56 protein-coding genes (2 of these 56 running past the window's edge) are annotated in these 56874 nt (G+C 67.2%); 48 read left to right on the top strand and 8 right to left on the bottom strand.

Annotated features, from left to right (window positions below; genetic code table 11):
• From lysA to AC1DF4_RS03570, 25 genes are all read left to right on the top strand, one after another.
• On the top strand, nucleotides 1-1367 hold the 3' portion of the coding sequence (lysA, locus tag AC1DF4_RS03450; RefSeq protein ID WP_476911535.1) for a diaminopimelate decarboxylase. The gene continues 121 nt to the left of window position 1, outside the view; the window shows 1367 of its 1488 coding nt (coding positions 122-1488); its start codon lies beyond the left edge, outside the window; it ends in the stop codon at nucleotides 1365-1367.
• Nucleotides 1368-2690, top strand: a complete 1323-nt coding sequence (locus tag AC1DF4_RS03455; RefSeq protein WP_476911536.1) for a homoserine dehydrogenase — start codon at nucleotides 1368-1370, stop codon at nucleotides 2688-2690.
• Complete coding sequence (thrC, locus tag AC1DF4_RS03460; RefSeq protein ID WP_476911537.1) at nucleotides 2691-3797, top strand: threonine synthase; 1107 nt, start codon at nucleotides 2691-2693, stop codon at nucleotides 3795-3797.
• 2 nt (nucleotides 3798-3799) lie between these two features.
• Nucleotides 3800-4786 carry a homoserine kinase gene (gene thrB, locus AC1DF4_RS03465; protein ID WP_476911538.1) on the top strand — a complete coding sequence of 329 codons (987 nt, stop codon included), beginning with the start codon at nucleotides 3800-3802 and terminating at the stop codon, nucleotides 4784-4786.
• 328 nt (nucleotides 4787-5114) lie between these two features.
• Nucleotides 5115-7253, top strand: a complete 2139-nt coding sequence (gene rho, locus AC1DF4_RS03470; protein WP_476911539.1) for a transcription termination factor Rho — start codon at nucleotides 5115-5117, stop codon at nucleotides 7251-7253.
• A gap of 30 nt (nucleotides 7254-7283) precedes the next feature.
• Nucleotides 7284-8348, top strand: a complete 1065-nt coding sequence (gene prfA, locus AC1DF4_RS03475; protein ID WP_476911540.1) for a peptide chain release factor 1 — start codon at nucleotides 7284-7286, stop codon at nucleotides 8346-8348.
• 15 nt (nucleotides 8349-8363) lie between these two features.
• The gene (prmC, locus tag AC1DF4_RS03480) at nucleotides 8364-9248 is read left to right on the top strand and encodes a peptide chain release factor N(5)-glutamine methyltransferase (protein WP_476911541.1); all 885 of its coding nucleotides are present in this window, start codon (nucleotides 8364-8366) and stop codon (nucleotides 9246-9248) included.
• Nucleotides 9249-9290: 42 nt separating this feature from the next.
• Nucleotides 9291-10025 (top strand): L-threonylcarbamoyladenylate synthase, encoded by a 735-nt coding sequence (locus AC1DF4_RS03485; RefSeq protein ID WP_476911542.1) that lies wholly within the window; start codon nucleotides 9291-9293, stop codon nucleotides 10023-10025.
• A 1-nt stretch (nucleotide 10026) separates the two neighbouring features.
• Complete coding sequence (locus AC1DF4_RS03490; protein ID WP_476911543.1) at nucleotides 10027-10941, top strand: glycosyltransferase; 915 nt, start codon at nucleotides 10027-10029, stop codon at nucleotides 10939-10941.
• A gap of 1 nt (nucleotide 10942) precedes the next feature.
• Complete coding sequence (locus AC1DF4_RS03495; RefSeq protein ID WP_476911544.1) at nucleotides 10943-11899, top strand: glycosyltransferase; 957 nt, start codon at nucleotides 10943-10945, stop codon at nucleotides 11897-11899.
• Nucleotides 11900-12073: 174 nt separating this feature from the next.
• Entirely contained in the window at nucleotides 12074-13948 is a 1875-nt protein-coding gene (locus AC1DF4_RS03500; protein WP_476911545.1) for a polysaccharide biosynthesis protein, read from the top strand.
• Nucleotides 13945-14970 carry an MraY family glycosyltransferase gene (locus AC1DF4_RS03505; protein ID WP_476911546.1) on the top strand — a complete coding sequence of 342 codons (1026 nt, stop codon included), beginning with the start codon at nucleotides 13945-13947 and terminating at the stop codon, nucleotides 14968-14970. Before AC1DF4_RS03500 ends, AC1DF4_RS03505 begins: the two co-directional genes overlap by 4 nt.
• Nucleotides 14971-15091: 121 nt before the next feature.
• Nucleotides 15092-15577: a hypothetical protein gene (locus tag AC1DF4_RS03510; RefSeq protein WP_476911547.1), complete on the top strand. Its 486-nt coding sequence runs from the start codon at nucleotides 15092-15094 to the stop codon at nucleotides 15575-15577.
• The gene (locus AC1DF4_RS03515; protein ID WP_476911548.1) at nucleotides 15570-15899 is read left to right on the top strand and encodes a hypothetical protein; all 330 of its coding nucleotides are present in this window, start codon (nucleotides 15570-15572) and stop codon (nucleotides 15897-15899) included. Before AC1DF4_RS03510 ends, AC1DF4_RS03515 begins: the two co-directional genes overlap by 8 nt.
• A 91-nt stretch (nucleotides 15900-15990) precedes the next feature.
• A complete protein-coding gene (atpB, locus tag AC1DF4_RS03520) occupies nucleotides 15991-16791 on the top strand; it encodes a F0F1 ATP synthase subunit A (RefSeq protein ID WP_476911549.1) in 801 nt (266 codons plus the stop codon).
• A gap of 78 nt (nucleotides 16792-16869) precedes the next feature.
• On the top strand, nucleotides 16870-17073 hold the full coding sequence (atpE, locus tag AC1DF4_RS03525) for an ATP synthase F0 subunit C (RefSeq protein WP_009356484.1): 204 nt from the start codon (nucleotides 16870-16872) through the stop codon (nucleotides 17071-17073).
• A 58-nt stretch (nucleotides 17074-17131) separates the two neighbouring features.
• Nucleotides 17132-17680 (top strand): F0F1 ATP synthase subunit B, encoded by a 549-nt coding sequence (locus tag AC1DF4_RS03530; RefSeq protein ID WP_443197442.1) that lies wholly within the window; start codon nucleotides 17132-17134, stop codon nucleotides 17678-17680.
• Nucleotides 17680-18504 carry a F0F1 ATP synthase subunit delta gene (locus tag AC1DF4_RS03535; protein ID WP_476911550.1) on the top strand — a complete coding sequence of 275 codons (825 nt, stop codon included), beginning with the start codon at nucleotides 17680-17682 and terminating at the stop codon, nucleotides 18502-18504. Before AC1DF4_RS03530 ends, AC1DF4_RS03535 begins: the two co-directional genes overlap by 1 nt.
• Before the next feature lie 87 nt (nucleotides 18505-18591).
• The gene (gene atpA, locus AC1DF4_RS03540; RefSeq protein ID WP_476911633.1) at nucleotides 18592-20229 is read left to right on the top strand and encodes a F0F1 ATP synthase subunit alpha; all 1638 of its coding nucleotides are present in this window, start codon (nucleotides 18592-18594) and stop codon (nucleotides 20227-20229) included.
• Between the two features lie 76 nt (nucleotides 20230-20305).
• Nucleotides 20306-21199, top strand: coding sequence for a F0F1 ATP synthase subunit gamma (locus tag AC1DF4_RS03545; protein ID WP_066432934.1), 894 nt, complete (start codon nucleotides 20306-20308; stop codon nucleotides 21197-21199).
• 80 nt (nucleotides 21200-21279) lie between these two features.
• A complete protein-coding gene (atpD, locus tag AC1DF4_RS03550) occupies nucleotides 21280-22734 on the top strand; it encodes a F0F1 ATP synthase subunit beta (RefSeq protein ID WP_056426125.1) in 1455 nt (484 codons plus the stop codon).
• 1 nt (nucleotide 22735) lies between these two features.
• The gene (locus AC1DF4_RS03555; protein ID WP_104172348.1) at nucleotides 22736-23020 is read left to right on the top strand and encodes a F0F1 ATP synthase subunit epsilon; all 285 of its coding nucleotides are present in this window, start codon (nucleotides 22736-22738) and stop codon (nucleotides 23018-23020) included.
• Between the two features lie 10 nt (nucleotides 23021-23030).
• Nucleotides 23031-23462: a DUF2550 domain-containing protein gene (locus AC1DF4_RS03560; RefSeq protein WP_476911551.1), complete on the top strand. Its 432-nt coding sequence runs from the start codon at nucleotides 23031-23033 to the stop codon at nucleotides 23460-23462.
• A gap of 5 nt (nucleotides 23463-23467) precedes the next feature.
• Nucleotides 23468-24850 carry an alpha/beta hydrolase gene (locus tag AC1DF4_RS03565; RefSeq protein ID WP_476911552.1) on the top strand — a complete coding sequence of 461 codons (1383 nt, stop codon included), beginning with the start codon at nucleotides 23468-23470 and terminating at the stop codon, nucleotides 24848-24850.
• The gene (locus AC1DF4_RS03570) at nucleotides 24847-27402 is read left to right on the top strand and encodes a bifunctional lysylphosphatidylglycerol flippase/synthetase MprF (RefSeq protein WP_476911553.1); all 2556 of its coding nucleotides are present in this window, start codon (nucleotides 24847-24849) and stop codon (nucleotides 27400-27402) included. Before AC1DF4_RS03565 ends, AC1DF4_RS03570 begins: the two co-directional genes overlap by 4 nt.
• 615 nt (nucleotides 27403-28017) lie before the next feature.
• On the opposite strand, the gene AC1DF4_RS03575 is transcribed toward AC1DF4_RS03570, so the two are convergent.
• Both AC1DF4_RS03575 and nucS read right to left on the bottom strand, forming a co-directional pair.
• Entirely contained in the window at nucleotides 28018-28221 is a 204-nt protein-coding gene (locus tag AC1DF4_RS03575; RefSeq protein WP_024365900.1) for a cold-shock protein, read from the bottom strand.
• Between the two features lie 318 nt (nucleotides 28222-28539).
• A complete protein-coding gene (nucS, locus tag AC1DF4_RS03580) occupies nucleotides 28540-29235 on the bottom strand; it encodes an endonuclease NucS (RefSeq protein WP_476911554.1) in 696 nt (231 codons plus the stop codon).
• Nucleotides 29236-29294: 59 nt separating this feature from the next.
• On the opposite strand from nucS, the gene AC1DF4_RS03585 reads away from it, so the two are divergent.
• Nucleotides 29295-29648 (top strand): ATP/GTP-binding protein, encoded by a 354-nt coding sequence (locus AC1DF4_RS03585; protein ID WP_441404664.1) that lies wholly within the window; start codon nucleotides 29295-29297, stop codon nucleotides 29646-29648.
• Between the two features lie 62 nt (nucleotides 29649-29710).
• Nucleotides 29711-30508: an alpha/beta hydrolase gene (locus tag AC1DF4_RS03590; RefSeq protein ID WP_476911555.1), complete on the top strand. Its 798-nt coding sequence runs from the start codon at nucleotides 29711-29713 to the stop codon at nucleotides 30506-30508.
• 75 nt (nucleotides 30509-30583) lie between these two features.
• Here the strand turns inward: AC1DF4_RS03590 and AC1DF4_RS03595 are convergent, their stop codons facing one another.
• Entirely contained in the window at nucleotides 30584-31753 is a 1170-nt protein-coding gene (locus tag AC1DF4_RS03595; RefSeq protein WP_476911556.1) for an AI-2E family transporter, read from the bottom strand.
• 330 nt (nucleotides 31754-32083) lie between these two features.
• Between AC1DF4_RS03595 and AC1DF4_RS03600 the strand changes: the two genes are divergently transcribed.
• From AC1DF4_RS03600 to AC1DF4_RS03635, 8 genes are all read left to right on the top strand, one after another.
• Complete coding sequence (locus AC1DF4_RS03600) at nucleotides 32084-33967, top strand: hypothetical protein (protein ID WP_476911557.1); 1884 nt, start codon at nucleotides 32084-32086, stop codon at nucleotides 33965-33967.
• 137 nt (nucleotides 33968-34104) lie between these two features.
• Nucleotides 34105-35115, top strand: a complete 1011-nt coding sequence (locus AC1DF4_RS03605) for a co-chaperone YbbN (RefSeq protein ID WP_476911558.1) — start codon at nucleotides 34105-34107, stop codon at nucleotides 35113-35115.
• The gene (locus AC1DF4_RS03610; protein WP_476911559.1) at nucleotides 35115-36215 is read left to right on the top strand and encodes an NADH:flavin oxidoreductase/NADH oxidase; all 1101 of its coding nucleotides are present in this window, start codon (nucleotides 35115-35117) and stop codon (nucleotides 36213-36215) included. The genes AC1DF4_RS03605 and AC1DF4_RS03610 overlap by 1 nt, the downstream gene beginning before the upstream one ends.
• A 100-nt stretch (nucleotides 36216-36315) precedes the next feature.
• Complete coding sequence (locus AC1DF4_RS03615) at nucleotides 36316-37122, top strand: ABC transporter ATP-binding protein (protein ID WP_476911560.1); 807 nt, start codon at nucleotides 36316-36318, stop codon at nucleotides 37120-37122.
• Entirely contained in the window at nucleotides 37104-38675 is a 1572-nt protein-coding gene (locus AC1DF4_RS03620; protein WP_476911561.1) for a transporter, read from the top strand. The genes AC1DF4_RS03615 and AC1DF4_RS03620 overlap by 19 nt, the downstream gene beginning before the upstream one ends.
• A 126-nt stretch (nucleotides 38676-38801) precedes the next feature.
• Entirely contained in the window at nucleotides 38802-39584 is a 783-nt protein-coding gene (gene nagB, locus AC1DF4_RS03625; RefSeq protein WP_476911562.1) for a glucosamine-6-phosphate deaminase, read from the top strand.
• 90 nt (nucleotides 39585-39674) lie between these two features.
• Entirely contained in the window at nucleotides 39675-39983 is a 309-nt protein-coding gene (locus AC1DF4_RS03630) for a DUF3039 domain-containing protein (RefSeq protein ID WP_395940323.1), read from the top strand.
• A 211-nt stretch (nucleotides 39984-40194) separates the two neighbouring features.
• Nucleotides 40195-41997, top strand: coding sequence for a DEAD/DEAH box helicase (locus AC1DF4_RS03635; protein WP_476911563.1), 1803 nt, complete (start codon nucleotides 40195-40197; stop codon nucleotides 41995-41997).
• Nucleotides 41998-42086: 89 nt separating this feature from the next.
• On the opposite strand, the gene AC1DF4_RS03640 is transcribed toward AC1DF4_RS03635, so the two are convergent.
• The 3 genes from AC1DF4_RS03640 to AC1DF4_RS03650 form a co-directional block, all read right to left on the bottom strand.
• On the bottom strand, nucleotides 42087-42434 hold the full coding sequence (locus tag AC1DF4_RS03640; RefSeq protein WP_476911564.1) for a hypothetical protein: 348 nt from the start codon (nucleotides 42432-42434) through the stop codon (nucleotides 42087-42089).
• A 116-nt stretch (nucleotides 42435-42550) separates the two neighbouring features.
• Complete coding sequence (locus tag AC1DF4_RS03645) at nucleotides 42551-43207, bottom strand: isochorismatase family protein (RefSeq protein WP_476911565.1); 657 nt, start codon at nucleotides 43205-43207, stop codon at nucleotides 42551-42553.
• The gene (locus AC1DF4_RS03650; RefSeq protein WP_441404676.1) at nucleotides 43207-44535 is read right to left on the bottom strand and encodes a nicotinate phosphoribosyltransferase; all 1329 of its coding nucleotides are present in this window, start codon (nucleotides 44533-44535) and stop codon (nucleotides 43207-43209) included. Before AC1DF4_RS03650 ends, AC1DF4_RS03645 begins: the two co-directional genes overlap by 1 nt.
• A 272-nt stretch (nucleotides 44536-44807) precedes the next feature.
• On the opposite strand from AC1DF4_RS03650, the gene clpS reads away from it, so the two are divergent.
• The 6 genes from clpS (at nucleotide 44808) to rdgB (ending at nucleotide 49179) form a co-directional block, all read left to right on the top strand.
• Entirely contained in the window at nucleotides 44808-45182 is a 375-nt protein-coding gene (gene clpS / locus AC1DF4_RS03655; protein ID WP_476911566.1) for an ATP-dependent Clp protease adapter ClpS, read from the top strand.
• Nucleotides 45175-45741 (top strand): DUF2017 domain-containing protein, encoded by a 567-nt coding sequence (locus tag AC1DF4_RS03660; RefSeq protein ID WP_476911567.1) that lies wholly within the window; start codon nucleotides 45175-45177, stop codon nucleotides 45739-45741. The genes clpS and AC1DF4_RS03660 overlap by 8 nt, the downstream gene beginning before the upstream one ends.
• 107 nt (nucleotides 45742-45848) lie before the next feature.
• Nucleotides 45849-46889, top strand: coding sequence for a glutamate racemase (murI, locus tag AC1DF4_RS03665; protein ID WP_476911568.1), 1041 nt, complete (start codon nucleotides 45849-45851; stop codon nucleotides 46887-46889).
• Nucleotides 46886-47683, top strand: a complete 798-nt coding sequence (locus AC1DF4_RS03670) for an MBL fold metallo-hydrolase (RefSeq protein ID WP_476911569.1) — start codon at nucleotides 46886-46888, stop codon at nucleotides 47681-47683. The genes murI and AC1DF4_RS03670 overlap by 4 nt, the downstream gene beginning before the upstream one ends.
• Nucleotides 47684-47734: 51 nt before the next feature.
• Complete coding sequence (gene rph / locus AC1DF4_RS03675; protein ID WP_275959828.1) at nucleotides 47735-48493, top strand: ribonuclease PH; 759 nt, start codon at nucleotides 47735-47737, stop codon at nucleotides 48491-48493.
• A complete protein-coding gene (gene rdgB / locus AC1DF4_RS03680) occupies nucleotides 48490-49179 on the top strand; it encodes an RdgB/HAM1 family non-canonical purine NTP pyrophosphatase (RefSeq protein ID WP_476911570.1) in 690 nt (229 codons plus the stop codon). Before rph ends, rdgB begins: the two co-directional genes overlap by 4 nt.
• Nucleotides 49180-49287: 108 nt before the next feature.
• On the opposite strand, the gene AC1DF4_RS03685 is transcribed toward rdgB, so the two are convergent.
• Entirely contained in the window at nucleotides 49288-50055 is a 768-nt protein-coding gene (locus tag AC1DF4_RS03685; RefSeq protein ID WP_476911634.1) for a VTT domain-containing protein, read from the bottom strand.
• A gap of 126 nt (nucleotides 50056-50181) precedes the next feature.
• On the opposite strand from AC1DF4_RS03685, the gene AC1DF4_RS03690 reads away from it, so the two are divergent.
• Nucleotides 50182-51213 (top strand): 3'-5' exonuclease, encoded by a 1032-nt coding sequence (locus AC1DF4_RS03690; RefSeq protein WP_476911571.1) that lies wholly within the window; start codon nucleotides 50182-50184, stop codon nucleotides 51211-51213.
• A 95-nt stretch (nucleotides 51214-51308) separates the two neighbouring features.
• Entirely contained in the window at nucleotides 51309-51857 is a 549-nt protein-coding gene (locus AC1DF4_RS03695; RefSeq protein ID WP_476911572.1) for a DUF4395 domain-containing protein, read from the top strand.
• A gap of 35 nt (nucleotides 51858-51892) precedes the next feature.
• On the opposite strand, the gene AC1DF4_RS03700 is transcribed toward AC1DF4_RS03695, so the two are convergent.
• On the bottom strand, nucleotides 51893-53008 hold the full coding sequence (locus AC1DF4_RS03700) for an ADP-ribosylglycohydrolase family protein (RefSeq protein WP_476911573.1): 1116 nt from the start codon (nucleotides 53006-53008) through the stop codon (nucleotides 51893-51895).
• A 70-nt stretch (nucleotides 53009-53078) separates the two neighbouring features.
• Between AC1DF4_RS03700 and AC1DF4_RS03705 the strand changes: the two genes are divergently transcribed.
• The 5 genes from AC1DF4_RS03705 to AC1DF4_RS03725 form a co-directional block, all read left to right on the top strand.
• Entirely contained in the window at nucleotides 53079-53435 is a 357-nt protein-coding gene (locus AC1DF4_RS03705; protein WP_476911574.1) for a YidH family protein, read from the top strand.
• Nucleotides 53432-53812 (top strand): DUF202 domain-containing protein, encoded by a 381-nt coding sequence (locus AC1DF4_RS03710; RefSeq protein WP_476911575.1) that lies wholly within the window; start codon nucleotides 53432-53434, stop codon nucleotides 53810-53812. The genes AC1DF4_RS03705 and AC1DF4_RS03710 overlap by 4 nt, the downstream gene beginning before the upstream one ends.
• A gap of 71 nt (nucleotides 53813-53883) precedes the next feature.
• Nucleotides 53884-54819, top strand: coding sequence for an MIP/aquaporin family protein (locus AC1DF4_RS03715; protein ID WP_476911576.1), 936 nt, complete (start codon nucleotides 53884-53886; stop codon nucleotides 54817-54819).
• A 153-nt stretch (nucleotides 54820-54972) separates the two neighbouring features.
• The gene (locus AC1DF4_RS03720) at nucleotides 54973-56151 is read left to right on the top strand and encodes an exonuclease SbcCD subunit D (RefSeq protein ID WP_476911577.1); all 1179 of its coding nucleotides are present in this window, start codon (nucleotides 54973-54975) and stop codon (nucleotides 56149-56151) included.
• Nucleotides 56148-56874: the start of an AAA family ATPase gene (locus AC1DF4_RS03725; protein ID WP_476911578.1), read on the top strand. Its footprint extends 2378 nt past the window's final position; the window shows 727 of its 3105 coding nt (coding positions 1-727); the start codon lies at nucleotides 56148-56150; the stop codon falls past the right edge of the window. Before AC1DF4_RS03720 ends, AC1DF4_RS03725 begins: the two co-directional genes overlap by 4 nt.

The raw sequence follows: 56874 nt of genomic DNA on the forward strand, positions 1-56874 counted from the left end.
GCGGCGTCGAACGCAACGACGCCGGCGAACTCGCCATTGACGGCATCTCCGTCAGCGAGCTCCAGCGCCAGTTCGGCACGCCCCTGTTTGTCCTGAGCGAGAACGACTTCCGGGCCCGGGCACGCGCCTTCTCCGACGCCTTCAATGATGCCTTCGCCGACATCTGCGGGGGAGTGGACGTCTACTACGCCGGCAAATCCTTCCTGTGCACCGCAGTGGTCCGCTGGGTCGAGGAAGAGGGCCTGCGGCTGGACACGGCCTCCGGCGGGGAACTCGCCGTCGCCGCCCGCGCCGGGATCCCCGGCGCCGACGTCGCGCTGCACGGCAACAACAAGTCCGACGGCGAGATCCACCGGGCGCTGGACATGAAACTGGGCCGGATCGTCGTGGACAGCCTCGCCGAGCTCGAGCGCGTCGCTGCGATCGCCGCCAACCGCGGCGAAACCGCCAAGGTCATGCTGCGGCTGACCCCGGGAGTCCACGCCCACACCCACGAGTTCATCGCCACGGCCCACGAGGACCAGAAGTTCGGCCTCTCCATGGCGGAGGACTCCACACAGCAGGCCGGCCTGTCCGCAGCGGAGGAAGCCGTGGCAGCCGCGTCCGGCTACGCCAGCATCGAACTGCTGGGCCTGCACTGCCACATCGGCTCGCAGATCTTCGAACCGGACGGCTTCGCCCTCGCCGCGGAGAAACTGCTGGACTTCCTCGCCGCGATGCAGGCCAAGTACTCGATCGTGCTCCCCGAACTCGACCTCGGCGGCGGCTACGGCATCGCCTACACACCGGTGGACACCCCGCGCCCGGCCGCCGAAATCGCCCAGGCGATGGCCGCCGTCGTCCGCTCCAAATGCGCTGAACTGGGGATCTCCGCCCCGCGGATTTCGATCGAACCGGGCCGTGCGATCGTCGGCAGCACCACGTTCACGCTCTATGAAGTTGGCACGCTCAAGACCGTCCGGGTCGACGCCCCGGGCGAAAAAGCGGAGAAAGACGTTACGTACCCGCGCCGGTATGTGTCGGTCGACGGCGGAATGAGCGACAACCCGCGTCCGGTGCTGTACGACGCGGATTACTCGGCAATTCTGGCCTCACGGACGTCGGACGCGGTCCCGGAGTTGTCCCGCGTAGTGGGCAAACATTGCGAGAGCGGCGACATAGTTGTTAGAGATGTATATCTGCCCGAGGACGTGGCAGCCGGTGATCTGCTCGCTGTACCGGGTACCGGCGCCTACTGCTGGGCCCTGTCAAGCAACTACAACTATCTGGCCCGGCCGGGCGTAGTCGCAGTGCGCGACGGATCTGCCCGGCTCATTGTCCGCGGGGAAACCGAAGAAGATCTGCTCAACCGCGACATGGGAGTCTGAATGACCGAATTGCGAACCCTGAAAGTAGCCCTGCTGGGCTGTGGCAACGTCGGGGCCCAGGTTGCGCGGATTCTCCTCGACGACGCCGACATGCTGGCGTCGCGTGCCGGTGCCCGCCTGGAGCTGGCCGGCATCGCCGTCCGCAACATCGACGCCCCCCGCGAGGTCGAGCTGCCGCGGGAGCTGTTCACCACCGACGCGGAGACCCTGGTCAAGGACGCCGACCTGGTGATCGAGCTGATGGGCGGAATCGAACCCGCCCGGACCCTGATCCTGGCTGCCATGCGGAACGGTGCCTGCGTGGTCACCGGCAACAAGGCGCTCGTTGCCAAGGACGGCCCCACCCTCCACGAGGAAGCGGACAAGGCCGGCGTGCAGCTGTCCTACGAGGCCGCCGTGGCCGGCGCGATCCCCATCCTGCGGCCCATCCGGGACAGCCTCTCCGGCGACCGGATCACCCGGGTGCTCGGCATCGTCAACGGCACCACCAACTTCATCCTGGACCAGATGGATTCCACCGGGGCCCAGTTCTCCGACGCCCTGGCCGAGGCCCAGCGCCTGGGCTACGCGGAGGCCGACCCCACCGCCGACGTCGAGGGCCACGACGCCGCGTCCAAGGCCGCGATCCTTGCCTCGCTGTCCTTCCACACCCGCTTCTCCCTGGACGATGTGCACTGCGAGGGCATCAGCTCCGTCACCGCCGCCGACATCGCCGCGGCGAAGGACGCCGGGTTTGTCATCAAGCTGCTGGCAATCGCCGAAAAGTTGAGTGAGTCCGATGCCGACGGCAACACCGGCGTCTCCGTGCGCGTGCACCCGACGCTGCTGCCGCGGGAGCACCCGCTGGCTGCAGTCCACGGCGCCTTCAACGCCGTCTTCGTCGAGGCCGAAAACGCCGGCGAGCTGATGTTCTACGGCCAGGGCGCCGGCGGCAAACCCACCGCCTCCGCCGTGATGGGCGACCTCATCTCCGCTGCCCGCAGCATCGTCCTCGGCGGCCCCGGCCGCGCCGAGACGACGACGGGCCAGGTCCTGGCGCTGCCCATCGCTTCCGCGGTCACCAGCTACTACATCGGCCTCGACGTCGCGGACCAGCCCGGTGTGCTGGCAAAAATCGCCCGGCTCTTCGCCGAGCACGCGGTCTCCATCGAAATCATGCGGCAGACCATCCACCGCGATGCTGATTCCAACATCGAATCAGCGGAACTCCGGATCGTGACCCACCGCGCAAGCGAGGCTGCACTGGCAGCCACCGTCGAGGCCGTCAAGGGCCTGGACGTCATCAATTCCGTTACATCCGTACTGCGGGTAGAAGGAGTCTAAGTGGCTCACCAATGGCGCGGCGTCATCCGCGAATACGCTGAACGTCTGCCTGTCACCGAGGAGACGACGGTCATCACCCTGGGGGAGGGCGGCACCCCGCTCGTCCACGCCCAGCAGCTCTCCGCGCTCACCGGCAGCGATGTCTACCTCAAGGTCGAGGGGATGAACCCGACCGGCTCCTTCAAGGACCGCGGCATGACCATGGCCATGACGGCCGCCGTTGCCGCCGGCGCCAAGGCCGTCGTGTGCGCCTCCACGGGCAACACCTCCGCGTCCGCCGCCGCGTACGCCACCGCGGCAGGGCTCAAGTGCGTCGTGCTGGTGCCCGAAGGCAAGATCTCCATGGGCAAGCTCAGCCAGGCGATCGCGCACGGCGCCACCCTGCTGCAGGTCGACGGCAACTTCGACGACTGCCTCGACATCGCCCGCAAGCTGGGTGAGTCCTACCCGGTGTTCCTGGTCAACTCGGTTAACCCCGCCCGGATCGAGGGCCAGAAGACCGGCGCGTTCGAAGTGGTCGACTGGCTCGGTGACGCCCCGGACTTCCACGTGCTCCCGGTCGGCAACGCGGGAAACATCACCGCGTACTGGAAGGGCTACAAGGAATACTGTGCGCCCTTCGAATCCGTCACCGCCGGCACGCTCGCCGCAGTCTCCACCAGGACCCCGGTCATGTGGGGCTTCCAGGCCGCCGGTGCGGCACCGTTCGTCGCCGGCCACCCGATCACGGAACCCGACACGATCGCGACCGCCATCCGGATCGGAAACCCCGCGTCCTGGGAGACCGCCATCGCTGCGCGCGACGAGTCCGGAGGTGTGATCGAGGCCGTGACCGACGAGGAAATCCTGTCCGCCCACCGCTGGCTGTCCGCCCGTGAGGGCGTCTTCGTCGAACCGGGCTCCGCTGCCGGCGTCGCCGGGCTGATCAAGAAGCACGCCGCCGGCGAAGTGCCGGCCGGCAAGACCATCGTCATCACTGTCACCGGCCATGGCCTCAAGGATCCGCAGTGGGCGCTCCGCACCGAGGACGGCAGCGAAGTGCAGCCGGTCAAGGTCTCGAACGACGTGGTCACCGTGGCCACAGCCCTGGGCCTGGAAGAAAAGTAGCCGTGGAAACCACCCTCACCATCCCGGCCGAGTCCGCCGCCGACACCCCGGCGGTTCCGGCCGGGCAGCTCGTGACGGTCCGCGTGCCGGCCACGAGCGCGAACCTTGGACCCGGGTATGACAGCCTCGGCCTGGCGCTGACGCTGTTCGACACCCTGACGGTGGAAACCCTGGACAGCGGAGAGCTGGAGTTCGAACTCAGTGGGGAGGGCGCGGAATCCCTGCCCCGCGACGCCAGCCATCTGGTGGTCAGGGCGATCACCGAGGCCCTGCACCGCCTCGGCTTCCGGCACGAGGGTTTGAGGATCACCGCCGACAACATCAATCCCCACGGCCGGGGCCTTGGCTCCTCCGCCTGTGCCGTGGTTGCGGCCGTGACCGCTGCCAACGCCCTGGTTCCGGAGCCGTTCCGCCAGGACAAGGACTGGGTCCTGCAGCTCACCAGTGAGATGGAAGGCCACCCGGACAACGTCGCACCCGCGATTTTCGGCGGACTGGCGCTGTCATGGCAGGACAGTGACCAGTACAGCAGCACCTGCGCCGCTGTGGCCGCCACGGTCATCCCGGTGGTCGCCGTGCCGGACTTTGAATTGTCCACCGAAGCGGCGCGGGCTCTCCTGCCCGCCTCGGTAGGCCACCACGCTGCGGCCATGAATTCGGGGCGTGCGGCCCTGCTGATCCACGCGCTGACGCAGAAGCCGGAATTCCTGCTGGCCGGCACCGAGGACTACCTGCACCAGAGCTACCGCGCCGAGGCCATGCGGCCCAGCGCCGACCTGATCGCTGCCCTGCGGCGCGCAGGCTTCGCCGCCGTCGTCTCCGGTGCCGGTCCCACCGTGCTGGTCCTAGCCAACGGGGAGGCCCAGGCGGAGGCCGCCGTCGGGTTTATCGGCTCCTTCACGTCCGGCAACACGCCGGAGGTGGGCTGGCGTGTGATGAAGCTGGCTGTGGACGTTGAAGGTGCTAAAGTGGAAGTGCACCGGCGGTAATCACGCAGGCGGTAAGTAAAATACCGTTCATAAGACCGCGATGTTGGCCTAGTTGCCTCTCTCATCTTTCACTGCGCAATATTTTCCGGTGCCACCTGCTTTCGGTCTGACGCAGGAATCCGCAGAAACTATCTCTGCCTCCCTGAAAAGTCAGCCCGCCGTTCCTCATTTTCCGGAACGCGCCAGGTGAATGCAGTATCCGGCCGTGCTGGCCAATATCCATCCGGCAGGGCCGAAAAATCGCGGCTGCAGATCTGAACTGCAGCCCGGATCAAAATCATCGCGTCCAGCTCCTAGCCTGGACGCCGTCGAGGGGGAAGGATCCTTCGTGACCGAAACCACTGAGCTGTCTTCAGCTGTGGAAACATCATCTTCTGCTGCCGGATCGTCAACGGCAGCACCCGCCAAGAGCAGCGGCCTCGCCGGCCTCAAGCTCGCCCAGCTTCAGGCTCTTGCCAGCCAGCTGGGGATCTCCGGCGGTTCCCGGATGCGGAAGGGCGATCTTGTGACCGCCATTTCCGCCCACCGCGCCGGCACTCCCGTGAGCAAGGCTCCGGCCCGCGCTGCTGAAAAGGCGACCGACAACGGCACCGTCTCCCAGTCCGCGGCTCCGGCTGCTGCACCCGCCGCCGATTCCGAGGCCCCGGCCCAGGAAAACCCGCGGGCCCGTGGACGTGGCCGTAGCCGCCGCGCCGGCAGCGACGGTGTCATCACGACTCCCGCCGCCGAAGCACCCGCTGCCGCTCCGGCAACCGAAGCCCCCGCGGCTTCCGCCGAGACCGGCCCTGCCGAGGCCGGTTCAGCCGCCTCCGCTACTGAAGGCAGCGACCGCACCCGCCAGCCCCGCACCCGCAACCGCCGCCGCGGCGAAGCCGCCGAGCCGACCGGAGGTCAGGGCACTGCCCAAGGCGCGGCCCAGGGCACCGCGCCGGCTGTCGAGGCTCCGGCCGAGCAGCGCCAGGCTGAACAGCGCACCGAGCAGCGCCAGGCTGAACAGGGCAGCGAAGACGGCCAGCGCCGTGAGAACACCCGCACCCGCGGCGGCCGCGACGAGGCTGCCGGCAGCCGTGACAATGCAGGCAACCGCGACAACACGCGCGACAATGACGACAGCGACGGCGGCAGCCGCCGGAACCGCCGCAACCGGCGCGACCGCAACGACCGCAATGACCGTCCCGACCGCTCCGGCGGGCAGGACAGCCGCGACAACACCTCACGCAACGACCGCTTCCGCGACCGCAACGACCGCCGCCGCGGGCGTCAGCAGGGACCGGACGTCGACGACGTCGAGGTCACCGAGGATGACGTCCTGCTGCCCGTCGCAGGCATCCTCGACGTGCTGGAGAACTACGCGTTCATCCGCACCTCCGGCTACCTGCCCGGTCCGAACGACGTCTACGTGTCCCTCGCCCAGGTCAAGAAGTACAACCTGCGCAAGGGCGACGCCGTCGTCGGTGCCATCCGCGCCCCGCGTGAAGGCGAAGACCGCAGCCAGCAGTCCGCCCGCCAGAAGTTCAACGCCCTGGTCCGCGTCACCTCGGTCAACGGCAAGACCCCCGAGGAACTCAAGGACCGCGTCGAATTCGCGAAGCTCGTCCCGCTGTACCCCTCCGAGCGCCTGCGCCTCGAGACGGACCCGAAGAAGATCGGCCCCCGCGTCATCGACCTGGTTGCCCCGATCGGCAAGGGCCAGCGTGGCCTGATCGTTTCGCCGCCGAAGGCCGGCAAGACGCTCATCCTGCAGTCCATCGCCAACGCCATCACCACCAACAATCCTGAGGTCCACCTCATGATGGTGCTCGTTGACGAACGTCCCGAAGAAGTCACGGACATGCAGCGCACCGTCAAGGGTGAGGTCATTGCCTCCACCTTCGACCGTCCCGCCGACGACCACACCACCGTGGCCGAGCTCTCCATCGAACGCGCGAAGCGCCTCGTGGAAATGGGCATGGACGTTGTGGTGCTCCTCGACTCCATGACCCGCCTGGGCCGTGCCTACAACCTGGCCGCACCGGCTTCCGGCCGGATCCTGTCCGGTGGCGTCGACTCCGCCGCTCTGTACCCGCCGAAGCGCTTCTTCGGTGCAGCCCGCAACATCGAAAACGGCGGCTCGCTCACCATCCTGGCCACCGCGCTCGTTGAGACCGGTTCCAAGATGGACGAGGTCATCTTCGAAGAGTTCAAGGGCACCGGCAACATGGAACTGCGCCTGTCCCGCCAGCTCGCGGACAAGCGCATCTTCCCGGCCGTGGACGTCAACGCGTCCGGTACCCGCCGCGAAGAGAACCTGCTTTCCCCCGAGGAAGTCAAGATCATGTGGAAGCTGCGCCGCGTCCTCTCCGGCCTTGAGACGCAGCAGAGCCTTGAGCTGCTGACCAACAAGATCCGGGAGACCCAGAGCAACGTCGAGTTCCTCATGCAGGTGCAGAAGACGACGCTTGGTGCGAAGTCCGATAACGACAAATAGCTGAGTTAGGGGTGGGGCCGTCGCATATTTTTGCCGGCCCCGCCCCTTCGCGTTGCTGCTGACGTACTGCGTACGTCAGCAGATCCTGCTGTTTATGCTGACCAGAAGCTTGCCCGGAAGCTGGGGCGGCGTTCTGCCCAGCTGAACGGCATTGTCGAGGCGTACCACGCTTGGCACGGCATCCAGGATGACCTGGCGGCTGCCAAGGAGATGGCGGACGAGGACCCGGAGTTTGCCGCGGAGGTGCCGGAGCTGGAGGAATCGCTGGAGACGGCTGCGGCGAAGCTTCGCCGGCTGCTGATCCCGCGGGATCCGGACGATGCCCGCAACGTGATCCTGGAGGTCAAGGGCGGTGAAGGCGGCGACGAGGCTGCCCTGTTCGCGGCCGACCTGCTGCGGATGTACACCCGGTACGCGGAATCCCGCGGCTGGAAGACCGAAATGATTTCCGCCAACGAATCGGACCTCGGCGGCTACAAGGACGTCCAGGTGGCCATCAAGGGCAGCTCGAACGATCCCGCCGAGGGCGTCTACGCCCGGCTCAAGTTCGAGGGCGGAGTGCACCGTGTGCAGCGCGTTCCCGTGACGGAATCCCAGGGCCGCATCCACACGTCGGCTGCCGGCGTGCTGGTGCTTCCGGAAGTCGACGAGCCCGAAGAGCTCGAGATCAACCAGAACGACCTGAAGATCGACGTCTACCGTTCCTCCGGCCCCGGCGGCCAGTCCGTGAACACCACCGACTCCGCCGTTCGGATCACCCACCTTCCCACCGGCATCGTGGTGGCCATGCAGAATGAGAAGTCGCAGCTGCAGAACCGCGAAGCCGGCATGCGCGTCCTCCGCGCCCGCATCCTGGCGCACCAGCAGGAGCAGATCGACGCCGAAAACTCGGCCCAGCGCAAGTCGCAGATCCGCACCATGGACCGCTCCGAGCGCATCCGCACCTACAACTACCCGGAAAACCGGATCGCGGACCACCGCACCGGCTACAAGGCGTACAACCTGGACCAGGTCATGAACGGCGACCTGGAGCCGGTCATCCAGTCGGCCATCGAGATGGACGAACAGGCCCGCCTCGACGCCATCGGCGACTAGTCCGGCCCCGTCTTGATGACAGAAGGCAACGGCCTGAGCCTCGCGGACGCGGTCCGCGAGGCCACCGCCGCCCTGGCCGCCGCCGGCGTCCCGAGTCCCCGGGTCGACGCCGAACTCCTGGCCGAGCACCTGCTTGGCGTCGGGCTTGGCAGGCTGCGCGCGCTGCTGCTGGGGGACACCCCGGCACCGGAGGGCTATGGGGAGCTTGTCGCGGAGCGGGCCCGGCGTATTCCGCTGCAGCACATCACCGGCGTCGCGCATTTCCGCTACCTCGAACTCGCCGTGGGACCGGGGGTATTCATTCCCCGGCCGGAAACGGAATCCGTGGTGCAGCTCGTGCTGGACTGGCTCAAAGACACGGGCCGGTTGCAGGGCACGTCGCATCCCAAAGTTGTGGACCTTGGCACGGGCTCGGGGGCCATCGCCGGTTCGATCGCCCACGAAGTCCCCGGTGCGGAGGTCCACGCCGTCGAATTCAGCGAGTTTGCGCACGCCTGGGCCGCCAAAAACCTCCTGCCCCTCGGCGTCCACCTCATTCTCGGTGACCTGCGCGATGCCTTGCCCGCGCACAACGGAACCTTCGACGTCGTCGTCTCCAATCCTCCCTACATCCCCGCCGAAGCCATCCCCAACGAACCCGAAGTAGCGCTGCACGATCCGCCCGAGGCGCTGTACGGCGGGGGAGCGGACGGCATGGAGCTTCCGACGGCGGCGGCGGCCTCGGCGGCCCGGCTGCTGGTCCCCGGAGGCTACTTCGTGATGGAGCACGCCGAAGTCCAGGCCGAATGGATCGCCGCCATGCTGGAGCGGTCCGGGCTGTGGACCGGGGTAACCACCCACCGCGACCTCAACGGCAAGGACCGGGCCACCAGCGCCGTCCTCGCCGCCCCGGCTGCCTGACGGTGGCCCGGGCACTACCCGACGTGATGAAAGAATAGGCCAGTGACGACTAGCTACGATTGCACGGCAGCCGAGGAACGCGCTGCGGGACTCGAACATGCGCAGCGGGCCATCAGGGAGCACAAGTGTGTGGTCTTCCCGACGGACACCGTGTACGGGATCGCCGCCGATGCGTTCTCCCCCCTGGCCGTGACCTTGTTGCTCGCGTCGAAAGGCCGCAGCCGCAAGATGCCGCCGCCCGTCCTCATTCCGCGGCTCAATGCCCTCGACGGCCTCGCCACCGATGTCCCGGCCGAGGCCCGTCGCCTGGCCGAGGCGTTCTGGCCCGGCGGACTGACCCTGATCCTGCATGCCCAGCCGTCCCTCGACTGGGACCTCGGCGAAACCAAGGGCACCGTCGCCCTGCGGATCCCGGCCGACGACGTCGCCCAGGACCTGCTCACGCTGACCGGGCCGCTGGCCGTCTCCTCGGCGAACCGCACGGGCCAGCCGGCGGCGCAGACCGCGGCCGACGCCGAGGCCCAGCTCGCCGAGTCGGTGGAGGTCTACCTCGAAGGCGGGCACCGCCCGGCCGAGGGCGCCGACGCCCTGCCGTCCACCATCGTTGACGGCACCGCCGTGCCGCTGAGGGTGGTCCGCCAGGGCGCCATCAGCCTGGAACGGCTCCGTGAGATTGTCCCTGGCGTGCTGGGCGTCGGCGAGGAGCCTGCCGCCGTCGAGACCCCCGCAACCCCCGAAGATAGTGCAACCGCCGTCGACGATTCCCCGAGGAACTGACATGCAGCCCAAAGTCGCCGTCGCGGCAGTAACCTTTGACCGCCATGAGGAACTCACCCTCCTCCTCAAAGGCCTGGCCGAACAGACCGCCCCCATCCACTCGATCGCGCTCGTGGACTCGGGCACCGTCCCGGCGACGGAGGTCGTCAGCGCCGGCGGGGACAACATCAACTACCTGCGCTCCGAAGCGAACCTCGGCGGCGCCGGGGGATTCGCCTACGCAATCCTGGCCGCCATGGCCAGCGGCGCGGAGTGGATCTGGATGATGGACGACGACGGCCACCCCGAGGATGCAAGTTGCCTCGCCGAACTGCTCAAGACCGCGGAGGAGCACCAGCTCGACATCGTGAGCCCGCTCGTCGCCGCCACCGCCGACCCCAACCGGCTCTCGTTCAACTTCCGTATCAACGGACTGTTGACCAACGACCGCTCGCGTCTGGCGCCTATGGGCTACCTCCCGGACATGGTGCACTTCTTCAATGGCGCCCTGATCCGCACCGAGGTCTTCTACAAGATCGGAATCCCCGACGTGAAGTTCTTCATCCGCGGCGATGAAGTCGATTTCCTGTCGCGCGTGAAGAAGGCCGGCCTGAAGTACGGCACGCTTGCCACCGTCGCGGTGCAGCACCCCGCCACATGGACCGAGATGAAGCCCGTCTTCGGCGGATTCATCACCCCGGTCATCCCCGAGGGGGAGTTCAAGCGGTACTGCTACTTCCGCAACCGCGGCTACCTCACCCGGAAATACCGGAACCTGCGCTGGTTTGGCGCGGACATCGTCGGTTTCCCCTACTACTTCCTGAAGAACGGGGACCTCAAAGGCCTGGCGCACTGGTTCGGGGCCTATTCCACCGGCTTCCGCGGAAAGGGCTTCGGCTCACCCGCCCGGCTTATGTCCACCAACCGCCAGGCCTGATGTGAAGAACCTGTTTGCCGTCGTCGTCACGTACAACCGTGCCGACTTCCTGCAGAATCTGCTCGATTCCTTCAGCCGCCTGACCACCCGGCCGGACCGGATCGTGGTGGTGGACAACGCCAGCACGGACCACACCGCCGACGTCGTCTCGCGCGCCATGACCGCCGGCGGGCTGCCCATCCAGTATGAACGGCTGCCCGCGAATGTGGGCGGCTCCGGCGGCTTTTCCCGCGGCGTTGACCTTGCCCTCGGCGCCGGCGCAGAGTGGCTGTGGCTAATGGACGACGACGTCGAGGTGCTCCCGGGGGCCGTTGAGGCGCTCGATGAGTTCACGCCGGAGTACTCCTGCATGATCGGCCGGCGCTACGACGCCGCCGGCAAGCCGTTCTTCTGGCAGCACCATTTTGTTGAGGCGCTGGGCGTCTTCCTGCCCGTCCGCGGCGACGTGTTCCGAACATCCCAGGTCTTCCCCACGAACGTCGGAAATTTCGAGGGCATGCTGATCAAAGCGTCGTTGGCCCGGACCATCGGGCTGCCCGACCCGCGGTTCTTCATCACCTGGGATGACCTGATCTACGGCTGGCTTGCCGCGCAGCAGACGCCGGTGGTCTACGTGAACGCCTTTGTCATCAAGAAGGTCCGGGCCCAGCGCCAGGTGGACCTGGGCGTGCGCCACCTCAACGATTCTTCCGACCTGAGCCGCCGCTACGTGATGCGGAACCGGGGCCACGTGGCGCAGTACCTGCGCGCTCATGGCAAATACCACCGGCTCGGATTCGGCGCCGGGACCGTACTGACCTACCTGAAGGAAATCGTGCGCCTGGTGCTGGTTGAACGCAGCATCAAGGGGGCCGGTGCCCTGTGGCAGGGATGGCGCGAATCGCGCGGCATCCTCGCCGACCGCAGCTGGCAGCCGATGCCGCCGGTGCCCTCCGGGACGGCCCCGGATCAGGCCTGACTCCGGCACGGATCAGGCTGGACCAGCCCCTCGTGACCGTCACGGACCCCGGTTTCCAGCCCGATAGCGATTAGTATCGTGGGAGACCCGGGTGCTGTCCGACAGTTGCACGGCGGGTAATTTTTGAAACAGGCGCATGGCCGCCGTGGTAGTGGAAGTCGGTTGCAATCTCTGTTGACTACGAAATCTGAAGCGCGCGAACCCGCCGCAGCACTGGACGAGAAGAAGCCCCCGCTCTGGATCTGGATCCAGCTTTTCCTCGACTCGATGTCGTGGGTCGTGGCGATCATCCTGGCCCTGCTGCTGCGCTACGAGATGGGCATCCGCGAAGAACAGCTGGTCAGCGCCATCATCATCATGGCCATCGCCATCGTTGTGCAGGCCGCGGCCGGGTACGCGCTGGCACTGTACCGCGGCAGGTACCCCTTCGGCAGTTTCCAGGAGGCCAAGGCCCTCGTCTTCGTCACCGTGATTGTGGCAGCCTCCATCACGCTGAGCCTGCTGGTGCTCTATGAAACCATCGGGATCGGCCGCAGCGTCGGGCTCATCGCGTTCCCGTTCGCCTGCCTCTTTATGGGGGCAGCCCGCTACGCCAAGAGGCTCTACGTTGAGGGCAAGAACCGCCCCGGCGAGGGCGCCCAGAACACCCTGATCTATGGTGCGGGCTTCCTCGGCAACTCCCTGCTGACGCGCATGCTGCAGGACGCCGATTCGCCGTATTTCCCGGTAGGGCTGATCGACGACGACCCCACCAAGAAGCACCTGCGGCTCTCCGGCGTCCAGGTCCTGGGCCGCGGCGATGACCTGCCGGCCCTCATCCGCCGTACCCGCGCCTCCGTGCTGGTGCTGGCCTTCGCCAACGTGGAGGCGTCCGTGGTCCGGCGGATTTCCGACGCCGTCGCCGGACTGAATGTCAGGGTGCTGGTCCTTCCCCCGCTGCGCGACATGCTCGGCCGGGGGGCGCCCGAAGGTTTCTCCGATTTCCGCGACGTGGCGGTCGAGGACCTGATCGGGCGGCGGCCGGTGGACATCACGGTTGACGAGATTGCGGGCTATATCAAGGGCAAACGCGTCCTGGTCACGGGCGCCGGCGGCTCCATCGGCTCCGAGCTGTGCCGGCAGATCGTCCAGTTCGCTCCGGCGGAACTGATCATGCTTGACCATGACGAAACAGGGCTGCAGCAAACCCAGATTTCCATCACCGGCCGGGGACTGCTCGCCGGGCGCGACACGGTCCTGGCCAGCATCCGCGACGGGGCCGCCCTCCAGGATATTTTCGAGGACCGCCGCCCGGAGGTAGTGTTCCACGCTGCCGCCCTCAAGCACGCACCGCTCCTGCAGCAGTATCCGGTCGAGGCCTGGAAGACCAACGTCCTGGGCACCCTGAACGTGCTGCGCGCGGCCGAACGCACCGGCGTTTCACACTTCGTGAACATCTCCACCGACAAGGCAGCAAATCCGACGACAGCGCTGGGCCACTCCAAGCGCGTCGCCGAAAAGCTGGCCGCCTGGATGGCGGGCCAGACCGGCCGCAAATTCGTCTCCGTCCGGTTCGGCAACGTGATGGGAAGCCGCGGCTCGATGCTGCCGCTCTTCACGGAACAGATCCGCGTCGGCGGACCCGTGACGGTGACGGACCCCGAGGTCACCCGCTTCTTCATGACGATCCCGGAGGCCTGCCAGTTGGTCATCCAGGCCGGCGCTATCGGACGCGGAGGCGAGGTCATGATTCTTGACATGGGGGAACCGGTCAGGATCCTGGACGTCGCCCAGCGCATGATCGCGATGTCCGGCAAGAAGGTAGACATCATCTACACCGGACTCCGTCCCGGAGAGAAGCTCCATGAGGAACTCGTGGGGACGGGCGAGCTGGACGAGCGCCCCCTGCATCCGAAGATTTCACACACCCGGGCCCACGAGCAGGACCCGGACGGGCTGGACCTTGATGTCTGGCTCGCCCGCTGTGAGGCGGAGCAGGGCCTGGACATCGAGTCCATCCCTGACGACGAGGCGGATGAACCGGGCGAGAGCATCAGGGCGGCGTCATGATGCCCGTCTACCTCGCCGCCGGCATCACCCTGCTCGCCAGCATCCTGCTTCCGTTCGCGGTCAAGCCGTGGCTGGTCAAGATGGGCGTCGTCGACGTTCCCTCGGCCAGGTCGTCCCACGCCCGGACCACCATCCGCGGCATGGGGGTGGCCGTGTCCCTGGCCACGGGCATCGGATACGCGGCCGCCGTCCTTCTGGGGGCGGTGACAGTGGACCGGTCGGTCTTCCTTGTGGTCCTGGCGATCATCGTCGCGAGCGCGGGAGTGGGCTGGATCGAAGACCTCCGGGGTCTCTCCATCCGTGGCCGCGCCGCCGCGCAGCTGGGGATCGGGGCTGCCGGGTCCACGGCCCTGCTGGTCCTCACCGGCCAGTCCTTCTGGTGGCTGCCGCTGGCCGCGCTGGCCATTGCCGCCTATATCAACATTGCCAACTTCATGGACGGCATCAACGGTATTTCCAGTTTCCACGGAATCCTCGCAGGCACCGCGTATGCGCTGGCGGGAGCGCTGGCCGGACAGCCATGGCTGACCGCCGGCGGCGCTGTACTGGCCATGGCCTTCCTGGGATTCCTGCCGTGGAACCTCTCCCGGGGCTCCGTATTCCTGGGCGACGTCGGCAGCTACCTGCTCGGCGCCTCGGTTGCTGCCCTGGCGGTGGCGGGGTTCCTGAGCGGCGTCTACGTGGAATACGTCCTGTCCCCGATCCTCGTCTACCTGGCCGACACCGGATACACCCTGCTGCGCCGGATCAACGCGGGTGAACGGTGGTACGCGTCCCACCGCGAGCACGTGTACCAGCGGCTGACCGACGTCGGCTTCTCGCACCTGCAGTCGGCCGGCACCGTCTCGGTATGCACGGCCGCAGTGATCGTCCTTGGGTTCATCGCGGCCACAGCACCACTGCCCATGGTGGTGCTCTGCGTGGCCGGAAGCCTGGCCGTGCTGGCGCTCTACCTTGCCTCTCCGGACCTCATCCGGCACCTCCGGCGGCGGAAGAAGGTCACCCGGGTGCCGGCGTCCTAGACACCACAACGGCGCCAGATGACGCACCGGACAACTGCATGTTCTATCTCGTGTAGAATTCAGGGGCGGGTTGACCCCGCGACATCTGACCAGCAACCAACACCTCGACGATTGGGATCACATGACCTCCAACGCCGAACCCGGACGAACGCCCGGCGCCGGACCCGTTGGTGTCTCAGGTCCCACAAAATCCTTGTGGCTGCGCCTGCTGGCCATTAGTTCGGCCGTTGGCGGCGGCGCCCTGCTGCTGACCAGCCTGGCGGCACTGCTGCTCGACGGCACAGCTGCCGCGCTGTCCTCCCTCTTCGGCGGGGTGCTGGTAATCGCCTTCTTCGCGATCAGCCTCCTAGTCGGACACTTCGGCGGCCGGAACCATTCTTCCGGTGCCATCGGCCTGTTCGCTGCCACGTACTTCATCAAGGTCGTCGGCTTTGCGGTGGTGCTGTTCGCGATCGGCAGCCCGGAGTGGCTGAACGGGCGCTGGTTCCTGGCCGGCGCCGTCGTGACCGTGGTCCTGTGGCAGGCCGCCGAGATCTATGGTTTCAGCAAGGCACGGCTGCAGCTCTATAACGACCCAGAAACCCCGGAAGGCGGCACCGATGTTTAGCCGCAAAGACCGGCAGAAGAACAAGCCCGGAACCCCTGAAAGCACCGCCGGAGCCCCCGGAGTTTCGGACAACGGCCGCGACGGCGGATACAACGCCGGCATCGCCGTCTTCAGCTACATTGTTGGCGGAATCCTCGTCTGGAGTTTGATAGGGTGGGGTCTGGATAATCTGTGGGGAACCCGCTGGATTGTGCTCGCAGGCGCCCTGCTGGGAGCCGCGGGAGGGTTCTATCTTTCTCATATGCACGGCCTCACCAGCCCGGATAATTCCGCCGGCGGGGACAATGCTGCACGTGGCCCGTCCAAGGACGAGGATCAGTAATGCCAAATAATTTCACAGGGGGAGAGGCCGGCAACAACGCCGCCTTTTCCCTACCAACGCCCAATGATGGACACTGCAGAGAGGAAACGCGTTGATCGCGCTTGCGCTCCCGGCCCAAGATTCAGGAACTTTTACGCCTCCTGGAATTGAAGAAATCCACCTGCCGGCAATCGTGCCGTGGGGGGCGGCCGACGGATTCTCCAAGCAGATGCTGCTGGTAATCCTTTCGGTCGTTATTATCGCCGCATTCTTTCTGATGGCTGCCCGCAAGGGTCAGCTCGTCCCCGGCAGGCTGCAGTTTGCAGGTGAAGCCGCCTACGGCTTCGTCCGCAACGGCATCGGCAAGGACATCATCGGCGGCAAAGACTTCATGAAGTACGTCCCGCTGCTGTTCAGCCTGTTTTTCTTCATCCTGGTGAACAACATCTACGGCGCCATTCCGTTGATCCAGCTTCCCACCTTCTCGCATGTCGGCGGCGCCTACGTGATGGCCGGAATCGTGTATGTCACCTGGATCGTTATCGGCGTCAAGAAGAACGGCCTGAAGTACTTCAAGCTGGCCACCGTGCCGTCCGGAGTCCCGGGCTACATTCTTCCGATCGTGATTCCGATCGAGATTATCTCCAACTTCCTGGTCCGCCCGGTCACGCACAGCCTCCGTCTGTTCGCCACCATGCTGGCCGGTCACCTGATCGTGATGATCGCCGGTTCCGGCATCGAGTACCTCGTCACGCAGGAGAACCTCCTGCTGAAGGGCACTTCGGTTCTCGTCCTTGGCGGGGCGATCGCCATGTACATGCTGGAAGCGTTGATTATGGTCCTGCAGGCGTACGTGTTCACCCTTCTGACCGCGATCTACATCGAAGGCGCGCTGCACGCGGACAGCCACTAGGCACCCCAAAATCTTCCCCTCTGGGGATGAAGTACACCAAACAACCTGCCACATAGATGGCATCTTGAAAGGAAAAAAATGGAAGGCAATCTCAACCTCGTAGGTTACGGTCTGTCCGCAATCGGCGGTGGTATCGGTGTTGGTCTCGTGTTCGCCGCTTACATCAACGGCGTCGCACGTCAGCCGGAGGCACAGCGTGTTCTCCAGCCGATCGCATTCCTCGGCCTCGCGCTGACTGAAGCCCTCGCCATCCTCGGCCTGGTCTTCGCCTTCGTTCTCTAGTTTCGAACTTTAGAACTAAGCGAACATCCAGAACCGAGTAGATAAGGACGGGTGAATTATGAATCAGCTGATCATCTCAGCCGCCACAGAGGGCGCCAACCCTCTGGTTCCCAATCCCTGGGAAATGCTTGTCGTCTTCGCCGGCTTCGCTGTTCTCATGTTCATCGTGGTCAAGTACGTTGTCCCGATGTTCGAGAAGACCTTCGCGGAGCGTGCGGAGGCCATTGAAGGCGGCATCGCCAAGGCTGAAAAGGCCCAGGCAGAGGCTTCTGCTGCACTCGAAGAGTACAAGCAGCAGCTCACCGATGCCCGTGCCGAGGCCAACCGCATCCGCGAGGAAGCCCGTGCCGAAGGCGCTCAGATCCTCGCGGACCTGAAGGAGAAGGCAGCTGCAGAGTCTGCCCGCATCACGGCTCAGGCACACGCTGCGATCCAGTCCGAGCGTCAGGCGGCCGTTGTGTCGCTCCGCACGGAGGTGGGCACGCTTGCCACAACGCTGGCAGGCCGCATCGTCGGTGAGTCCCTCGAGGACGACGCGCGTTCGGCCCGTGTGGTTGACCGTTTCCTGGCAGATCTGGAGAACCAGAACGCAGGTGCAGCTAAGTAATGGCAGGTGTATCGAGCGAATCGCTGACCGCAGCCCTGGTGGCGCTGGAAGCCAAGCTTCCTTCTGCCTCGCTGCAGTTGGCTAAGGAACTCTTCGGAATCCTGGGAACGGTGGACAGCTCGGCTGGCTTGCGCCGCGCCCTGACTGACCCGTCCCGCTCCGGTGACGAAAAGTCGGCGCTTATCAAGCAGCTCTTCAGCGGGAAAGTCTCCGCGGATGCTGTGGAAATCGCGAGCGGACTGGCCGGCTCACGCTGGGCATCCGCCCGGGATATCGGCGATGCACTCGAGACTCTTGCCGCTTCGGTGGTCATCGCCGTTGCTGAGAACAAGTCTGCCGTCTCTGCCTCAGGAATCACCGGGCTGGAAGCGCTGGAGAACGATCTGTTCTCCTTCAACCAGGCTGTGGAGTCCAACCACGAGGTACAGCGTGCTCTGTCCGAACCGCAGGCCAGCCCCGCTGCCAAGGTTGTCCTCGCCGAAAAGCTCGTGCCCAGTGCCAGCGAAGAAGCGAAAGTCCTTATCGGACAGGCAGTATCGCAGCCGCGCGGGCTCAAGGTGACCAAGCTTGTGCGTCGTTTCGCCGAGCTGGCAGCCAAGCGCCAGCAGCGCTGGATTGCAACGGTCAGTGTCACCCGTCAGCTGACGGAGACACAGACCAGCCGCCTGCAGGCGGGGCTGAATGCCCTCTACGGGCGCGAGCTCAAGATCAACATGAACGTTGATCCTGCGCTGATCGGTGGCGTCCGGATCCAGGTTGGTGACGAAGTGGTAGACGCTTCGGTCCTCGCCCGCCTGGGCCAGCTTCACCGTCAGCTTGCCTAGCCAGCCGGACAAGCACAACTTAACGAAACGAAACCCCGGTCATCGTGAGCAACGATGATCACGAAAACAGGAGAGCAGGGACTGCAGATGGCCGAATTGACCATCAACGCCGACGACGTCCGTAATGCGTTGAACGAGTTCGCGGCGTCCTACGAACCCGGAAACGCAGAGCGCGTAGAGGTCGGCCGTGTAACAACCGCAGGTGACGGCATCGCCCGTGTTGAGGGCCTTCCCTCGGTCATGGCGAACGAGCTGCTTCGCTTCGAAGACGGCACCCTGGGCCTGGCCCAGAACCTCGACGTGCGCGAGATCGGCGTCATCATCCTCGGTGACTTCACCGGCATCGAAGAAGGCCAGGAAGTTCACCGCACCGGACAGGTTCTGTCCGTACCGGTGGGCGACGCCTTCCTCGGCCGCGTAGTCGACCCGCTGGGCGAGCCCATCGACGACCTCGGCGAGATCAAGGCCGAGACCACCCGCGCACTGGAACTCCAGGCGCCCGGCGTGACCCAGCGCAAGTCGGTCCACGAACCGATGCAGACCGGCCTCAAGGCTATCGACGCCATGATTCCGATCGGCCGCGGCCAGCGTCAGCTGATCATCGGTGACCGCCAGACCGGCAAGTCGGCAATCGCGATCGACACGATCATCAACCAGAAGGCCAACTGGGCTTCCGGCGATGTCAACAAGCAGGTTCGCTGCATCTACGTGGCAATCGGCCAGAAGGCATCCACGATCGCGGCTGTCCGTCAGACCCTTGAGGACAACGGCGCACTGGAGTACACGACCATCGTGGCTTCCCCCGCGTCCGACCCCGCAGGCTTCAAGTACCTGGCACCGTACGCCGGTTCGGCAATCGGCCAGCACTGGATGTACGGCGGCAAGCACGTCCTCATCGTGTTTGACGACCTCTCCAAGCAGGCCGAGGCCTACCGTGCAGTGTCGCTGCTGCTCCGCCGCCCGCCGGGACGCGAAGCCTACCCGGGTGACGTTTTCTACTTGCACTCCCGCCTGCTGGAGCGTTGTGCCAAGCTCTCCGACGAGCTCGGTGCAGGTTCGATGACCGGCCTGCCGCTCATCGAGACGAAGGCAAACGACGTCTCCGCCTACATCCCGACCAACGTGATCTCCATTACCGATGGCCAGATCTTCCTGCAGTCGGACCTCTTCAACGCCAACCAGCGTCCCGCCGTCGACGTGGGTGTCTCCGTTTCCCGTGTTGGTGGCGCCGCCCAGGTCAAGTCCATGAAGAAGGTCTCCGGTACTTTGAAGCTGGAACTGGCCCAGTACCGCGACATGCAGGCGTTCGCAATGTTCGCGTCGGACCTCGACGCCGCATCGCGCCAGCAGCTGACCCGTGGTGCACGCCTGATGGAACTGCTCAAGCAGGGACAGTACTCGCCGTTCCCGGTTGAGGACCAGGTCGTCTCCATCTGGGCCGGCACCAACGGGCACCTCGACAACGTTCCGGTTGAGGACATCAACCGCTTCGAGACCGAGTTCCTGGAGCACCTCAAGCACAAGTCCTCCATCCTGACGACGCTGGCCCAGACCAACGTCATGAGCGATGACACTGCAGAAGCACTGAAGACCGCGATCGTGGACTTCAAGAAGGGCTTCTTCGGCGAGGGAGACAACCACCTGGTTGGTGCGGGGCACGAAGAGCACGCCCCCATCGACGAGGCACAGGTCGACCAGGAAAAAATCGTCAAGCAGAAGCGCTAGTTTCGCTGGCAGGGACTGCCGGAACCCCACCGGGTTCCGGCAGTCCCGGCCAACGGGATCTTAGGAAAGGATAAGTATGGGAGCCCAGATCCGGGTCTACCGCCAGAAGATCAGCTCGACGACGTCGATGCGCAAGATCTTCAAGGCGATGGAACTGATCGCTACCTCGCGCATCGGCAAGGCCCGGGCACGCGTAGCAGCTTCACTGCCTTACGCAAACGCCATCACGCGTGCCGTTTCTGCTGTCGCAAGCCAGAGCGAAATCGACCACCCGCTGACCACCGAGCCGGAGCAGATCCGCCGGGCCGCCGTCCTGGTAATCACCTCGGACCGTGGCCTCGCAGGGTCGTACTCCGCGAGCGTGCTCAAGCAGGCCGAAGGCCTCAACGAACTGCTCGTCGAGGAAGGCAAAGAAGTCAAGATGTACCTGGTCGGCCGCAAGGCGCAGGCATACTTCGACTTCCGGAACCGTCCTTACGAGCGTGTTTGGACCGGCGGCACGGACGCACCGGAGTTTGCCACCGCACAGGAAATCGGCGAGGCATTGCTGGCTGACTTTGCGACCGACTACGCAGAGGGCGGCGTCGACGAGATCCATGTCGTCTACACCCGCTTCAAGTCCATGGTCACGCAGGAGCCGACGGTTGTCCGTCTTCTCCCGCTTGAGGTTGTCGAAGAGCAGGCTGCGTCCGAATCGGACCTCCTGCCGCTCTACGAATTCGAGCCGGAAACGGAGCAGGTTCTCGATGCTCTGCTGCCGCGCTACATCGAATCACGTATCTTCGCCGCGATGCTGCAGGCAGCAGCTTCGGAGCTCGCTGCCCGCCAGCGGGCAATGAAGTCCGCCGGCGACAACGCCACGGAGCTCATCAAGAAGTTCACGCGTCTGCGCAACACCGCCCGCCAGGCTGAAATTACGCAGGAGCTTTCCGAAATCGTGGCCGGCGCCGACGCGTTGAACGCGTCCTAGCCTCCCCGGATTCGGAACCAGCTGTACCTGCACCAAAGTTAACTTAACCCCAACGCCATCTACTGAGTGAAGTGAGAGAGATGACTGCCACTGCTACCGAACACGTAGCCGCGACGACCGGTGCTACCGGCCGTATTGCACGTGTTATTGGCCCGGTTGTCGACGTCGAATTCCCGGCTGACGCAATCCCCTCGATTTACAACGCACTCACCACCGAGATTACTCTCAACGGTGAGACCAAGACGATCACCTTCGAGGTTGCTCTGCACCTCGGCGACAACGTCATTCGCGCCATCTCCCTGCAGGCAACCGACGGACTCGTCCGCGGCACCGCTGTAGTGGACTCGGGCGCCCCCATCTCCGTCCCCGTCGGCGACGTCGTCAAGGGACACATCTTCAACGTCCTCGGACAGCCGCTTGACGTGGCTGAGTCGGAACTCGAGATCACCGAGCGCTGGCCCATCCACCGCAAGGCTCCCGCCTTCGCGACGCTCGAGGGTTCCACCGAGATGATGGAAACCGGCATCAAGGTCATCGACCTTCTCACCCCGTACATCAAGGGTGGCAAGATCGGTCTGTTCGGTGGTGCCGGCGTCGGCAAGACCGTTCTGATCCAGGAAATGATCACCCGTGTTGCCCGCAACTTCGGCGGCACCTCGGTGTTCGCCGGTGTCGGCGAGCGTACCCGTGAAGGCAACGACCTCTGGGTTGAAATGGAAGAGGCAGGCGTCCTCAAGGACACCGCCCTTGTCTTCGGACAGATGGATGAGCCGCCGGGAACGCGTCTGCGCGTGGCCCTGTCCGCGCTGACCATGGCGGAGTACTTCCGCGATGTGCAGAACCAGGACGTGCTGCTCTTCATCGACAACATCTTCCGCTTCACGCAGGCAGGCTCCGAGGTTTCCACCCTCCTCGGCCGCATGCCGTCCGCCGTGGGCTACCAGCCCAACCTGGCTGACGAGATGGGTCTCCTCCAGGAGCGCATCACGTCCACCAAGGGCCACTCGATCACCTCGATGCAGGCCATCTACGTCCCCGCAGATGACTACACCGACCCGGCTCCGGCCACGACCTTCGCACACCTCGACGCGACCACGGAACTTTCCCGTGAAATCGCTTCCCGTGGTCTGTACCCGGCCGTTGACCCGCTGACGTCGACCTCCCGCATCCTGGATCCGCAGTACATCGGCAACGACCACTACAACACGGCCGTCCGCGTCAAGCAGATCCTGCAGAAGAACAAGGAACTCCAGGACATCATCGCCATCCTCGGCGTTGACGAACTGTCTGAAGAGGACAAGATCGTCGTGTCGCGTGCACGCCGCATCCAGCAGTTCCTCTCGCAGAACACCTACACCGCCAAGCAGTTCACCGGCGTCGAAGGCTCCACCGTGTCCATCAAGGACACCGTGGAAGGCTTCACCGCGATCTGCGACGGCGAGCTGGACCACATTGCAGAGCAGGCGTTCTTCAACGTCGGCGGCCTGGATGACGTCGAGCGCCAGTGGGCCAAGATCCAGGAACAGACCAAGTAATATGGCTGAGCTTGAGGTTGAGATTGTCGCAGCGGACCACTTCGTGTGGTCCGGAGCGGCCAAGATGGTCAAGGCCCGCACCAGCGATGGTGAAATCGGAATCCTGCCCGGCCACTCGCCCCTGCTGGCGATTCTGGCCGAAGGTGAGCTGGCCATCGAGCCGGTCTCCGGTGACCGCATTGCTGTAGTGGTCGACGGCGGATTCTTCTCCGTCGACAACAACCGGGTCGTCATTGTTGCTGACAACGCCCAAATGGGCGACGCGGCTACTGCGGGGATCCGCTAGCACGACCTTGATGAACGATACTGTTATTCCGTTCATCGTCCTGGCAACGATCTTTGCGTTGCTGGTATTTGCACTGTGCCTTTCCGGGGTGCGCCGCTTCAATCTGCGGCGCGCCCTGGGCACGGTGGACGCCTCCATTTGCACGGCTGGAAACAGCTGGCAGATGGGGGTTTGTCGTTATCAGGACAACGACCTTGAGTGGTTTCGCCTTGCCTCGCTGAGCATGCGGCCAAAGCACACTTTCCGCCGGAGTTCGCTGGAGCTGATCGGCAGGCGCAAGCCCACCGAATCCGAGCTGGTCAAGGTCCAGCCCGATGCCGTGATCGTTGAACTCCGCTATGAAGGGCAGGACGTCCTGCTCGCGATGCGGTTCGACGCCTACACCGGGCTGTCTTCCTGGCTTGAAGCCGGACCGGTCGTCGGCGTCGGCACCTGGCGCTAGCCGCGGTGGACTTTCTCGAAGACCTCCGGCTCGTCGACGGGCCGGTGTTGTGGATTGCCTGGGCTGCCGGCGCCGGGGGCGTTGCCTACTTGCTCTGGCACGGTGCACGGCGCCGCAACGGGAATACCGCCACCCCGCGCTGGTCGGGTTTCCTCCTTGTCCCCGCCGCCGCCATCCTGGCAGCCGCCGCGGTGCTCGCCGGCGTGCACTGGCTGATGATCTACGCCTTCTCGGTCTTCCCGGAGGAGCTGCCACGCGAGGTCCTGGCCTGGTCTCTTCTCCCGGTCACGGCACTGCTGCTCTGGGTATTGCGCCTGTGGGGGATCTGGCGGCCCGGAAAGGACCCGGCCCCCGGGCAGGGAAGCCCCCGGCACCCCGCCCGCGCGGCCGCGGTGGCAACGGGCGCGCTGCTCGGCGTGGTTCTGCTCTCCGCCGTCCAGATCAACGGCTACTTTGGCCTCAACCACACGGTGAGCGACCTGATGGGCACCGCCGTCGCACGGATCCAGCCGCTGGAAGACGGGCTGAAACGCGCCCCCGGGGCCCCGGCCGGCGTCAGTCTCTCCGAATGGACCCCCCCGGCTGGACTGCCCGACGGCGGCGTGCTGCGGCGCGCCGTCATCCCCGGCACCACCTCGGGCTTCGAAAGCCGCGAGGCATACATCTATCTGCCGCCTGCCTACCGGACCACCCCGCGGCCGGCCCTTCCCGTCCTGGTGCTCTTCTCCGGCCAGCCCGGCACACCGGCCGACTGGCTCACGGGAGGGGCGCTGCGCAGCCGCATGGACCGGTACGCGGCCGAGCACCACGGCGTGTCCCCGGTAGTAGTGGTGGTGGACCCCAACGGCTCCGCGTCGGGCAACACCCTCTGCATGGACAGCAAAATCGCTCGGGCCGACACGTTCCTCGCCGCAGACGTGCCGGCCTGGATCAACCGGACGCTGGACGTGGATCCGGACCCCTCGCGGTGGGCGGCCGGGGGATTCTCCTTCGGCGGGACATGTGCGATGCAGATGGTGACCCGGCACCCGGACATTTACAGCTCCGCCCTGGCCTTTTCCAGCGAGAAGGAACCCGCCCTCGCGAAGGAGCGGGAGAAGACCATCGCCGCCTCCTTCGACGGTGACACCGAAGCCTTCGACCGCCAGACGCCGCTTCGGCTCATGAAGGACAACCGCTTTGACGGGCATGCCATCTATTTTGGCGCCGGTGAGCGGGACCCCGAATTCATCGGCTACATGGATCTTTTGTCCGATGCGGCGCGCTCCGCCGGGTTCACCGTGGAGGCTTACCGGATTGCCGGTGCCGGGCACTCCTGGGAGACCGCATCCAGGGGCCTTCCCGGCGGTCTCGACTTCCTGGCCTCCCGCTGGGGCATCCCGCAGTGAGCCCGGGAGTAACGGCACAGAACCAGGGGACCGGGGCCGCCTCCCTTCAGGGCCTGGGCCGCCACGGCGTCCGGCAATCGCTGGGGCATCTGCGCGCCATACCCTTCACCCTTGCCGTCCTCGCGGTCTTCCTGATCACCGGCGCAGCCACCGGAAGCTTTCTCTCCGGGCCACCGGAGTCGCTGCTCGACGTGGCGTCCGTCAGTGCCCCGGAGCTGAAAGCCGGGCGCTGGTGGGCGCTGTTCACGTCGATGTTCTTCGCCACGAACCTGCTGGCCTACGCCGCGGCCGCGCTGATGATCCTGCTCCTGCTGGGCCTCGCCGAGCGGCAGCTGGGGACGCGGCGCACCGCAGTGTTCTACTTCGCCGCCCAGTTCGCGGCGGTGACGCTGTTCCTGCTCCTCACCCAGCTGGCGCGCTATGTCGACGACGGCTGGCTCAGCCGGATGGTCGACGCGCGGCTGATGGGCCCCTACGCGGCGGTCCTAGCCGTCTCGCTGGCGTCCAGCGGGCTGCTGCCCACGCTGTGGCAAAGGCGCCTGCGCACCGCCGTCATCTCCATCTCCCTCATGCTTGTGCTCTACGTCGGGCACGCCGAGACGGTCGTCGGGTTCGCCGGGGCACTCGCCGGGCTGGCGGCGGGCTGGTGGATCCAGGGCGACAAGGGCACTCTGCACCGCCACCGCTCCACAGGCCGCGAGACCCGCAACCTGCTCGCGCTTACCGTGGCGATTTTCGCCGTCGGGCCGATCCTGACCGCCACTGTCCGGACCCCCACCGGGCCTCTGGCCCTGCTGCGGGACGTCGTCCTGAACCCGTTGCCCACGCTGAACCAGCTCGAACAATACTGCGGCGGCACCCTGGATGCCACCTGCCTGGAGGCGGGCCGCGCCGGCTTTGCGGGGCCGCTGGGTCTCGCGCTGGCGGTGGTGCCCGTGGTGCTGCTGCTCATCTGCGCCGACGGCATGCGGCACGGCCGCCGGCTGGCCCTGCGGATCGCGATCGCCCTCCAGCTGGCCGTGACAGCCATGGCCGCCGTCTACCTGTCCCTGTTCGCCAGGATTCCGCAGTACCCCAACCGGCCGCGCACAGGAGTGATGGGGTCCGGGTTTGTCCACGTCCTTCCCCTCGTGGTGGTGCCACTGGTGCTGGTGGTGCTGCTCGCGGCCAACCGCCGCCAGTTCCGCGTCGAAACGAGTCCCCGGGCCCGCGGTGCCCTCGCCGCCGTTGTCGGCGGCACTTGGCTGGTGCTGGCCTCCTGCTACACCGGAGTGTGGCTGGCCGCAGGCGGCATGGACCGCGACGGCGGCCTGCTGGGACTGGCCGCCGAGCTCTCCCGCCAGTACTTGCCGGTGCCCATCCCCGGAATCTACAGCCGCATCTTCGAGGGCCGGGACGCCGTCGAGGCCTTCCTCTTCGCCACGTCTGGCATTATCTTCTGGGCGGTGTCCCTGGCCGCCGTCTGGCTGGTCCTTCAGCGCCGGCTGCACCGGACCGATGCCGGGGCGGGGGACCGTGACGTGGCCCGCGGCCTGATCCGCCAAGGCGGGGACTCATTGTCGTGGATGGCGCTGTGGGAGCCCAACAAGTACTGGTTCGCGCCGGACGGCCGCGGGGGAGTGGCGTACCAGCAGCACGGCAACGTCGCGCTGACGCTGGCCGGGCCCTTTGGCCCGGCGGCGTTCCACGAGGAGACCGCAGCGGGTTTCATCCGCTACTGCGCCGAACACGCCCTCATCCCGTGCTTCTATTCCTGCACGGACGAGTTGTGGCCGATGCTGCAGGGCCGCGGCTTCCGGCGCGTGGCGGTGGCCCAGGAAACCAGGCTGGCGGTGCGCTCCCTCGAGTTCAAGGGCAAGGACTGGCAGAACGTCCGCACGGCCCTGAACCGGGCGGAGAAGACCGGGGTGCGCGCGGTGTGGGGCCGCTACGCCGACTTTTCGCCGGCGCTGCGCGCCCAGCTGAGCGAGGTCTCGGAGGAGTGGGCCGCCCAGAAGTCTGTCCCGGAGATGGGCTTCACCCTTGGCGGCATCGACGAGCTCGAGGACGCAGAGGTCCTCTGCTGTGTAGCTGTCGATGCCGAGGGGCAGGTCCAGGGCGTCACGAGCTGGCTGCCGGTGTACACGGACGGGCGACTCGTGAGCTGGACCCTGGACTTCATGCGCCGGCGCGGTGACGCCTTCCCCGGCGTCATGGAATTCCTGATCGCCTCCGCGGTGCAGGAGCTGCGCAGCTCGGTGGAGGTCATCTCACTGTCCGGCTCGCCGCTGGCCAAGGATATGGCGCAGGTGGCGGATGTGGCCGGAGAGGAGGCGGCCTCCGGGGGACTGGCGGGAATCCTCGACGTCGTCGGGAAAGCGCTGGAGCCCGTGTACGGGTTCCGTTCGCTGGCCACCTTCAAGTCCCGTTTCAAGCCCGACTACCGGACGTTGTACCTCTATTACCAGGACCCCCTGCAGCTGCCGGCCATGGGCCGGGCGCTGAGCCGGGCCTACCTGCCCGGATTGTCCGTGCGCCAAAGCGCACGGCTGCTCAGGACCCTTGTGCGCTGACCCCGCGTCATGGGGCATTCTGCACGGCCATGACCAACCTGAGGCAACAACCCTGGGGCACCAACACAGGGCTACATTGCAGGGCAACAACGGCGGAAGCACGGGCGGCAACAATTCGGACCGGCCAATAGCGGCCTCCACTACGGTGTCCAAACAATGCACCGCAATGTGCCAAACAATGGGGTTAAAGGACGAAGGGTGTGTATAGATGGGCCCAGTTTCCCGGTGAGGGTGGGGCAAATCCTCGTTAGCTAAGCTTTGACGCCAAAAACTGCCCAGCGGGCGCTGCCCATAAACCCCGCATCGAAGGCAGCTCCCGGCACTGCAGATCACCGTCAGGGGCGCCTTTGAACACAATTCGGGACCCTTGGTCCGGTGTCCGCGGCGTGTCCGTGTCAAAAGTGCCCCCGGACCGCAGCCTCCGGGCGAGACCGGCGGCGGCCAAGCCGGGCAGCTCGGATCCCCGGCAGGACGCCCGTGACACGCCCGGCATGCACCCCCGTCTTGTCCGATAGCCCAAACCCATGGCCAACAGGGCAAAAAAATGATCCCCGGCTCATAGCCGGGGATCATTTCTTGCGCGGAGACCGCCGCAGGCAGTTCCGCTGCGGGGTACTAGACCAGCGTTACGCCGGTGGCCTGGGGGCCCTTGGCGCCCTGGCCGATTTCGAACTGAACGCGGGCGTTCTCGTCGAGGGTCTTGAAGCCGCCGGTCTGGATCTCCGAGTAGTGAACGAAGACATCGCCATCGGAGTCATCCGGGGTGATGAAGCCGAAGCCCTTTTCAGCGTTGAACCACTTGACAGTTCCCTGTGCCATGTATTTCTCCTCATTATGGATCTTGGTTAAGTACGGCACACTTCGTGCCGGACTTGGTCACTCCGCGAGAAGAACCCTGGCTGTGGGACCGGAATACCGGGCTTCGGCGGCAGGCGCTTCACGCTCGCAACATGTCTTGCGAGCATGAAAAAACACCTACACAAAGACTCGTATAAGAATTTCATGACAGTTGCGTCAGGTCAACGGGCACGGCGCACAATTGGCATAAATTTTGTACAAAGTATCGATGAATGCCTGAGAAGGTGCATTAGCTGCAGCATCTGCGGCCTTTCCGGTTCTCCGGCCGGTCGCGTCCCTTTAGAAGAGCCGGGATTCGACGTCGTCGACTCCGCGCATCGCGTCATAGTCGAGGGTGATGCAATCGATGCCGCGGTCGTTTGCCAGAACCTTGGCCTGGGGCTTGATCTGCTGGGCGGCGAAGATCCCGCGGACCGGAGCCAGAAGCGGGTCGCGGTTGAGCAGTTCAAGGTAGCGCGTGAGCTGCTCGACGCCGTCGATGTCTCCGCGGCGCTTGAGCTCGATGGCCACGGTGCCGCCCTTGGCATCCCTGGCCAGGATGTCGACCGGGCCGATGGCGGTGAAGTACTCGCGGCGGATGAGGGAGAAACCGGCGCCCAGGAGTTCGATCTGGTCGGCCAGCAGCCGCTGCAGGTCCGCCTCCACGCCGTCCTTGATCAGCCCGGGGTCCTGGCCGAGCTCGTGGGAGGTGTCATGGAGCTGCTCATGGATATTGATGATCAGCCGGTCATCGGTCTTGGCCGACTGGACGGTCCACTGCTCCACCACGCCGATTTCGACGTCGACCTCGTCCGGAGTGGAGACCCGCAGGGACGCCGGAGGACTCATCCAGTTCAACGGCTTGTAGGATCCGCCGTCGGAATGGACCAGGACGGAACCGTCGGCCTTGACCAGCAGGAGCCGGGTGGCAAGCGGAAGATGGGCTTTGAGCCGGCCGACGTAATCAACGGAGCAACGGGCTATCACTAAACGCACCCGGTCAACACTACCGTCTGCGGGGACAGGAGGCACCCGGACTGGGGCAGAATGGAACCATGCCCCGTTCCAACCGCCCCCGCCGTGCCGTCCCGGGACGGGCCGGATCCGGCAGGGGAGCGAAGCCCGGAGCGAAGGGCGGCCCGGTGCCCGAGCTGGACCTGGAGCGCGCACGCTCGGGTTTCGCGCGCCGTGAGAGTGCGCCAGACGGCGAGTGGTCGGTCCGGCCCATCACCGCCGGCCGCGCCGAGAAGACCTACATCTGTCCGGGCTGTTCGACGGCTGTGCTGCCCGGCGTCGCCCATCTCGTCGTGTGGTCAGAGGACCACCTCTTCGGGGCGGCCGCGGGGCTGGCGGAGCGGCGGCACTGGCATACCAACTGCTGGACCTCCCGCAGCTACCGGTACCGCTGACTGCTTCGGTTGCTATCTCACCGCTTGCCGTCTCCGCTTGGTGCTTTCGCTAAGCTGGACGCATGAGTTTTGACCCGGCGTCGTACGTCTTCAGCCAGCCTTCCGCACCGACCGCGATCCGCGCCTCCACGGTTCTGCCCGCCCGCCGGGAGAACGTGGAGCTTCGCACCGGCGACGGGCACCGGCTCGTCGGCGAGCTGGCGCTCCCGGAGTCCGGCGAGGTGAAGGCCACCCTGATCACGCTCCATCCGCTGCCCACCCACGGCGGCTTTATGGACTCGCATGTCTACCGCAAGGCCTCCTACCGGCTGCCCGCCCTCGCCGGGATCGCCGTGCTTCGGTTCAACACCCGCGGCACCGCCTCGCCGCGCGGAACCAGCGACGGAGCGTTCGAGGAGGGCATCGGCGAACGCCTGGACGTCGAGGCGGCCGTGCAGTTCGCCGTCGACCGCGGCCTGCCGAACCGCTGGCTGGTGGGCTGGTCCTTCGGGACGGAGCTCGCACTGATGTACGGCGCTACGGAGCCGGTGGCCTCCGAGGTGGAGGGGGCCATCCTGCTCTCGCCGCCGCTGCACCGGGCCACTGACGTGCACCTCAAGGAGTGGGCGGCCTCAGGCAAGCCGCTCAAGGTCCTGGTGCCCGAGCACGACGATTACCTCCAGCCGGCCGGGGCCACGGAGCGCTTCGGTGTGGTGCCGCAGGCCCGCGTCGTGGGCGTGGACGGCGCCAAGCACCTGTGGGTGGGGGAGAAGTACGCCGGCCGGGTGCTCAACGAGATTGTCGAGGAGGTGCTGCCGGGCGGGGCAGGTACCGAACTGCCGCAGTCCTGGGACGGCCCGGTAGCGACCGCCCACGCCTGAGGTTTCCGCTACAAAAAAGGACAGCCGCTGCGTGGATCCACGCAGCGGCTGTCCTTTTTCGTAGCGAAAAGCTTGCTAGTGCTTGTCCTGGCGGACGATGAAGATCTCCTTGACCAGAAGCATGATGGCGGCTGCGGTGGGGATCGCGATCAGCGCGCCCAGGACACCCAGCAGGCTGCCGCCGGCGATCACCGAGATGACGGCAACGGCGCCAGGCACCGCGACGGCCTTTTGCATGATGCGCGGGGAAATGAAGTAGGCCTCGAACTGCAGGTAGGCGAAGTAGCAGATGGCATAGACCACGGCGGTCTGCCAGCCTGCGGTAAGGGCGATCAGCGTGACGATCACGCCGGCGATCAGCCCGCCGACCAACGGAATGAACGCCAGCAGGGCCACTACGAAGGCCAGCAGCACGGCGAACGGAACGCCGACGATCGTCATTACGATGAACGCGAAGGTGGCGTTCACGAGAGCGACGACGGCCTGGCCGATCACGTAGTTGCCCACCGAACCGGTGATTTCCTCGGACAGGGCCTCGACCCTGGCCCGGCGCGACCGCGGGGCCAAACGGTAGCCCCACTTCTTCATGGCTGGCAGGGCGGCCAGGAAGTAGAGGCTGAGCACCAGCACGATCAGGGCGCCGAACAGGCCGTTCGCCACGGTAGAGCCGAAGCCGACGACGCCGCCGAAGATGCCGCCCATCGCCTCCGGGTTGTTGACGAACTTCTCCAGCTCCTGGGTGATGCGTTCCCGCACCCCGTACTGGTTGTCGATGCTGCGGAAGAAGTCGGAGTTAATGAACTCCGTGATCCAGCGCGGTGCCTCCTCGACGATTTGGGTGACCTGCTGGACGATCGTGGGAATCAGTGTGGCAAAGAAGGCGGCGACAGCCAGGGCCAGGGAGGAAACGGCCACCACAATTCCGGCGGCGCGGGGGAACCTCTTCGCCTCGAGCCAGCGGACCACCGGGTCCAGGCCCAGCGCGATAAAAAGTGCCGCCACGATCCAGAGGAGCAGCTGCGTTGTATTGGAGCCGATCCAGTAGACGAGCAGGGCCACGCCGACGCCGACAGTACCCATGAACCCGACGTAGAGGGGGTGCTGGGAGGACATCCGCGGGCCGGGATCGCCAAAACGGGTGCCCGTCTCGGTCTCGGGCGTCGTTTCGCCGTCCTGCTCCGGGGGCATTTCGAAGCGCAGGCGCGGCTGGGCTCCCGGGAGGGGCTGGCGCAGGCGGTGGGCCATCGAGTTTAGCAATCCGGCCAAGGCTGACCGGCGGGGGGAAACCTGCTCCTGCGGACCGCCTGCCGTGCTGCCGGATTCCTGGCTTTCTTCTTGTCCTGAGAGGGGCGAATCCGTGTGTCCAGTCACTGCGTTGAAAGCCCTTAATCCTTGAGAATTTTCCCGTCGGTGCCGCGGTCACGGCCCTAGTGTGATGATCAACGCAAACACTATCAGCAGGCTTGTTTTGGCGCGGTGAGGCGGCTTCTACGGAGGCCGCGGAAGGGGTTGACAAGCAGGCCGATCTGACTCTGTGGTAACAAAACCGTTACTATTGAAGCTAAGTGTCCGCTGATGATAGGTAATATTTTGCGTTTCAAGACTGCAGTTGCATTAGTGCTGCTCGGCCTCCTGACACTGCTGGCCGGTATCGGCCAAAAGACTTTCTGGGCCCCGGCCGAGACCGTAACCGCCACCGCACCCTCCGGTGCCACCGCGGCGCCGCTGACCGTATTTGACGAGAAGCTTCGTACGATGCGGGACGGCACGGTGACCATCAATGTCAAGGGCGAAGGCAGCTTCATGCTGGCCGCCGGGCGCCCGGATGACGTCGAGGCCTGGGTCGGCAATACCGCGCACAACACTGTCTCCGGCGTGTCCGAGGACGGCAAGGCGCTGCAGCTGACGCATGCCGACGGCGAAGCGACCTCGCCTTCACCGGCGGGTTCGGATCTGTGGGTCAGTACGGAGAACGCCAGCGGCGAGTTGAAGTACACCTGGACCCCGCCGGCCGACGGCGACTGGTCGCTGCTGCTCGCGACGGACGGCACCAAGCCCGCCCCGACGTCGATCACCATGACCTTCCCGAATGACACCTCCACTCCGTGGGCCATCCCGTTCATGGTCCTGGGCGGCCTGCTGATCCTGGCCGGCGCCGCCCTGCTGGTGCTCAAGCCCAAGTCCGGCACCCGTCCCGGGACCGGCAGCGGTTCAAGCGATGATTCGACCGGCGGAAGCAGCTTTGCCCGCCGCGCGCAGGCCAAAGCCGCGGCCCGCAGCGAAGCCCGGAAATCCGCCGGAGCCACGGCAGCGGTCCCCGTTGTCGACGCGCCGGCAGCTGACTCGAAGGGCGCAGCCCCGACAAATACGGCCCCGACGAACACCACCCCCAAGGGCGCCGCAGAGAAGTCCGCTGCCGCGCCGGCCACCGTATTGCAGCGGATGAGGCGCTCCGGAGCGGTCGTGGCCGTGCTGACGGCCACCGCCGTCGCCGGCAGCGGCGTGGCGGCCCAGGCAAGCCAGTCGCCCGCCCCGTCGCCGGGCACTTCGTCCGCCGCAGCGGAGCAGACCCCGGATTCGCCGGTGCTGGTCGATGCCCAGTTCCGCCGCATCCTGGAGCAGGTTGCCAGCGCGGTCGACGCCGGCGATGCCGCCAAGGACGCCAGCAAGCTGGAGCCGCGCGTGGCCAATCCCGAGCTCGAAGTCCGCACGCAAAACTACAAGATCCGGTCCCAGGTCGGCTCGTATGAGGCCCGCATGCCGGTCCGTGCCACGAAGCTGCTCACCACCGTGGTCACCGAGAAGCGCAGCTGGCCGCGCACGGTCATGGCCGTCACCCAGGGCGAGGGCAACGTAGTTCCGCAGCTTCTCACCCTCACCCAGGCCTCCCCGCGGGAGAACTACAAGCTGGTCCTCACCACCCCGCTGCAGCCGGGGACAACTTTCCCGGGGATCGCACGCGGCGGCACGCAGACGGTGGCACCGTCGGATAAATCGGGCCTCCTCTACAGCGGCGAGGAAGCGCTGGGCGGCCTGGGCGACCGGCTGAATTCCGCCGATTCCGCGTTCAAGGACAAGATCGCCGAGGGCGAGTCCTCCCCGTACATTGCGGACACGCTGGCCTACCAGACCGATGTGGTGAACTCCGGCGTCAACGGCACCTTCTCCTTCACCCACAAGGTGGTCCCGGAGAGCGTCGTGGTGTTCCGGACCGCCGACGGCGGGGCGCTCGCCCTGGGCCGCCTGAACTTCGCGTTCGACGGTACCCCGAAGGCCGAGGGCGACAAGCTGACCATCGGCGACGACGCAGCTGCCCTGGCCGGCGGCAAGGAGACCAGCACCGGCATGGTGCTGAACTTCGCCGAGTCCGTGGCTGTCTACATCCCGCCGGCCGGGTCCCAGGACCCGATGAAGCTGGTGGCCGCGACCCGCGGCCTCACGGGAGCCAGCTTCAAGTAGGGGCAGGACCAGCCCTGAACAAAACAGCAGGCTGACGCCACACTGATAGGAAAGACCCGGCCACCAGGCCGGGTCTTTTCTGCTCTCCGGGTCCACCAAGTGGCACCGCCCGGGGCCGATATGGCTAGAGTGGAACCATGACTTCGCCAGCCTCCCGACCGGTCCCGCCTGCTGCCGCCAACCCGCTTAACCTGCGGGGCGCCGTCGACCTCTCCGCCCTGAAACAGCGACCAGCCGCGCCGGCCGCGGCTGGCCCGGCAGACATGCCGGGCGCTCCGGGGGCGCCGGGGGCGCCGGACAACGGGGACGCGGAGCACGGCAGTCGTCGGCTGCGGGTGGACATCACCGAAGCCAACTTCCAGGAACTCGTGGAGCTGTCCGCCCAGGTTCCCGTCGTCGTCGCGCTCTGGGCGGCGTACTCGCCCGGCTCAGCCGAACTGGTTGACGTCCTCGAGCGGATCGTGGACAGCTACGACGGCCAGCTGGTCCTTGGCGCCGCCGACGTCGAGGTGTTCCCGCAGCTTGCCCAGGCGTTCCAGGTCCAGGCCGTTCCCACCGCCGTCGCCCTCGTCAAGGGCCAGCCGGTGCCCCTCTTCCAGGGCGGCGCGGAGGAAACGCAGGTCCGCGGCCTGCTGGACGAACTGCTCAAGGTCGCCGCAGCCAATGGCGTGTCGGGCCGGATCGGTACGGGCGGCCCCGGCGCCGCCGCCCCCGAGGCTCCGCCGCTCCCACCCCTGCACCAGAAGGCGTTCGACGCGATCGAGGCCGAGGACTACGCCGCGGCCGCGGAAGCCTACCGCCAGGCCCTCCTGGAGATGCCCGCCGACGCGGAAGCCAAGGCCGGGCTCGCGCAGGTGGAGCTCATGGGCCGGCTCCAGCCGGTCTCCGCCGCGGACACTGACGCACTGCGCAAGCTGGCCGCCGACGAGCCGGACAACCTCGAGGCCCAGCTCGCCGTGGCCGACGTGGACATCGCCGGCGGACACGTCGAGGACGGGCTCGCCCGGATCGTCGCGTTCATCGGCCGGAACTTCGGCCCCGAGCGGGAAACGGCGCGGGTCAGGCTGCTGGAACTGTTCGACGTCGTGGGCACCGGCGACGACCGGGTCGCGAAGGCACGCCAGAACCTGGCACGGGTCCTCTTCTGATGGGTTCCGCACTCTTCACGCCGCTGGACCTGCGTTCCCTGCACCTGCAGCACCGCGGCTGGGTGTCGCCGATGTGCCAGTACAGCTGTGAGCCGGAAACCGGTGAAGGGGTCCCCAACGACTGGCACCTGATGCATCTGGGCTCCTTCGCCACCGGCGGCGCAGCCCTGATCCTCACCGAAGCGGCTGCTGTCAACGCCGCCGGCCGGATCAGCCCGCGGGACGCCGGACTCTACAACGACGACCAGGCGGCGGCGTGGGAGCGGATCACGGCGTTCGTCCACCGGCACGGATCCGCAGAGACCAAGATCGGCACCCAGCTGGCGCACGCCGGCCGGAAAGCGTCGTCCTACTGGCCGTTCTCCGGCCAGAAAGGCACGGTGGCTGCCGACGACGGCGGCTGGCCCACCGTGGGTCCCGGCACTTCGGCCTTTGACGGCTACGACGCCCCCTCCGAGTTGTCGGAGGAGGAGATCGACGGCGTGATCGCCGATTTTGCCGCAGCGGCGGAGCGGGCCGTCGGTGCCGGTTTCGACACGATCGAAATCCACGGCGCCCACGGGTACCTCCTGCACCAGTTCCAGAGCCCATTGGTCAACGACCGCACCGACCGCTGGGGCGGCGACGAAGCAGGCCGGAACCGGCTCACCCTGGCCGTGGTGGATGCCGTGCGGAACGTCATCCCCGACTCCATGCCGCTGCTGCTCCGGATCTCCGCCTCGGACTGGGCCGAGGGCGGCATCGATGCGGAGGCGTCGGTGCGGATGGCCAAGGCGGCCTCGGAACATGGCGTAGACCTCGTCGACGTATCCAGCGGCGGCGCCGTGGCTTACCAGCAGATCCCGGTGGGACCCGGCTACCAGACCGATTTCTCCGCCCGGATCCGGCGCGAAACCGGAGTCAAGACCGGCACGGTCGGGCTGCTGACCTCGGCGGGCCAGGCCGAACATGCCGTGGCCACCGGCCAGGCCGACGGAGTCTTCATCGCCCGGGCCGCCCTACGCGACCCGCACTGGTGGCTGCGGGCCGCGTTCGAGCTTGGCCATGAAATGGCCTGGCCGCCGCAGTACGAACGCGCCATTCCCCGCCACTCCTTCTAGCAGCCCTGCTGGCGGGCCTTCGCGCGGAGAGAGTGTCCGCCCGTGGGGGTACGCCTTGCGGACGATCCATTCCGGGTACGGCGGCGGTTAGTCTAACGACATGACTTTTCAGCAACCGCATCCGCCTGCCCCTGAAAGCCAGCCAGTCCAGCAGGTCCCGGCACTGTCCCTGCGCGGTCTGGCCAAACGCTTTGGCGGCAAGATCGCCGTGGACGGTATCAGCCTGGACGTTCCGGCGGGCTCCTTCTTCGGAATCGTCGGCCCGAACGGCGCCGGCAAGACCACCACCCTGTCGATGGCCACGGGACTGCTGCGGCCCGAGTTCGGCACCGCGTTCGTGCACGGGGTGGATGTCTGGAAGCGGCCGCTGGAAGCCAAAAAGCTGATGGGCATCCTGCCCGACGGCGTCCGGCTCTTCGACCGGCTGACCGGCGAGCAGCTGGTGAGCTACGCCGGGCTGTTGCGGGGCATGGACAAGGACGTCGTGGCAGGCCGCGTCAAGGAGTTGCTCGCGGCTCTGGACCTCAGCTCCGACGCCGGCACGATGGTGGTGGACTACTCCGCCGGCATGACCAAGAAGATAGCGCTCGCCTCGGCCCTGATCCACGCACCGCGGCTACTGGTGCTCGACGAGCCGTTCGAATCTGTCGACCCGGTGTCCGCCGCCAACATCCGCGACATCCTGGACCGCTATGTGGCTTCCGGCGGCACGGTCATTGTCTCCAGCCACGTCATGGACCTGGTCCAGCGGATGTGCGACCACGTCGCCGTCGTCGCCGCCGGACGGCTGCTCGCCGCCGGGACGGTCGAGGAAGTCCGCGCGGGCGAGTCCCTCGAAGACCGCTTCGTCCAGCTGGTCGGCGGCCGCAACCACACGGAAGGTCTCGAATGGTTGCGCACCTTCTGAGGCTCAAGCTGATCCTGCTGCGCAACAGCGTCCGGCGCAGCCCCTGGCAGCTGGTGGGCCTCGGCATCGGCGTCCTGTATGCGCTGGGACTTGTGGGACTCGCGATCGCGGGGCTCCTGTTCCTCCGCGGGGAGGACGCCGGCCTGGCGCAGACGGTCGTGGTGCTGGGCGGCGCCGCGGCACTGCTGGGATGGGCCGTCGTCCCGGTCGCTGCCGCGGCCGCGGACATGACACTGGATCCGGCGCGGTTCACCACCTTCGCTGTGCCTTTGCCGCAACTGCTCACGGGCCTGGCCCTCGGCGGGCTGATCGGCATCCCGGGCACGGCGACCATGCTGGTGGCGCTGGGCACCGTCGGGACCTGGTCCCGGAGCCTGCCCGCCGCGGGCGGCGCCCTGGTGGGCGCGGTCCTCGGTGTGCTGAGCTGCATCGTCCTGTCCAAGGTGGTCACCACCGCCACCGCAGGGCTGGCCAGTTCCCGCCGATTCAAGGACGTCAGCGCGGTGATCTTCCTGATACCCCTCGTCCTGATGGGCCCGATCGTCGCCGGCATTGCCGACGGGATTGCCAGTTCCGGGGATTTCCTGACCGGGCTGGCCCGCACGCTGTCCTGGACGCCGGCGGGGGCCGCGTGGTCCCTTGGCGGCGACCTTGCCGGGGGAAGCTACGGCTCCGCGGCCCTCAAATTCCTGATCGCGCTTGCCACACTCGGCGGACTCGCGCTGTGCTGGAAGCTGCTGCTGCAGCGCGCACTCGTGACGCCGCCCTATGCCGGCAGTTCCCGAAAGCGGGCCGGCGGGCTCGGCTTCTTCGGGCTGTTCCCGGCGACGCCAACGGGCGCGGTCGCCGCACGGTCCCTGAGCTACTGGCTCCGGGACCCCCGGTACTCTGGCTCCCTCGTCATCGTCCCGCTGCTCCCGGTGCTGCTCCTGTTCCAGGCCACCCAGACGGGATCCTACGGGCTGCTCCTCTTCATCGGCCCGCTGACCGCGTTCCTGCTTGCCTGGTCCATCTCAGCAGACGTCTCCTATGACAACACCGCCTTCGCGCTGCATCTCTCCACGGGCGTGCGGGGCGTCCACGACCGGCTCGGCCGGGCGGTGGCGTGCCTCGTTTTCGCCCTGCCGGTGGTGCTGGCGCTCAGCGTCCTGCCGTTCCTGTTCGGTGCGGACTGGCGGCAGTTGCCCGCAGTGCTCGGCTTGTCCCTAGGCGTCCTGTTCAGCGGGATCGGGCTTTCCTCTGTCGTCTCGGCACGCTACACCACTGCCGTGCCGCTCCCCGGGGACAGCCCCTTCAAGAAGCCGCCCGGCAATGTGGCGCAGACCCTGGCGGTGCAGTTCGGCGGGATGGGGGCCCTCCTCGTCCTGATGATCCCGGAAATAGCGCTCGTGGTGGCACAGTTCGTCACCGGAAGCGCCGTGCCCGGCTGGATCAACCTGGTCCTGGGCCCGGTCCTGGGGCTCGTGTTGTTCGCCCTCGGAGTCCGGCTGGGCGGCAAATGGCTCGATGCACGCGGGCCGGAACTGCTGGCCCAGCTGGCCGTCAACCGCTGACGGGGGCGCCGCGGGCGGGACTGGGATAACCTGCCCCTAAGGGCGGATCCGGCAATGGGTGCGGCCAAGCGCATCGGCAGCGGTAGAGGCAACGGCAGTGCAACGGTAAACGGTAAAGGCAGGGCCATGGAAGTCGTCATTCTGTCCGGCAGCAAGCCGATCGCCGCGCTCGCGGCCGATGCCGTGGAGGCACTGCTCCGGCGCAAACCCGACGCCGTCCTGGGCCTGGCGACGGGTTCGTCCCCGCTGCCGGTCTACAACGAACTGGCGCTGCGGCACGACCGGGACGGCCTGGACTTCAGCCGTGTGCGTGCCTTCGCCCTGGATGAATATGTGGGACTGCCGGCCGGACACCCGGAGTCCTACCGTGAGGTGATCCGGCGTGAATTCACCGAGCGGGTGAACATCGACCCGGCGAACGTCCGAGGCCCGGACGGATCGGCCGCGGACATCCCCGCCGCCTGCCGGGCCTATGAGGACGCCATCCGCGAGGCCGGGGGAGTGGACCTGCAGCTGCTGGGCGTCGGCACCGACGGCCACATCGGATTCAACGAGCCCGGATCCTCCCTGGCCTCGCGGACCCGGATCAAGACGCTGATCGAGCAGACACGCCGGGACAATGCACGGTTCTTCGGGAGCCTGTCCCACGTCCCGCACCACGTTGTGACCCAGGGACTCGGAACCATTCTGGAGGCCCGGCATGTGATCCTCATTGCCACCGGTGCGCAGAAGGCGCAGGCGGTCCGCGACCTCGTGGAAGGACCCGTCGCTGCCATCTGCGCGGCCTCGGTCCTGCAGCTGCATCCGCATGCCACGATCCTGCTCGACGAGGCGGCGGCGTCGTCGCTGCGGCTCGCCGACTACTACCGCCACAGCTATGAGAACAAGCCCTCGTGGCAGGGGTTGTAGCACTCCACCTTCAACATGCCGCCGCCGTACTCCCGCCCTGCCGGCGCCGTTCCGTCCGATTCAGCGGCTAAGATGGGACTCATGAACAGCATGACCGATCCTCTCGAAAACGACCCGATGCGCGAGCTCTCCGGAGCCGGGACGTCGACGGCCACTATCGAGCGCGAGGAACTGCGCCAGGAAGTCGAACCCGGTGACCGGGAACGCTTCTCGCACTACGTGCGCAAGGAAAAGATCATGGAATCCGCGCTGTCCGGCGAACCCGTCATCGCCCTGTGCGGCAAGGTCTGGACGCCGGGCCGCGATCCGAAGAAGTTCCCCGTCTGCCCCGAATGCAAAGAGGTCTACGACGGCCTCCGCCCGGGCAACGACGGCGGTAAGGGTTCCGGCGACAAGTAGCACGGCCGCGCCAGGCGGGGACGCAAGGGCTCCGCGCGTCCCGCGCTGACGAGCGCCGCCCCGTGCCGGGGTGCCCTGTTCTCCCGGTGAATGATGCCCGGTCCATGATGGCCGGTGATTGCTAACGGTTCATCCGAAAAAGATTGGTGTTTTTTGTGCTTAAGTGGGTTTCCCCGTCAGCGGCAGCAGCATGCGCAATGGAGGGCCCTCAGTGACGGAGACACTCTTCGGCGGACCCGTACTGCCGCCCGCGTATCCCGAGCGGGCCGCCTGGGGCACCGCGCCGAAGCTCCGCGCCTGGCAGCAGGAGGCCCTGGACAGCTATTTCACCACGCATCCCAGGGACTTCCTCGCGGTCGCCACCCCCGGCGCCGGCAAGACCACCTTTGCGCTGCGGGTGGCCTCCATGCTGATCGAAGCCAACATCGTCAACCGTGTGACCATCGTGGCGCCCACCGACCATTTGAAGCGGCAGTGGGCCGACGCGGCCGCCAGGGTGGGCATCGCCATCGATCCCAACTTCAAGAACGCTGACGGCCAGCACGGCCGCGGCTTCATCGGCGTAGCGGTAACGTACGCGCAGGTGGCGAGCAAGCCGATGCTCCACCGGGCCAAGACCGAAGCCGCCCGCACGCTGGTCATCCTCGACGAAATCCACCACGGCGGCGAGGCACTGTCGTGGGGCGACGGGCTCCGCGAAGCCTTCGAACCCGCGGCGCGCCGGCTCTCGCTGACGGGCACGCCGTTCCGTTCCGACACCTCGCCGATCCCGTTCGTGGAATACGCGGAGGACCGGGACGGCATCCGGCGTTCCAAAGCCGACTACACCTACGGCTACGGCAAAGCGCTCCGGGACCACGTGGTCCGGCCCGTGATGTTCATGGCCTATTCCGGCCAGATGCGCTGGCGCACCAGCGGCGGCGAGGAGATGGCCGCCTCCCTCGGTGAATCAGCCGTTACCAAGGACGTCACGTCCCAGGCCTGGCGGACCGCGCTGAACCCGACGGGCGAATGGATTCCCGCGGTGCTTGCCGGGGCGGACAAGCGGCTCAGCGAGGTGCGCCGGACCGTTCCCGACGCCGGCGGGCTGGTCATTGCGACCGACCACGAGGACGCGCGCGCCTACGCCGGGCAGCTGAAGCGGATCACCGGCGAGTCGCCCACGGTCATCCTCTCCGACGACACGAAGGCCTCCAGCAAGATCGAGGAGTTCACCGCCAGCGAGAAGCGCTGGATGGTGGCCGTGCGCATGGTTTCCGAAGGCGTGGACGTCCCCCGGCTCTCCGTCGGCGTCTACGCGACCTCCACCGCCACTCCACTGTTCTTCGCTCAGGCCGTCGGGCGTTTCGTGCGCGCCCGGAAGCGCGGTGAGACGGCGTCGGTCTTCCTGCCCTCGGTGCCGCAGCTGATGGCGCTGGCGAACTCCATGGAGGCCGAACGGGACCACGCCCTGGACCGTCCGGAGAAGGAGGACGGCGACGGCCTCTTCAATCCGGAGGACTCGCTGATGGACGAGGCGAACCGCGAGGAGAAAGCCTCCGATTCGCTGACCAAGGGCAAGTTCGAGGCCCTGGATTCGCAGGCCTCCTTTGACCGTGTGCTGTTCGACGGCGGCGAGTTCGGCACCGGCGGCGAGGTGGGTTCGGAGGACGAGCTCGACTTCCTCGGGATTCCCGGCCTGCTCGACGCCGAACAGGTCGGCACGCTGCTGCGCCAGCGCCAGCACGAGCAGCTCAACCGCAAGAATGCGCGCGCCCCGCAGGGTGCGGCAGGTTCCGCCGCCGCCGCTGCTGCTGCCATGCCGGCGGTGCCGGACCATCGGATGCTGATGGACCTGCGCACCGAACTGGCCAAGAACGTCGCGGCCTGGTCTGCGCGCACCGGCACGCCGCACGGCGTCATCCACACCAAGCTCAGGACGGTCTGCGGCGGCCCGGCCGTGGCGCAGGCCAACGAGGAGCAGCTGCAGACCCGGCTGCGCAAACTGCAGGACTGGTTCATCGGCCGGAAGTAGGGGCGGCAGGCACAACGCAGAGCACAAGAAAGGGACCGGGGTTACCCGGTCCCTTTTTGGTGAAAGATTTCGCAGCTGCGGGCTCGACTCTACTGTCCGCCGGCGGTGCAGAGCTCGCTGAGATTCTGGCCCGCCGTTGTGTAGGAGCCCTGCAGCTCCTCCAGCTTGGCGGCGTCCGGGTTTTCCTGGGCCGACGCGTCGAGGAACTCGATGATGGAGTGCAGCGGAGCCTTCAGTTCCTTGGACGCCGTCGCCTCGATGGGCCGGAGCCGGTTGGCGAGGCGGATCATCCCTGCCTTGTCCGCGGCGGACGTCGGTCCCGCGCCAACAGCCTGGATCCGGGCGCAGGTCTCCGCGGTGGTGTCTTGCGGCGCAGAGCAGCCGGCAGCGCCGAGCAGGGCCCCGGCAGCGATCAGGACGGTCAGGGTCTTCTTCATGATGTACTCCGGGGTTCTTACTGGTCAGACGATATTGGCAAGGATTTCGAGTCTACTGTGACGGCACGGCTTTCCCGTCAGCGTGCACGGGAAACGTGCAGGGGAAAGACGCTGCCTCAGGCGATGTCGACGCCGCCGAGTTCCATCTCTGCGATGGCGTCGTCGAGATCCTCGGCCACCCCGACGGTGAGATCCCGCAGCACAGTGACCGAATACCCGGCCTGCACGCCGTCGAGGGCGGTCGCCTTGACGCAATGGTCGGTGGCGATTCCGACGACCACAACGTCCTCGACGTCGTGGCTCTGCAGCCAGTCGTCGAGCCCGATCGCGTCCTCGCCGGCCAGGGTCTCGACGTCGAGGTCACCGCCGGTGGCGCCCCCGGCGACCGGCATGGCGCCGGGCTTCCGGTCCCCGGTGGGCACGGCGTCGTCCGGGGCCAGCAGGCCCTCAAAGCCCGAGTAGGCCGCGGTGAACTGGCCCTTGCGGAAATATGCCTGGATGTATTCCGTGTCGAGGTCAGGGTGGAGATCGGCGCCGCGGGTACCGGCCACGCAGTGCTTCGGCCAGCTGTCGATGAAGTCCGGCTCCTCCGAGAAATGCGCACCGGGATCGACATGCCAGTCCTGGGTTGCCACGACGTGGTCGAACTGCCCGTGGTGGGCGTCGACGTATTCGCTGATGGCGCCGGCGAGCTCCGCGCCGCCTTCGACGGGCAGTGAGCCGCCTTCGCAGAAATCGTTCTGGACGTCGACGATGATGAGGGCGCGGGACATCAGTTCTCCTCGTACATGGTGGGGATGGCTGCTTCGCCGCGCTGCAGCCGGTTCACGACTGCGGGAAGCTCCTTCATGGTGTCCGCGTGGCGCTGGCGTGCGCGCAGCACACCCTCGGGGCCGGTCCAGCCGGGCAGGAGTTCGCCGTTCTTGACGAACTGCTGCAGCAGGGGCCGGTCGTTGCCGTCGTCCTCCGGGCGGTGCCCGATTCCGACGATCTCCTGGGTGGCCGTGCCGCGTTCGTTGAGCTTGCGCAGCGCGTACTTGCGCCCTCCCTTGCTGGTCTTGTTCTTGGCGGCCTTGGCGACGGGTTCGAATTCGCCGCCGTCGTCCGTGCGGCTGACCAGCTTGTAGACCATGCTGGCGGTGGGGGCGCCGGAACCGGTCACGAGGGACGTGCCGACACCGTAGGAATCCACCGGGGCGGACTGCAGGGCGGCGATGGCGAACTCGTCCAGGTCGGAGGTGACGATGATGCGGGTCCGCTCATTGCCCAGGTCGTCCAGAAGCTGGCGGACCCACTGCGCCTGCGCCACGAGGTCGCCGGAGTCGAGCCGCACCGCGCCGAGCTTGTCACCAGCCAGTTCGACGGCGGTACGCACCGCCGCCTCGACGTCGTAGGTGTCCACCAGCAGTGCGGTGCCGGCGCCCATCGAGGCGATCTGCGCCTCGAACGCCTCGCGCTCGGAGTCGTGCAGGAGGGTGAAGGAATGCGCGGCCGTACCCACAGTCTTGAGCCCGTAGCGCAGGCCGGCCTCCAGGTTCGAGGTGCTGTCGAAGCCGGCGATGATGGCGGCGCGGGCGGCGGAGACGGCCGATTCCTCCTGCGTGCGGCGCGAGCCCATCTCCACGCAGGGGCGGCTGCCGGCCGCGGTGATCATCCGCGACGCCGCCGAGGCGATCGCGCTGTCGTGGTTGAGGATCGACAGGATGTACGTCTCGAGGATGCACGCTTCTGCGAAGGTGGATTCAACAATGAGGATGGGGGAGTTCGGGAAGTACGCTTCGCCCTCCGCGTAACCCCAGATGTCGCCGGAGAAGGAGAACCCGGCCAGATAGTCCAGGGTCTCCTCGTTGACCACCTTGGTGCGGCGGAGGAAGTCGATTTCGACGTCGCCGAAGCGGAAGTCCGCGATGCCCTCCAGCAGCCGGCCCGTGCCGCCCACAATGCCGTAGCGGCGCCCGTCCGGCAGCCGCCGGGCGAACGCCTCGAACACTGACTTGCGGTGGGCGGCGCCGGAATGCAGCGCGGCCTGCAGCATGGTCAGCTCGTAATGATCGGTGTACAGGGACGTGCGGGGACGGTCCCAGCCAGCTGAGGTACTCACGAATTCACTCTAGTCCCCACCGGCTCCCACGTCTCGCTTCGCTTCGCCGCGGGGCCCTCGCCGGTGTGGGCCCATCCACCGGCTCCCACGTCTCGCTTCGCTTCGCCGCGGGGCCCTCGCCGGTGTGGGCCCATCCACCGGCTCCCACGTCTCGCTTCGCTTCGCCGCGGGGCCCTCGCCGGCGTGGGCCCATCCACCGGCTCCCACGTCTCGCTTCGCTTCGCCGCGGGGCCCTCGCCGGCGTGGGCCCATCCTCCCCATAGAATGGACAGATGACCCTCAGCGTTGCGCTCGGCCCTGACACCCAGGAGAGCACCCAGACCGGAACAGCGACGTCGACCGATGTCCTGATCGCCCCGGACATCCCGTGGAACCTCGTGATCTGGAACGATCCGGTGAACCTGATGAGCTATGTGAGCTACGTGTTCCGCAGCTATTTCGGCTACTCGGAGGCCAAGGCGAACAAGCTCATGCTCGAAGTCCACAAGAAGGGCCGCTCCATCGTGGCGCACGGCAGCAAGGAACAAGTGGAGCAGCACGCCGTCGCGATGCACGGCTATGGTCTGTGGGCCACTGTGGAAAGGGCCACCGGCGGCGGCTCCGGCGACGGCAAGGGATCGGGCAAGGGCAAGGGAAAACGTGGCTAAGGCATTCAAGTACGGCATCAAAGGCATCAGCGGCTACCTTGAACCGGCCGAGCGGGAACTGCTGCGCAGCCTGTTCGACGACGTCGTGTCCATGCTGGAACCGGGGGAACGCGCCAACGAGGACCCCCTCGCGGCGCTGGTGGGACTCGACGCTGACGCCCGCGAACCCTCGGATCGTGCCCTCCGCCGGCTGCTTCCGAGCGTTTCGAAGAACGACGCCGCCGCCTCGCTGGAGTTCCGCCGGTACACCGAGCGGTCGCTGCGTGAGAGCAAGATCGGCGCGCTGAAGGCCGCGTCCCTTGGGCTGGACAAGGACGAGCTGGTCCTGACCCCCGACGACGCGCGGCACTGGTCCATGGCGCTCAACGACGTCCGGCTGGTGCTGGCCGAACGGCTGGACATCCGCGACGACGAGGATGCCGGGCACGTGCACCTGATGCAGGACTGGTCGCAGGCCGAAGACGTCGAGAGCTACCTGGCGCTCGTCTACAACTTCACCACCTGGCTCCAGGAATCCCTGGTCCAGGCAATGCTTCAGGCGCTGGAGACGCGCGGCTGAGCTGCGGCTCAACTGTGCTTGGGCAGCGGCGTGTGACACATTTGACATGAGTCGGACAACACAATGTGATGGCCGGGCCCGTGGCTAAGCCCTATCCTCGAATAATCATGACTTCAGCATCGAGCATGGATCCGGCAGCGAGAGCTGTTGCGGACTCCCCAGCGAGCAGTACCGGCAGCAGCCAGTCCGTCAGCCAGGCCGACAGCGGGATGGGTTCGCGTCCCATCGGTGTGTTTGATTCCGGCGTCGGCGGACTCACCGTGGCCCGGTCCATCATCGACCAGCTGCCCAACGAATCCATCTTGTACGTCGGCGACACCGCCCACGGCCCGTACGGTCCGCTCCCCATCGCCGAGGTCCGGGCCAACGCCCTGGGGGTGATGGACGAGCTGGTGGATTCCGGCGTGAAGCTGCTGACCATCGCGTGCAACTCCGCCTCGGCCGCCGTGCTGCGGGACGCCCGCGAACGTTACACGGCCCGGTACGGGATTCCCGTCATCGAAGTGATCCAGCCGGCCGTGCGCCGCGCCGTCGCCGCTACCCGCACCGGCCGGGTCGGCGTGATCGGCACCTCGGCCACCGTCGGCTCCCGCGCCTACGAGGACACCTTCGCCGCCGCCCCGGACCTGCACATCACCTCCGCGGCCTGCCCCGCGTTCGTGCCCTACGTCGAAGCCGGCATCACCACGGGCCCGGAGCTGCTCGCCGTCGCCCGCGAGTACCTGGAACCGCTCAAGGCCGCCGGCGTGGACACAGTGGTGCTGGGCTGCACCCACTATCCGCTGCTGACCGGCGTCATCTCCTACGTGATGGGGGAGGACGTCACGCTCGTCTCCAGCGCCGAGGAGACGGCGAAGGATGTCTACCGCGCCCTGGCTTCCCGCGGGCTGGAGCGCACCGACGCCACGGCGCCCGAACACAACTTCATCGCCACGGGAGACGCCTCGCAGTTCGAGCACCTCGCCCGGCGCTTCCTCGGCCCCGAGGTCCTCAGCGTCCGCCACGTCGACCATGTCGCGGCCCAGTACCCCACGGGCAGCCTGGCCAGGATCACGCCGGAAATGATTGCCGCAGCGCAGGCCGGCGCGGCCCGTCCCCGGATCTCCAACTTCGTGGGCGGATCCGCGGGCGGGGGAACACTGCTGTGAAGCTGACCATCGTGGGCTGTACCGGATCTTTTCCGGGTCCGGGCTCGCCGGCGTCGTGCTACCTGCTGACCGCCAACGACGGCGAGCGGAACTGGAAGATTGTGCTGGACCTCGGCAGCGGGGCGCTCGGCGCCATCCAGCGCTACACCGATCTCGAGGACATTGACGCCATCTTCCTCACCCACCTGCACCCGGACCACTGCATGGACCTGTGCGGACTCCACGTAGCCGTTCGCTGGAAGCCGGGCGGCTGGGGCCGCGGCAGGATTCCCGTGTGGGGGCCCGCCGCCACCGCCGACCGGATGGCCACGGCTTACGGCCTGGAACTGGACCCCGGAATGCACGAGGAATTCGACTTCAGCAACTGGTCCGAGCGCAAGCCGGTGACCATGGGCCCCTTCACGGTCACCCCGTACGCCGTCAACCACCCGGTCGAAGAGGCCTACGCGCTCCGCGTGGAGGTCACCGAACCGGACAAGGACGGCAACCCCGTCACCCGGGTGCTCAGCTATTCGGGGGACACCGACTCCTGCAGCGGCCTCGAGGACGCGGCCCGCGACGCCGACCTGTTCCTCTGCGAGGCAGCCTTCGAGGAAGGCCGCGACGACGGCATCAAGGACGTGCACCTGACCGGCAAGCGGGCCGGGGAAGCCGCCGTGGCCGCCGGCGCCCGGCGGCTGCTGCTGACCCACATACCCGTCTGGACGTCACCGACAACCGTCATGGCGGAAGCCAAGGGTGTCTTCGGCCAGCATGTGGCAGTGGCCGTGGCGGGCGTGCACTACACCATCTGAACGGAACGGGCACCGCGCGCCGGTACCTGCCAGGGTCGATAAGCTAAGGGCATGACTTCCGAAGCCCTTACTGCCCCCATCATCCGCGCCGACGGCCGCACTCCCGATCAGCTCCGGCCGATCAGCATCACCCGCGGCTGGTCCAAGCAGGCCGAGGGATCGGCCCTGATCGAGTTCGGCAACACCCGGGTATTGTGCACGGCCTCCCTCACCGAGGGTGTGCCCCGCTGGCTCAAGGGCGAAGGACGCGGCTGGGTCACGGCCGAGTACGCCATGCTGCCGCGGGCCACCAACACCCGCTCCGACCGCGAGTCCGTCAAGGGCAAAATCGGCGGCCGCACCCACGAGATCTCACGGCTGATCGGCCGTTCGCTGCGTTCCATCATCGACACCAAGGCCCTGGGCGAGATCACCATCGTGCTGGACTGTGATGTCCTGCAGGCCGACGGCGGAACCCGCACCGCCGCCATCACTGGCGCCTACGTGGCCCTGGCCGAGGCCATCCGCTTTGCCCGCGAGAACAAGATGATCGCCCGCAACGCCCAGCCCCTGACCGACACGATCGCCGCCGTCTCCGTCGGCATCATCGACGGCGTCCCCATGCTGGACCTGCCGTACGTCGAAGATGTCCGCGCCGAGACCGACATGAACGTCGTTGTCACCGGATCCGGCAAGTTCGTTGAGGTCCAGGGCACCGCCGAAGGCGCCCCCTTCGACCGGGACGAGCTCAACAAACTCCTCGACCTCGCCCTGATGGGCACCGAGCAGCTCGCCGCGATCCAGCGCGAAACCCTGGCGGAAGCCCCGTGATAGAGGGCCGGGCAGGTCACGGCGCTGTACAGCCGGGTCCCCGTCCGGTGCTGGTGCTCGCCACCCACAACAAGGGCAAGCTCCGGGAGCTCCGCGAACTGCTGCGCGGGCAGGTGCCCGGCCTCGACGTCGACACCCAGGTGGTGGACGCGGGGGCCGTCGGTGCCCCCGACGTCGCCGAGACCGGCGTGACCTTTGCCGAGAACTCGCTGCTCAAGGCCCGCGCGGTGGCGCAGGCAACCGGGCTCGTGGCCATCGCCGACGACTCCGGGCTCGCCGTCGATGTGCTCGGCGGGGCACCCGGGATCTTCTCGGCCCGCTGGGCCGGCCGGCACGGGGACGACGCCGCCAACCTGCAGCTGCTGCTGGACCAGCTGGCCGACGTGCCGGATGAGTTCCGGGGCGCCGCGTTTGTCTGCGCCGCGGCGCTGGCCGTTCCCTCTTCCGGCGCAGGTGCGACTCCGGAGGAGGGCCGGGAGGTCGTGGAATACGGGCAGCTGGAGGGTACGCTGCTGCGCGCACCGCGCGGGACCGGGGGCTTCGGCTACGACCCGGTGCTTCAGCCCAGCGGGCTGGACCGCAGCTGCGCCGAGCTCAGCCCCGAGGAGAAGAACGCCATCAGCCACCGCGGGCACGCCTTCCGGGCGCTCCTCCCGGCGATCATCGAGGCCTTGTCCGGAAGGTAGCCGGCGGCCGCACTGACACTTAACCAGGGAAGGCGCCCCACATCGTGGGGCGCCTTCCTTTGGCTTGTCCGTCCGGGCTGCTGTCCGTACTGCCGTCCGGAACGGGAGCTACGGCGTCTTGCGTTCCTCTTCGGGCTCGTGCTCCTCGACGAACTCCTCGAAGACGTCGGTGCCGTACTTTTCGGCCTGGCGCTTGGCGATGAAGCCGCGGGCGACCTCAATGCCGATCGGGATCACCGAAACCAGGACGATGACGATGAAGATAATGTCCAGGTTTTCGCGGACCCACGGAAACGTGTCGCCCAGCAGGTAGCCCAGCAGGGTCACGCCGCCGCCCCACAGCACGGCGCCGATGACGTTGAACAGGAAGAATTTGCGCTTGTCCATCTGGGCGACGCCCACAATCACCGGGACAAAGGTCCGGATGATCGGCACGAAACGGGCCAGGATGAGGGCCTTGCCGCCGTGCTTCTCGAAGAAGGCGTGGGCGCTTTCGACGTTTTCGCGCTTGAAGAGCTTGGAATTGGGCTTGTTGAAGATGGCCGGGCCGGCCTTGGACCCGATCAGGTAGCCGACCTGGTTCCCGATGATCGCCGCAACGATGATCAGCGCAATGAATGCCCAGATGTTGACCTTGATGGTCCCGGTGGCAACCAGCAGCCCGGCCGTGAACAGCATCGAGTCGCCCGGCAGGAAGAAACCGACCAGCAGGCCGGTTTCCGCGAAGATGATGCCGCAGACCAGCAGCACCACCCACGGTGCGAGCGCGGGGTCGGCCAGGAAGACCTGGGGGTTCAGCCAGTCAGGCAGGAAGGAGGCCAGCCGCGGCTGGACCGGTCCTGCGCCGCCGATCGTGGACACGGCAAAGTCATTCAAAGCTAGAAGGTTCACTTGTTAAGGGTACTTGACGGCCGGCGCCGGCCGTCCTGCCCGGTTCCACGGCTCGCGACAGGCCGCGGCCCGGTGCGGGCCGGTCCGGATTCGGGCGGTAAAGTTTGGGGCGTGGGTTTGGACTTTACGGCGATCGACTTTGAGACGGCGAACGGCTTCCGGGGTTCACCCTGCGCTGTTGGCCTCAGCAAAGTCCGCGGCGGAGTCGTCGTCGAGGAGGCGTCCTGGCTGATGCGCCCGCCGGAAAACCATGACCGCTTCGACCACCACAACGTCCGGATCCACGGCATCCGGCCCGAACAGGTGGCCGGTCTGCCCCGCTTCGGCGAGCTGTTCCCGGAGATCGGCGCCTTCATCGGCGCCTTCATCGGCGGCGACGTCCTGGCCGCCCACAACGCCGCCTTCGATCTCGGGGTAATCCGCTCCGGCCTCGAGGTCTCCGGCCTCGCCGGCCCGGCCTACGACTACGTCTGCACCGTGATGCTGGCACGCCGCTGCTATTCACTGGTGTCCAATTCCCTGCCGTATGCGGCCGAGGAAGCCGGTGTCCCGCTGGTCAACCACCACGATGCCGCCGAGGACGCGCGGGCCTGCGCCGGGATCCTGATCGACATTGCCGCGCGCAACGGCGCCGGCAGCATCGCCGAGCTCTACCTGTCCCTGGGCCTGACGGTGTCCCGCCAGCCGGCGTTCGACCCGCGGCATGACCCGCTCTCCAAGGCCAGCCAGTCAGCGCTGGAGGCACTCGCCGGCGGAGCGGGCGCGGCCGCCCCGGTCCGGGACTACCGGCCGGGCTGGCCCGAGGAGGGCGCCAACCCGCTGCCCAACGCCTTCGCCGATCCCGGACACCCCCTGTTCGGCCAGACTGTCGTGTTCACCGGTGAACTCGCCATACCCCGGCCCGAGGCCAAGATCCGCTCCGCCGAGTTCGGCGCCAGTCCGGAAAGCCGGGTCACGGCCCGCACCACGGTCCTGGTGGTGGGCGACGGCTTCGTGGCCGCCGACCTGCGCTCCGGCCGCCTCACCGGCAAGGCCCGGCGCGTGCTGGAGCTGCACGAGCGGGGCCGGCGGATCGAGGTCCTGTCCGAAGGCGAATTCCTGCAGATGGTGGGCGGCCACGTCGCTTCCGCCGCGATCGCCTGACCATCCCGCCGCAGCACGTCGGGCGCCGGGCACGCCAAGGGTCATACGGCGCAACAAACATTCCGCCCGGGCGGGCCCGCTCCTAGCCTTGGACGATGAGCAAACCCACCTCGGCACCTTCCGGGAGTCCGGCACCCGCAACCGCCAGGAAGAGCGGAATCGACTGGCGGGCGGCCTTCGCGTTTCCGAACCCGGTCAATGAGTATGCCGCCCGCATCACGGCCGGACTCGTGGTGGTCCTGTCCGTGGTGACGCTGCTGACCGGCTTCGGCTGGGGCCTCGGCGTCATTGCCGCCGGATTCTGGCTGCGCGTCCTGTTCGGCCCGCGGATCTCGCCGCTCGCCCAGCTGTCCGTCAGGGTCCTGACGCCGCGGCTGGGGAAATCCCGGCTCGTCCCGGGCCCGCCGAAGCGGTTCGCGCAGGGCATCGGCGCTGCGATGTCCACCGCCGCCGCCGTCCTGCTGGCCGTGGGGCTGGCGCCGGCCGCCTGGATCCTGCTCGCGGTCCTCATTGTTGCCGCGTCCCTCGAAGCGTTCGCCGGCTTCTGCCTGGGCTGCGCCATCTTCGGTTTCCTCCAGCGCCGCGGCCTGATCCCCGAGGACGTGTGCGAGGCCTGCAACAACATCACCCTCCGCAGCGCCTAGGCGCCGGCGAGGCTGCAGCAGCCGCGGGCACAGGCTCAGGCGCCGGTGACTGCCGCCAGCTGTGAGGCCAGGCCCCGGATCAGTTCCGGGGCCTCAAGAACGTCCAGCCACTCCGCCGGCAGGCACTCCTCACCGTAGAAGGTGCCCAGGATGTTGCCGGCAATCGATGCCGTGGAGTCACTGTCCCCGCTGTGGTTCACGGCGACGGCGATGGCCGCACGGAAGTGGGCCTCCGGGTGCCCGGCATCCGCCGCAGGATCCGGTGCCGTAGCCAGCACCGCGTAGAGCGCGACAGCGAGTGCCTCCTCTGCCACCCATCCCTCGCCGAGTTCCCGGACCAGTTCCTCGGGGTCCAGCCGTGCGCCGGCGGCGCCCAGCCGGAGGGCTGTCTCGAGCCGGGCGACAAGATCGGCGTCGGGCTCTTCACCCTTGCGCTGGTGCCCCGCGCCGAGTTCCCCGAGCGCGAATTCCGCAGCTTCGCGCAGTCCGCGGCCGGCGGCCAGGGCGTGGATGAGGAGGCTGAAGACGCCGGAGCTCTGCCGCGCCGCGGGATGCCCGTGGGTGAGCGAGGCCGCATCGGCGCTGAGCTTGTAGACGGCTTCGGCCGGGATATAGGGGACCAGGCCGAAGGGGGCAGAACGCATGACGGTGCCGCAGCCCTTGGAGTCCGGATTGACCGGGCGGTAGAACGTTCCCATCTCTCCGGTGGCCAGTCCGCTCAGGCAGGCGTTTCCCGGAGCGCGGCGGTGCTTCAGGACGCCGTGGGAATCGATCCAGCGGGCCGGCTGGAATGGCGCCGCGTCCGGGACCGGCACACCCTGGGTGGCGAGCCAGCGCAGATAGGCGAGCCACAGGCACGCGTTGGTGTCCGCGGCCACGCCCGAGTTGGCCCACTCGAGCGCCTCGAGCAGCCCGTCAACGGTGTAGAGCGTGAGTTGCGTGTCGTCGGAGAAGTGGCTGCCGCCGTCGAGCGCTGAAAAGTCCAGCAGCCCGTCCGGGCCGTACGTCGAACGGATCGTGGAGATGTCGTCGAATTCGACGGCGTACCCCAGCGAATCACCGAGGGCGCCGCCCAGCAGGCACCCGTGGATCCGGGATTCGCGGGACGGGGCAGACGGCAGCGCGGGGGTGATGACGGGCTCATTGCTCATGACTTAGAATTTTACCCCGGCCCCCCGTCGGAGCCGGTGCCACAAGTCAACAGCGGACAGCAGGCGACCAATGCGCGAACCAGCATGGCGGAAGACCGGATCCACCCCCGACTACCGGTTCTCGCTCGCCAACGAAACGACGTTCCTGGCCTGGATCCGGACATCGCTGGCCCTGATTGTGGGGGCCCTGGGCATCGACCAGCTGTTCCCGGAGATCGCCCCCGCCCCGCTGCGGATCGCCATGTGCGTTGCCCTGGCGTTCATCGGTGCCGTCCTCGCCGTCCTGGCCTACCGCCGCTGGGGGCAGATGGAAGAAGCCATGCGCAACAACCGGGAGCTGCCGTTTTCCGGCGTGATGCTCGTGATGACGGTAGGGGTGGCGGCGGCGGCGTTCATCCTGGCCGTGCTGCTCCTGGTGGCGCGGTGAGCTCCGCGGCCGTGCGGGATCCCGGGCTGCAGCCGGAACGGACCGAGCTGTCCTGGGGCCGGACACTGCTGGCCATCCTCGCCGCGGACCTGCTGATTTGGCGCAGCTGGGCGGTCGCGGCGTCGCAGCCCGTCCCCGCCCCGGACCCAGCCCCCAACTACATCAGGTGGGCAGGGACCGCAACCACTGACTTTCTCGGGGTCTGTGCCCTGGCAGCGATGGTCGCCACCGTGGTGCTGTGCCTCTGCGTGCTGGCCCGGGTGCGGCAGCTCCGGCACTCCTCCCACGCCCCGCCGGCTTCCCTGATACGCTGGGCCGCCGCCAGCGTCATCGTGCTGGGCGCCAGCGCCGTCGCCGCGATTGCGCTCGGCCGCTAAGCCGGGGTCCAGCGAACGTCCAGACTCCGCTGGCAGACTGCTCGCTGACCCCAAACAAAGGAACTCCTGAAATGACTACGCCCGCGACAGCCCAAGTGCCTGCCGCCACTGATGATTCACCGCGTCCCGGGCTGCCGGGCCGGCTGTCCGCCGAGGCCCTCGGGACGTTCTTCGTGGTGGTCGCCGGCCTGGGCGTTCCGTTGTTCACGATTCCGCAGTCGAACCCGCTCTCCGCCTCCCTCGCCGCAGGGCTGGCGGTCACTGCCGCGATGCTGGCGTTCGGGTACATCTCCGGCGGCCACTTCAATCCCGCGGTGACGGCGGGACACGCCATTGCGGGCCGGATCCGGCTTGCTGACGCCGGAGCGTACGTGGGCGCGCAGCTGGTGGGCGCGCTGCTGGGCGCCGTGGCGCTCTTCGGAATCCTGCGCACTGTCCCCAACATCGCCGACACCAGGGCGGCCTTTGACACGGTTTCCGCCGGGTTCGGCGAAAATTCCGTCATCCAGGTGCCCCTGGCCGGCGTGCTGCTCCTTGAAGTGCTGGGCGCAGCCCTGCTGGTGGCCGTATTCCTGAGCGCCACCTCGGCCCGGAACCCGTCACGGCTGGCGGCGCCCTTCGCCGTCGGCCTGACCATGGCCGTCCTGCTGCAGTTCGGCCAGGCGCCCGGCAACATCCCCTTCAATCCGGCGCGCGCCACGGCGTCCGCACTGTTCAGCAGCCCGGACGTGCTCGGGCAGCTGTGGCTCTTCTGGCTGGCCCCGCTGGTGGGCGCGGCGCTCGCCGGGCTGGTGTACCGAGGCTTTGCGCACGTCGCCCCGGCCCCGGCAGTGCCGGCCGCTGCGGCGGGAGAAGAAGAGGAGGCCGAAGACGAAGCCTTGTTGGCCGGGCCCGGCGAAGAGCCGGAGTCCGACGCCGGAACGCCGACCGCAGCGACGCCGGCACCTGACGAACGCAAGACGGGCGACGACGACGCCCGCGACTTCTTCGACAAGCGCGGGCAGTAACCCGCACCCGGCGTCGAGTCCGCACATCCAGCGCGGGGTCACTTCCGGCCCATCCCGAACGACGGGACTTCTGGATGGGCTCGGAATGACCCCGCGTTTGCCGTTCCGGAGCGGTGGCGCAATCCTGTCGGTGGCAGCCGATACCGTAGGAGCATGCGGTTATTGCACACCTCGGACTGGCATTTGGGCCGGTCGTTCCACGGCGTCGGGATGCTCGACGCCCAGCGCGCCTTCATCGACCAGCTCGTCTCTTTCGTGCGGGACGAGGCAGTCGACGTCGTCCTGATCGCCGGCGACGTCTACGACCGCGCCCTGCCGGGTGTCGACGTCGTCCGGCTGCTGGACGACGCGCTGGTGGGCCTGACCGGCGCCGGCGCCCAGGTGGTGCTGACCAGCGGCAACCACGACTCGGCCATCCGGCTCGGCTTCGCCTCCCGGCTGCTGGAGCGCGGGGGAGTGCACCTGCGCACGCGGCTCTCCGAGCTGGACCAGCCCGTGCTGCTCCCGCTCGACGCCGCCCGCCCGGACGCCGGGCCGGTGCTCGCCATCTATGGCATTCCCTGGCTGGAACCACGGCTCGTAGCCGAGCAGCTGGGGGTCGAAACCGCCAGCCACTTTGAGGTAACACGGGCGGCCACCGCGCGGATCCGGGAGGACCTGAGCCTCCGTTCCGCATCCCGGACCGTCCATTCCGTGGTCCTTGCCCACACCTTTGCCAGCGGCGGGATCAGCTCGGACAGCGAACGGGACCTCAGCATCGGCGGCGTCGGCGCTGTCCCGCTGGATCTCTTCGACGGCTTTGGCTACACGGCACTGGGCCACCTGCACGGCCGGCAGGAGCTCTCGCCGTCCGTCCGCTACTCCGGTTCGCCGCTCGCGTACTCGTTCTCCGAAGCGCAGCACAAAAAGGGCAGCTGGCTAGTGGACGTTGACGCTGACGGCGTCGGCGCTGCCCGTGAAGTACTGTGGGAAGCGCCCCGGACCCTGGCCGTGCTGCGCGGCAAACTCGAGGAGCTGCTCTCCGCCGAGGACCACTCCTGGGCTGAACCCGCCTATTGCCAGATCACCCTGACCGACGCCCAGCGCCCCGCACAGGCCATGGAACGGCTGCGCTCGCGGTTCCCCGACACCCTGGTGCTGGGTTTCGATCCGGAAGGTGCCGGCACCGCCCCGAAGACCAGCTACAGCAGCCGGCTCGCCGAGGCCGAGGATGACCTTTCCATCTGCTGCGGTTTCCTGGAGCACGTCCGCGGCCGGGCAGCAGACGACCGCGAGGCAGCTGTCCTTGCCGAAGCCCTGGAAGCCGTGCGGCTGGAAGGAGTCTCACTGTGAGGATCCATCGCCTCGAGATCTCCGCCTTCGGGCCCTTCGCCGCCACCGAACACATCGATTTCGACCGCCTGAGCGCCCACGGGCTGTTCCTGCTCAACGGTCCCACGGGCGCCGGCAAAACCAGTGTCCTGGATGCCATCTGCTTCGCGCTTTACGGGTCGGTGCCCGGGGCGCGGCAGGACGGAAAGCGGCTGCGCAGTGACCATGCCGAGGCTGCCGCCGAGCCGCGGGTCACCTGCGAGTTCTCGGCGCGCGGGCGGCATTTCGAAGTCTCCCGCTCGCCCGCATGGGACAAGCCCAGCGCCCGGGGGAAGAACGGCTTCACTGTGCAGCAGGCCAACACCCTGCTGCGGGAACGCGTCGACGGCGAATGGATCGAGAAGTCCGGCCGCAACGACGAGGCCGGCGCCGAGATCACTGATGTCCTCGGGATGAACCGGGAGCAATTCACCCGCGTCGTTATGCTGCCGCAGGGCGATTTCGCCGCCTTCCTGCGTGCCAAAGCCAGCGACCGCCTCGACCTGCTGCAGAGCCTCTTCGGTACCCAGCGTTTCGAGGCCGTGGAACAGGAACTTGGCCGGAAGGCGCAGGCTGCCCGCACCGAGGTCGCCAGCCTCAACGGCCAGCTTGAGCTCCTGCTCGCCCAGGCGGAAGCCGAAACGGCCGCGCTGGAGTTCGACCCGGCGGATGCCCCGGACCAGACTGACCCTGACTCCTTCCTGG

The sequence above is a fragment of the Arthrobacter sp. 05N429 genome (assembly GCF_056397045.1).

What these genes read in the sequence shown, in the direction of transcription:
- AC1DF4_RS03555 (WP_104172348.1), top strand. Translation starts at nt 22,736, where the DNA reads ATGGCTGAGCTTGAGGTTGAGATTGTCGCAGCGGACCACTTCGTGTGG.
- AC1DF4_RS03455 (WP_476911536.1), top strand. Translation starts at nt 1,368, where the DNA reads ATGACCGAATTGCGAACCCTGAAAGTAGCCCTGCTGGGCTGTGGCAAC.
- prmC (WP_476911541.1), top strand. Translation starts at nt 8,364, where the DNA reads ATGACAGAAGGCAACGGCCTGAGCCTCGCGGACGCGGTCCGCGAGGCC.
- atpD (WP_056426125.1), top strand. Translation starts at nt 21,280, where the DNA reads ATGACTGCCACTGCTACCGAACACGTAGCCGCGACGACCGGTGCTACC.
- AC1DF4_RS03510 (WP_476911547.1), top strand. Translation starts at nt 15,092, where the DNA reads ATGACCTCCAACGCCGAACCCGGACGAACGCCCGGCGCCGGACCCGTT.
- murI (WP_476911568.1), top strand. Translation starts at nt 45,849, where the DNA reads ATGACTTCAGCATCGAGCATGGATCCGGCAGCGAGAGCTGTTGCGGAC.
- AC1DF4_RS03530 (WP_443197442.1), top strand. Translation starts at nt 17,132, where the DNA reads ATGAATCAGCTGATCATCTCAGCCGCCACAGAGGGCGCCAACCCTCTG.
- AC1DF4_RS03560 (WP_476911551.1), top strand. Translation starts at nt 23,031, where the DNA reads ATGAACGATACTGTTATTCCGTTCATCGTCCTGGCAACGATCTTTGCG.
- AC1DF4_RS03605 (WP_476911558.1), top strand. Translation starts at nt 34,105, where the DNA reads ATGACTTCGCCAGCCTCCCGACCGGTCCCGCCTGCTGCCGCCAACCCG.
- AC1DF4_RS03515 (WP_476911548.1), top strand. Translation starts at nt 15,570, where the DNA reads ATGTTTAGCCGCAAAGACCGGCAGAAGAACAAGCCCGGAACCCCTGAA.
- AC1DF4_RS03535 (WP_476911550.1), top strand. Translation starts at nt 17,680, where the DNA reads ATGGCAGGTGTATCGAGCGAATCGCTGACCGCAGCCCTGGTGGCGCTG.
- atpE (WP_009356484.1), top strand. Translation starts at nt 16,870, where the DNA reads ATGGAAGGCAATCTCAACCTCGTAGGTTACGGTCTGTCCGCAATCGGC.
- AC1DF4_RS03490 (WP_476911543.1), top strand. Translation starts at nt 10,027, where the DNA reads ATGCAGCCCAAAGTCGCCGTCGCGGCAGTAACCTTTGACCGCCATGAG.
- AC1DF4_RS03590 (WP_476911555.1), top strand. Translation starts at nt 29,711, where the DNA reads ATGAGTTTTGACCCGGCGTCGTACGTCTTCAGCCAGCCTTCCGCACCG.
- AC1DF4_RS03720 (WP_476911577.1), top strand. Translation starts at nt 54,973, where the DNA reads ATGCGGTTATTGCACACCTCGGACTGGCATTTGGGCCGGTCGTTCCAC.
- rph (WP_275959828.1), top strand. Translation starts at nt 47,735, where the DNA reads ATGACTTCCGAAGCCCTTACTGCCCCCATCATCCGCGCCGACGGCCGC.
- AC1DF4_RS03595 (WP_476911556.1), bottom strand. Translation starts at nt 31,753, where the DNA reads ATGGCCCACCGCCTGCGCCAGCCCCTCCCGGGAGCCCAGCCGCGCCTG.
- AC1DF4_RS03505 (WP_476911546.1), top strand. Translation starts at nt 13,945, where the DNA reads ATGATGCCCGTCTACCTCGCCGCCGGCATCACCCTGCTCGCCAGCATC.
- AC1DF4_RS03695 (WP_476911572.1), top strand. Translation starts at nt 51,309, where the DNA reads ATGAGCAAACCCACCTCGGCACCTTCCGGGAGTCCGGCACCCGCAACC.
- AC1DF4_RS03700 (WP_476911573.1), bottom strand. Translation starts at nt 53,008, where the DNA reads ATGAGCAATGAGCCCGTCATCACCCCCGCGCTGCCGTCTGCCCCGTCC.
- AC1DF4_RS03645 (WP_476911565.1), bottom strand. Translation starts at nt 43,207, where the DNA reads ATGTCCCGCGCCCTCATCATCGTCGACGTCCAGAACGATTTCTGCGAA.
- AC1DF4_RS03615 (WP_476911560.1), top strand. Translation starts at nt 36,316, where the DNA reads ATGACTTTTCAGCAACCGCATCCGCCTGCCCCTGAAAGCCAGCCAGTC.
- AC1DF4_RS03575 (WP_024365900.1), bottom strand. Translation starts at nt 28,221, where the DNA reads ATGGCACAGGGAACTGTCAAGTGGTTCAACGCTGAAAAGGGCTTCGGC.
- atpA (WP_476911633.1), top strand. Translation starts at nt 18,592, where the DNA reads ATGGCCGAATTGACCATCAACGCCGACGACGTCCGTAATGCGTTGAAC.
- nagB (WP_476911562.1), top strand. Translation starts at nt 38,802, where the DNA reads ATGGAAGTCGTCATTCTGTCCGGCAGCAAGCCGATCGCCGCGCTCGCG.
- AC1DF4_RS03610 (WP_476911559.1), top strand. Translation starts at nt 35,115, where the DNA reads ATGGGTTCCGCACTCTTCACGCCGCTGGACCTGCGTTCCCTGCACCTG.
- AC1DF4_RS03545 (WP_066432934.1), top strand. Translation starts at nt 20,306, where the DNA reads ATGGGAGCCCAGATCCGGGTCTACCGCCAGAAGATCAGCTCGACGACG.
- AC1DF4_RS03705 (WP_476911574.1), top strand. Translation starts at nt 53,079, where the DNA reads ATGCGCGAACCAGCATGGCGGAAGACCGGATCCACCCCCGACTACCGG.
- AC1DF4_RS03600 (WP_476911557.1), top strand. Translation starts at nt 32,084, where the DNA reads ATGATAGGTAATATTTTGCGTTTCAAGACTGCAGTTGCATTAGTGCTG.
- AC1DF4_RS03620 (WP_476911561.1), top strand. Translation starts at nt 37,104, where the DNA reads ATGGTTGCGCACCTTCTGAGGCTCAAGCTGATCCTGCTGCGCAACAGC.
- AC1DF4_RS03630 (WP_395940323.1), top strand. Translation starts at nt 39,675, where the DNA reads ATGACCGATCCTCTCGAAAACGACCCGATGCGCGAGCTCTCCGGAGCC.
- AC1DF4_RS03585 (WP_441404664.1), top strand. Translation starts at nt 29,295, where the DNA reads ATGCCCCGTTCCAACCGCCCCCGCCGTGCCGTCCCGGGACGGGCCGGA.
- AC1DF4_RS03715 (WP_476911576.1), top strand. Translation starts at nt 53,884, where the DNA reads ATGACTACGCCCGCGACAGCCCAAGTGCCTGCCGCCACTGATGATTCA.
- AC1DF4_RS03640 (WP_476911564.1), bottom strand. Translation starts at nt 42,434, where the DNA reads ATGAAGAAGACCCTGACCGTCCTGATCGCTGCCGGGGCCCTGCTCGGC.
- clpS (WP_476911566.1), top strand. Translation starts at nt 44,808, where the DNA reads ATGACCCTCAGCGTTGCGCTCGGCCCTGACACCCAGGAGAGCACCCAG.